The 42,049-nt window shown below is 38.4% G+C and carries 59 protein-coding genes and 1 pseudogene (1 of these 60 running past the window's edge); 12 read left to right on the forward strand and 48 right to left on the reverse strand.

Annotation, left to right across the window (positions count from 1 at the left end):
• Nucleotides 1–1,005: the 5' portion of a threonine ammonia-lyase IlvA gene (gene ilvA / locus ACQYAC_RS03805; RefSeq protein WP_003215464.1), read on the reverse strand. 264 nt of this gene lie to the left of the window's left edge; the window shows 1,005 of its 1,269 coding nt (coding positions 1–1,005); the start codon lies at nt 1,003–1,005; its stop codon lies off the left edge, out of view.
• Between the two features lie 181 nt (nt 1,006–1,186).
• Between ilvA and ACQYAC_RS03810 the strand changes: the two genes are divergently transcribed.
• Together ACQYAC_RS03810 and trhA are read left to right on the forward strand one after the other, a co-directional pair.
• The gene (locus ACQYAC_RS03810; protein ID WP_180310628.1) at nt 1,187–2,155 is read left to right on the forward strand and encodes a sigma 54-interacting transcriptional regulator; all 969 of its coding nucleotides are present in this window, start codon (nt 1,187–1,189) and stop codon (nt 2,153–2,155) included.
• Nucleotides 2,156–2,169: 14 nt separating this feature from the next.
• The gene (gene trhA / locus ACQYAC_RS03815; protein WP_058014870.1) at nt 2,170–2,808 is read left to right on the forward strand and encodes a PAQR family membrane homeostasis protein TrhA; all 639 of its coding nucleotides are present in this window, start codon (nt 2,170–2,172) and stop codon (nt 2,806–2,808) included.
• 35 nt (nt 2,809–2,843) lie between these two features.
• Here trhA and ACQYAC_RS03820 read toward each other — a convergent pair whose 3' ends face one another.
• The 12 genes from ACQYAC_RS03820 to ACQYAC_RS03875 form a co-directional block, all read right to left on the reverse strand.
• Nucleotides 2,844–3,467 carry a lysophospholipid acyltransferase family protein gene (locus tag ACQYAC_RS03820; RefSeq protein ID WP_339162851.1) on the reverse strand — a complete coding sequence of 208 codons (624 nt, stop codon included), beginning with the start codon at nt 3,465–3,467 and terminating at the stop codon, nt 2,844–2,846.
• 19 nt (nt 3,468–3,486) lie between these two features.
• Nucleotides 3,487–3,972, reverse strand: coding sequence for a type 3 dihydrofolate reductase (folA, locus tag ACQYAC_RS03825; RefSeq protein WP_058014868.1), 486 nt, complete (start codon nt 3,970–3,972; stop codon nt 3,487–3,489).
• Entirely contained in the window at nt 3,969–4,763 is a 795-nt protein-coding gene (locus ACQYAC_RS03830) for a thymidylate synthase (RefSeq protein WP_339162853.1), read from the reverse strand. Before ACQYAC_RS03830 ends, folA begins: the two co-directional genes overlap by 4 nt.
• Nucleotides 4,764–4,866: 103 nt before the next feature.
• Entirely contained in the window at nt 4,867–5,394 is a 528-nt protein-coding gene (locus tag ACQYAC_RS03835) for a phosphatidylglycerophosphatase A family protein (RefSeq protein WP_339162855.1), read from the reverse strand.
• Between the two features lie 18 nt (nt 5,395–5,412).
• Complete coding sequence (locus tag ACQYAC_RS03840) at nt 5,413–6,030, reverse strand: YpjP family protein (RefSeq protein ID WP_058014865.1); 618 nt, start codon at nt 6,028–6,030, stop codon at nt 5,413–5,415.
• Between the two features lie 234 nt (nt 6,031–6,264).
• Nucleotides 6,265–7,053, reverse strand: a complete 789-nt coding sequence (locus ACQYAC_RS03845; protein WP_429942747.1) for a class I SAM-dependent methyltransferase — start codon at nt 7,051–7,053, stop codon at nt 6,265–6,267.
• A gap of 66 nt (nt 7,054–7,119) precedes the next feature.
• Nucleotides 7,120–7,554: a BrxA/BrxB family bacilliredoxin gene (locus ACQYAC_RS03850; RefSeq protein WP_003215999.1), complete on the reverse strand. Its 435-nt coding sequence runs from the start codon at nt 7,552–7,554 to the stop codon at nt 7,120–7,122.
• Nucleotides 7,555–7,635: 81 nt separating this feature from the next.
• Complete coding sequence (gene ilvD / locus ACQYAC_RS03855) at nt 7,636–9,312, reverse strand: dihydroxy-acid dehydratase (protein WP_012010311.1); 1,677 nt, start codon at nt 9,310–9,312, stop codon at nt 7,636–7,638.
• Nucleotides 9,313–9,619: 307 nt separating this feature from the next.
• Nucleotides 9,620–10,756 carry a conserved virulence factor C family protein gene (locus ACQYAC_RS03860; protein WP_169057129.1) on the reverse strand — a complete coding sequence of 379 codons (1,137 nt, stop codon included), beginning with the start codon at nt 10,754–10,756 and terminating at the stop codon, nt 9,620–9,622.
• Nucleotides 10,757–11,398 carry an HD domain-containing protein gene (locus tag ACQYAC_RS03865; protein ID WP_429942748.1) on the reverse strand — a complete coding sequence of 214 codons (642 nt, stop codon included), beginning with the start codon at nt 11,396–11,398 and terminating at the stop codon, nt 10,757–10,759.
• A gap of 13 nt (nt 11,399–11,411) precedes the next feature.
• Nucleotides 11,412–11,894 (reverse strand): glutathione peroxidase, encoded by a 483-nt coding sequence (locus ACQYAC_RS03870; protein WP_429942749.1) that lies wholly within the window; start codon nt 11,892–11,894, stop codon nt 11,412–11,414.
• Between the two features lie 74 nt (nt 11,895–11,968).
• The gene (locus ACQYAC_RS03875) at nt 11,969–13,651 is read right to left on the reverse strand and encodes a formate--tetrahydrofolate ligase (protein ID WP_429942750.1); all 1,683 of its coding nucleotides are present in this window, start codon (nt 13,649–13,651) and stop codon (nt 11,969–11,971) included.
• A 138-nt stretch (nt 13,652–13,789) separates the two neighbouring features.
• On the opposite strand from ACQYAC_RS03875, the gene metA reads away from it, so the two are divergent.
• Both metA and ACQYAC_RS03885 read left to right on the forward strand, forming a co-directional pair.
• Complete coding sequence (gene metA, locus ACQYAC_RS03880) at nt 13,790–14,698, forward strand: homoserine O-acetyltransferase MetA (RefSeq protein WP_058014859.1); 909 nt, start codon at nt 13,790–13,792, stop codon at nt 14,696–14,698.
• 228 nt (nt 14,699–14,926) lie between these two features.
• The gene (locus ACQYAC_RS03885; protein ID WP_058014858.1) at nt 14,927–16,078 is read left to right on the forward strand and encodes a diglucosyl diacylglycerol synthase; all 1,152 of its coding nucleotides are present in this window, start codon (nt 14,927–14,929) and stop codon (nt 16,076–16,078) included.
• A 34-nt stretch (nt 16,079–16,112) separates the two neighbouring features.
• Here the strand turns inward: ACQYAC_RS03885 and ACQYAC_RS03890 are convergent, their stop codons facing one another.
• Nucleotides 16,113–16,814, reverse strand: coding sequence for an AIM24 family protein (locus tag ACQYAC_RS03890; protein WP_061408291.1), 702 nt, complete (start codon nt 16,812–16,814; stop codon nt 16,113–16,115).
• 259 nt (nt 16,815–17,073) lie between these two features.
• Between ACQYAC_RS03890 and cspD the strand changes: the two genes are divergently transcribed.
• Nucleotides 17,074–17,274: a cold-shock protein CspD gene (gene cspD, locus ACQYAC_RS03895; RefSeq protein WP_003215784.1), complete on the forward strand. Its 201-nt coding sequence runs from the start codon at nt 17,074–17,076 to the stop codon at nt 17,272–17,274.
• Nucleotides 17,275–17,319: 45 nt separating this feature from the next.
• Here the strand turns inward: cspD and ACQYAC_RS03900 are convergent, their stop codons facing one another.
• The 3 genes from ACQYAC_RS03900 to ACQYAC_RS03910 all read right to left on the reverse strand — a co-directional run bounded on the left by ACQYAC_RS03900 (nt 17,320) and on the right by ACQYAC_RS03910 (nt 18,527).
• Complete coding sequence (locus ACQYAC_RS03900) at nt 17,320–17,502, reverse strand: hypothetical protein (RefSeq protein ID WP_003215507.1); 183 nt, start codon at nt 17,500–17,502, stop codon at nt 17,320–17,322.
• A gap of 169 nt (nt 17,503–17,671) precedes the next feature.
• Entirely contained in the window at nt 17,672–17,854 is a 183-nt protein-coding gene (locus tag ACQYAC_RS03905) for a zinc-finger domain-containing protein (protein ID WP_003215998.1), read from the reverse strand.
• A gap of 1 nt (nt 17,855) precedes the next feature.
• The gene (locus tag ACQYAC_RS03910) at nt 17,856–18,527 is read right to left on the reverse strand and encodes a ribonuclease H family protein (protein WP_429942751.1); all 672 of its coding nucleotides are present in this window, start codon (nt 18,525–18,527) and stop codon (nt 17,856–17,858) included.
• A gap of 94 nt (nt 18,528–18,621) precedes the next feature.
• On the opposite strand from ACQYAC_RS03910, the gene ACQYAC_RS03915 reads away from it, so the two are divergent.
• From ACQYAC_RS03915 to ACQYAC_RS03925, 3 genes are read left to right on the forward strand one after another with little or no spacing between them, the layout of a single operon-like run.
• Nucleotides 18,622–19,311, forward strand: coding sequence for a queuosine precursor transporter (locus ACQYAC_RS03915; RefSeq protein WP_058014855.1), 690 nt, complete (start codon nt 18,622–18,624; stop codon nt 19,309–19,311).
• A gap of 1 nt (nt 19,312) precedes the next feature.
• On the forward strand, nt 19,313–19,708 hold the full coding sequence (locus ACQYAC_RS03920) for a reverse transcriptase-like protein (protein WP_339162863.1): 396 nt from the start codon (nt 19,313–19,315) through the stop codon (nt 19,706–19,708).
• A gap of 44 nt (nt 19,709–19,752) precedes the next feature.
• Nucleotides 19,753–19,878 (forward strand): hypothetical protein, encoded by a 126-nt coding sequence (locus ACQYAC_RS03925; RefSeq protein ID WP_003215584.1) that lies wholly within the window; start codon nt 19,753–19,755, stop codon nt 19,876–19,878.
• A 15-nt stretch (nt 19,879–19,893) separates the two neighbouring features.
• On the opposite strand, the gene ACQYAC_RS03930 is transcribed toward ACQYAC_RS03925, so the two are convergent.
• From ACQYAC_RS03930 to ACQYAC_RS03955, 6 genes are all read right to left on the reverse strand, one after another.
• Nucleotides 19,894–20,781: a 5'-3' exonuclease gene (locus tag ACQYAC_RS03930; protein WP_429942752.1), complete on the reverse strand. Its 888-nt coding sequence runs from the start codon at nt 20,779–20,781 to the stop codon at nt 19,894–19,896.
• 274 nt (nt 20,782–21,055) lie between these two features.
• On the reverse strand, nt 21,056–21,319 hold the full coding sequence (locus ACQYAC_RS03935) for a YpbS family protein (protein ID WP_058014851.1): 264 nt from the start codon (nt 21,317–21,319) through the stop codon (nt 21,056–21,058).
• A gap of 41 nt (nt 21,320–21,360) precedes the next feature.
• Nucleotides 21,361–24,960, reverse strand: a complete 3,600-nt coding sequence (locus ACQYAC_RS03940) for a dynamin family protein (RefSeq protein WP_429942753.1) — start codon at nt 24,958–24,960, stop codon at nt 21,361–21,363.
• Nucleotides 24,961–25,092: 132 nt separating this feature from the next.
• Nucleotides 25,093–25,200, reverse strand: coding sequence for a Fur-regulated basic protein FbpC (gene fbpC / locus ACQYAC_RS03945; protein WP_306172627.1), 108 nt, complete (start codon nt 25,198–25,200; stop codon nt 25,093–25,095).
• A gap of 64 nt (nt 25,201–25,264) precedes the next feature.
• Nucleotides 25,265–25,774 carry an isoprenylcysteine carboxyl methyltransferase family protein gene (locus ACQYAC_RS03950; protein WP_081042315.1) on the reverse strand — a complete coding sequence of 170 codons (510 nt, stop codon included), beginning with the start codon at nt 25,772–25,774 and terminating at the stop codon, nt 25,265–25,267.
• Entirely contained in the window at nt 25,771–26,871 is a 1,101-nt protein-coding gene (locus tag ACQYAC_RS03955) for a type III polyketide synthase (protein WP_429942754.1), read from the reverse strand. Before ACQYAC_RS03955 ends, ACQYAC_RS03950 begins: the two co-directional genes overlap by 4 nt.
• Before the next feature lie 570 nt (nt 26,872–27,441).
• Between ACQYAC_RS03955 and ACQYAC_RS03960 the strand changes: the two genes are divergently transcribed.
• Entirely contained in the window at nt 27,442–28,296 is an 855-nt protein-coding gene (locus ACQYAC_RS03960; protein WP_268467664.1) for a polysaccharide deacetylase family protein, read from the forward strand.
• Nucleotides 28,297–28,487: 191 nt separating this feature from the next.
• On the opposite strand, the pseudogene ACQYAC_RS03965 reads toward ACQYAC_RS03960, so the two are convergent.
• The 3 genes and pseudogenes from ACQYAC_RS03965 to ACQYAC_RS03975 form a co-directional block, all read right to left on the reverse strand.
• A pseudogene (locus ACQYAC_RS03965) lies at nt 28,488–29,429 on the reverse strand (nucleobase:cation symporter-2 family protein); the annotation flags it as partial.
• A gap of 23 nt (nt 29,430–29,452) precedes the next feature.
• Complete coding sequence (locus ACQYAC_RS03970; protein ID WP_429942755.1) at nt 29,453–30,940, reverse strand: recombinase family protein; 1,488 nt, start codon at nt 30,938–30,940, stop codon at nt 29,453–29,455.
• 57 nt (nt 30,941–30,997) lie between these two features.
• The gene (locus tag ACQYAC_RS03975) at nt 30,998–31,549 is read right to left on the reverse strand and encodes a Holliday junction resolvase RecU (protein WP_429942756.1); all 552 of its coding nucleotides are present in this window, start codon (nt 31,547–31,549) and stop codon (nt 30,998–31,000) included.
• A gap of 76 nt (nt 31,550–31,625) precedes the next feature.
• Here ACQYAC_RS03975 and ACQYAC_RS03980 point away from each other — a divergent pair, with 76 nt between their 5' ends.
• The gene (locus tag ACQYAC_RS03980) at nt 31,626–31,895 is read left to right on the forward strand and encodes a hypothetical protein (RefSeq protein WP_144533900.1); all 270 of its coding nucleotides are present in this window, start codon (nt 31,626–31,628) and stop codon (nt 31,893–31,895) included.
• 27 nt (nt 31,896–31,922) lie between these two features.
• Here ACQYAC_RS03980 and ACQYAC_RS03985 read toward each other — a convergent pair whose 3' ends face one another.
• The 6 genes from ACQYAC_RS03985 to ACQYAC_RS04010 form a co-directional block, all read right to left on the reverse strand.
• Nucleotides 31,923–32,306 (reverse strand): hypothetical protein, encoded by a 384-nt coding sequence (locus ACQYAC_RS03985; protein WP_429942757.1) that lies wholly within the window; start codon nt 32,304–32,306, stop codon nt 31,923–31,925.
• Nucleotides 32,299–32,484, reverse strand: a complete 186-nt coding sequence (locus ACQYAC_RS03990; protein WP_429942758.1) for a hypothetical protein — start codon at nt 32,482–32,484, stop codon at nt 32,299–32,301. The genes ACQYAC_RS03985 and ACQYAC_RS03990 overlap by 8 nt, the downstream gene beginning before the upstream one ends.
• Before the next feature lie 14 nt (nt 32,485–32,498).
• Entirely contained in the window at nt 32,499–33,059 is a 561-nt protein-coding gene (locus ACQYAC_RS03995; RefSeq protein WP_429942786.1) for a thymidine kinase, read from the reverse strand.
• On the reverse strand, nt 33,047–33,223 hold the full coding sequence (locus ACQYAC_RS04000) for a hypothetical protein (RefSeq protein ID WP_429942759.1): 177 nt from the start codon (nt 33,221–33,223) through the stop codon (nt 33,047–33,049). Before ACQYAC_RS04000 ends, ACQYAC_RS03995 begins: the two co-directional genes overlap by 13 nt.
• A gap of 85 nt (nt 33,224–33,308) precedes the next feature.
• Nucleotides 33,309–33,620 (reverse strand): hypothetical protein, encoded by a 312-nt coding sequence (locus ACQYAC_RS04005; RefSeq protein WP_429942760.1) that lies wholly within the window; start codon nt 33,618–33,620, stop codon nt 33,309–33,311.
• Nucleotides 33,617–33,787, reverse strand: a complete 171-nt coding sequence (locus ACQYAC_RS04010) for a hypothetical protein (protein ID WP_429942761.1) — start codon at nt 33,785–33,787, stop codon at nt 33,617–33,619. Before ACQYAC_RS04010 ends, ACQYAC_RS04005 begins: the two co-directional genes overlap by 4 nt.
• Nucleotides 33,788–33,851: 64 nt before the next feature.
• Between ACQYAC_RS04010 and ACQYAC_RS04015 the strand changes: the two genes are divergently transcribed.
• Nucleotides 33,852–34,544 (forward strand): hypothetical protein, encoded by a 693-nt coding sequence (locus ACQYAC_RS04015; protein WP_429942762.1) that lies wholly within the window; start codon nt 33,852–33,854, stop codon nt 34,542–34,544.
• A 14-nt stretch (nt 34,545–34,558) separates the two neighbouring features.
• On the opposite strand, the gene ACQYAC_RS04020 is transcribed toward ACQYAC_RS04015, so the two are convergent.
• The 14 genes from ACQYAC_RS04020 to ACQYAC_RS04085 form a co-directional block, all read right to left on the reverse strand.
• Entirely contained in the window at nt 34,559–34,771 is a 213-nt protein-coding gene (locus ACQYAC_RS04020) for a hypothetical protein (RefSeq protein WP_429942763.1), read from the reverse strand.
• Nucleotides 34,768–35,241: a hypothetical protein gene (locus ACQYAC_RS04025; RefSeq protein WP_429942764.1), complete on the reverse strand. Its 474-nt coding sequence runs from the start codon at nt 35,239–35,241 to the stop codon at nt 34,768–34,770. The genes ACQYAC_RS04020 and ACQYAC_RS04025 overlap by 4 nt, the downstream gene beginning before the upstream one ends.
• The gene (locus ACQYAC_RS04030) at nt 35,222–35,557 is read right to left on the reverse strand and encodes a hypothetical protein (protein ID WP_429942765.1); all 336 of its coding nucleotides are present in this window, start codon (nt 35,555–35,557) and stop codon (nt 35,222–35,224) included. The genes ACQYAC_RS04025 and ACQYAC_RS04030 overlap by 20 nt, the downstream gene beginning before the upstream one ends.
• Complete coding sequence (locus ACQYAC_RS04035) at nt 35,557–35,946, reverse strand: hypothetical protein (protein ID WP_429942766.1); 390 nt, start codon at nt 35,944–35,946, stop codon at nt 35,557–35,559. Before ACQYAC_RS04035 ends, ACQYAC_RS04030 begins: the two co-directional genes overlap by 1 nt.
• A 24-nt stretch (nt 35,947–35,970) precedes the next feature.
• A complete protein-coding gene (locus ACQYAC_RS04040) occupies nt 35,971–36,117 on the reverse strand; it encodes a hypothetical protein (protein WP_429942767.1) in 147 nt (48 codons plus the stop codon).
• Nucleotides 36,118–36,121: 4 nt separating this feature from the next.
• Nucleotides 36,122–36,604, reverse strand: a complete 483-nt coding sequence (locus ACQYAC_RS04045) for a hypothetical protein (RefSeq protein WP_429942768.1) — start codon at nt 36,602–36,604, stop codon at nt 36,122–36,124.
• 185 nt (nt 36,605–36,789) lie between these two features.
• Nucleotides 36,790–37,065 (reverse strand): YgiT-type zinc finger protein, encoded by a 276-nt coding sequence (locus ACQYAC_RS04050; protein WP_429942769.1) that lies wholly within the window; start codon nt 37,063–37,065, stop codon nt 36,790–36,792.
• 62 nt (nt 37,066–37,127) lie between these two features.
• Nucleotides 37,128–37,616 (reverse strand): hypothetical protein, encoded by a 489-nt coding sequence (locus ACQYAC_RS04055; RefSeq protein ID WP_429942770.1) that lies wholly within the window; start codon nt 37,614–37,616, stop codon nt 37,128–37,130.
• A 451-nt stretch (nt 37,617–38,067) separates the two neighbouring features.
• The gene (locus ACQYAC_RS04060) at nt 38,068–38,475 is read right to left on the reverse strand and encodes a hypothetical protein (protein WP_169510710.1); all 408 of its coding nucleotides are present in this window, start codon (nt 38,473–38,475) and stop codon (nt 38,068–38,070) included.
• A gap of 88 nt (nt 38,476–38,563) precedes the next feature.
• Entirely contained in the window at nt 38,564–39,079 is a 516-nt protein-coding gene (locus ACQYAC_RS04065; RefSeq protein WP_429942771.1) for a dihydrofolate reductase, read from the reverse strand.
• Nucleotides 39,076–39,885, reverse strand: a complete 810-nt coding sequence (locus tag ACQYAC_RS04070) for a thymidylate synthase (RefSeq protein WP_338335442.1) — start codon at nt 39,883–39,885, stop codon at nt 39,076–39,078. Before ACQYAC_RS04070 ends, ACQYAC_RS04065 begins: the two co-directional genes overlap by 4 nt.
• Nucleotides 39,886–39,909: 24 nt before the next feature.
• Nucleotides 39,910–40,155: a hypothetical protein gene (locus ACQYAC_RS04075; protein ID WP_429942772.1), complete on the reverse strand. Its 246-nt coding sequence runs from the start codon at nt 40,153–40,155 to the stop codon at nt 39,910–39,912.
• The gene (locus tag ACQYAC_RS04080; protein WP_429942773.1) at nt 40,142–40,354 is read right to left on the reverse strand and encodes a hypothetical protein; all 213 of its coding nucleotides are present in this window, start codon (nt 40,352–40,354) and stop codon (nt 40,142–40,144) included. Before ACQYAC_RS04080 ends, ACQYAC_RS04075 begins: the two co-directional genes overlap by 14 nt.
• Nucleotides 40,354–40,533, reverse strand: coding sequence for a hypothetical protein (locus ACQYAC_RS04085; protein ID WP_144522995.1), 180 nt, complete (start codon nt 40,531–40,533; stop codon nt 40,354–40,356). The genes ACQYAC_RS04080 and ACQYAC_RS04085 overlap by 1 nt, the downstream gene beginning before the upstream one ends.
• A gap of 137 nt (nt 40,534–40,670) precedes the next feature.
• Between ACQYAC_RS04085 and ACQYAC_RS04090 the strand changes: the two genes are divergently transcribed.
• Entirely contained in the window at nt 40,671–41,114 is a 444-nt protein-coding gene (locus ACQYAC_RS04090; RefSeq protein WP_429942774.1) for a hypothetical protein, read from the forward strand.
• Nucleotides 41,115–41,192: 78 nt separating this feature from the next.
• Here the strand turns inward: ACQYAC_RS04090 and ACQYAC_RS04095 are convergent, their stop codons facing one another.
• Both ACQYAC_RS04095 and ACQYAC_RS04100 read right to left on the reverse strand, forming a co-directional pair.
• The gene (locus ACQYAC_RS04095) at nt 41,193–41,621 is read right to left on the reverse strand and encodes a dUTP diphosphatase (RefSeq protein WP_429942775.1); all 429 of its coding nucleotides are present in this window, start codon (nt 41,619–41,621) and stop codon (nt 41,193–41,195) included.
• 16 nt (nt 41,622–41,637) lie between these two features.
• Nucleotides 41,638–42,000: a hypothetical protein gene (locus ACQYAC_RS04100; RefSeq protein ID WP_429942776.1), complete on the reverse strand. Its 363-nt coding sequence runs from the start codon at nt 41,998–42,000 to the stop codon at nt 41,638–41,640.
• Nucleotides 42,001–42,049 lie beyond the last annotated feature (49 nt).

Consider the following 42,049-nt stretch of genomic DNA (forward strand, 5'->3'; position numbering starts at 1 on the left):
TTCATAGATCATCGACCGTTCTTTGATTTCCTGCATTCTGCCAATGTCATTATTTCCTCCACTGACAATACAGACAACATTTTTCCCTTTAATCTCCTCGCGATGGGCATCCAGCGCTGCGATCGGAAGTGCACCTGCCGGCTCTGCTACAATCGCACATTGATTATAAAGCTCTAAAATGGTTGTACATACTTTCCCTTCAGGTACAAGACTAATTTTATCGACAACAGATTGTAGCGATGTAAACGTCTTTTCGCCAATCCGCTGAACCGCTGCCCCGTCTACAAACTTATCAATGGAATCAAGTGTCACAACCTTACCCTTTTCATGGGAAGCATGGAGTGAAGCTGCGCCAAGCGGTTCGACGGCAATGATTTCGGTTTCTGGGGCGATATTTTTGATATATGTACCAACACCAGATAACAGACCTCCACCTCCAACACTTGCAAATAAAAAGTGAGGCTCCACTTCGATATCATTTAATATTTCTACAGCAGTCGTTCCTTGTCCTGCCATCACATCCAAATCATCAAACGGATGGATAAACTCGCGCTTTTCTTCATCTCCGCATTTCACTGCTTCATGATATGAATCATCAAACGTATCTCCGGTTAAGATAATTTCAACATATTCTTTTCCGAAAAGCTCTACTTGAGATACTTTTTGCCTTGGTGTCGTAGCAGGCATAAAGATTTTTCCGTGGATACCTAGATATTTACAAGAATAGGCAACACCTTGTGCATGATTTCCTGCACTTGCACAAACAATGCCGTTTTTTAGTTTATCTTTTGGAAGCTGGCTCATTTTATTAAAAGCGCCTCTTAATTTAAAGGAACGAACTACTTGAAGATCCTCTCTTTTTAAGTAGACATTACATTCATATCGTTCAGAAAGTCGCTCATTTTTTTGAAGTGGTGTATGAATGACTACATCCTTCAAATTTTGATGGGCCTTTAAAATGTCTTTCACTTGAATTAGCGTGTTTTCTTTGAGCAACGGTTTCATGTACAAGATCCTTTCTCTTTAACCTTATTTAATTTGTCATTATAACATGAATATTCAAAAAATAAACCAATAGATCATAGATCAAGCATAAATTTCATAAACTTTTTCGTTTCTCTGTACATTTGGTTTTATTGGGTGTTACAATTGAACCAATTAGAACCAAAAAGAAAGGAATCACCCGATGACCACACATTCATTTACGTCTATATATGGAGAGCACCAAGAAATGAAGCGTGCCATTCACCTGGCAAAGCAATTCACAAAACACGAGCAGCCGGTCTTGATCACAGGAGAAATTGGCACAGGTAAAACACGATTTGCCCATGAAATTGCTCATGCATCGGCTCCAAACGCTTCACTGACACATCTATATTGTCCCATCCTAGATGAAGATACCTTGCAGAAAGCCTTCACTGAAAAAAAACGTCAAATTCTTTATTTAGACGAAATTGCCGCATTAAGTATTCCTATGCAGCATCAGGTCATTCGTTTTCTAGAAAGCTCTCCTGCAACAAAAATCATTGCCACTTCGTCTTTATCAATAGAGGCATTGAGGGTTTCATCTACCTTTTTACCTGAGCTGTTTTATCGCTTAAACGTTTTCCATTTACCTTTACCGTCATTAGCAGATCGAAAAACAGATATTCCTGTGTTAACAACTGCTTTCTTTCAGGAGCTGAGCATGGCCCCTGATATTGATCCAAGTGTTTGGGAAAGCTTGCAGGAGTATCCGTTTGAAGGAAACGTACAGGAACTCAAAAATATCGTTCATTATGCTGCAGTCATTCTCGAAGGGCAAACGGTATTTTTACATCACCTGCCGCCTTTTGTATTAACCCCTCTTTCGCCGGAGGTAAAAGGAAAAAAAGAAGAACATCAGCTCACTTTAATGGAAAAACAAGAGTTTGTTTTCCTACTGGAAGCCATTAAATCTCTCAATGAGAAAGGTGAAGCAGCCAGCAGACGCATCTTGTCTGAATTAAGCAAGCAAGGCGACATCCCGCTGACCCCTCAGCAGGTAAGAAGCCGATTAGATGACCTTGAGAAAAAAGCATACGTGACGAAAGGAAAGGGCAGGGCCGGCACGAAGATTACTCTTGAAGGTCTTTCATTCCTGAAGTCACTTGATGGTTATATACCGGTTCAATAAAAGGAGGACATCCATTGTTTACTGTAAAAGAAGAAATTGCAAACGCCATTACACATGGCATAGGCGTTATTTTATCCATACCAGCCATTGTTTTTCTTGTGTTATTCGCTGTACAATACGGCACTGTCACAGAGATCGTAAGCTTTTCAATATTTGGCGCATCTATGCTGCTGCTCTATTTAAGCTCGACCTTGCTTCATAGCATTCGGCACAAAAAAACAAAAGATGTATTTGAAATCCTCGACCATTCGGCTATTTATGTATTGATTGCTGGTACCTATACGCCTTTTTTACTCGGACCATTAAAAGGTGCACTCGGCTATACGCTTCTTGCGATTGTATGGGCTCTTGCTGCTGGCGGAATTGTCTTTAAAATCTTTTTCGTCAAACGGTTTATCATTGTGTCCACCCTTGTTTATTTATTAATGGGCTGGATGATTATCATTGCCATCAAACCACTTTACATTGGGTTAACAGGCCCAGGGTTTGGCCTCTTACTGTTAGGCGGTCTATTGTATTCAGCCGGAACCATCTTTTATATTTGGCGGAAGATCCCCTATCATCATGCGATTTGGCACAGCTTTGTTCTAGGCGGCAGTGCATCCATGTTCTTCTGTATTCTTTTCTACTGTGTGAACATTCCTGCTGCATGAAAAAAACCAGCATCCGAAAGTGGATGCTGGTTTTTCTATGCGCGCTTTTGGGCGTAATCGCTCATCATGACAGGTGCTTTAATATGAATATCAACATTCACAGGGTGCAGTCTTTTCACGACTTTCCCAGTTAATAGACGATCCGTTCCACTTGTTTCAATCGGTACAAGCGGACAATCACAATCTTCACCAAGTGCCTCTGCTATGTGACGCTGTGCTTCTGAAAGCAATACACTCTGCCCAGATAAGATTTTTTCCTTTGCTTCTTCTAATAAGGCATCATCAGATTGATTCTGATGAATAACCGCCATCTTCTTCAGCCATTGTTTTAAAATAGGATATCGAAAAAGATTCGGCTTTGCCATGAAAGCAAATGGTTTCTCAAGGTGACCAATCAATAATGCCGTTGTGGCTGGATTCAGTGCCTGTGTGAAATAAATAACGGGTCCATCCGGCAGCTTCTTTTGCTGGTGAATGGTCATGACTGATCCTGACTGATCAATACAGCCCCTGGCAAACCTTTTTGCATGCTCATGAATGAGATGCATTCGTTTCGTATAGGAAATGCGCGGATCAGTTAATTCATGGGCATGCAAATGCCTCATACTTTTAAAAAGGGATACAACAACATAAATCGTTAAAAACCAATAACGAAACAACCGTACTCCTCCTACTCATTTATCCTTTTTTGTCATAAACGACAAATTCATAATTGTAGGGGTTCTTTTCGTCACGATGGCCTTTTTCGCGTGATACAACCGTCCATTCGTTTTCATCGTAATCAGGAAAGTAGCGGTCTCCTTCAAACGCATGATGAATATGCGTAATATATAGACGATCCGCATATGGCATCATTTCTTCATACAGCTTAGACCCGCCGATGATAAATAACTCTGTCTCGCTTTTTCCAATTGCCAAAATATCAGCAATGGAATGGACAACCTCACATCCTTCTGCTTCAAAAGAAGAACTTGTTGTGAGCACGATATTACGGCGGTTAGGTAGCGCTCGTCCAATGGATTCAAACGTTTTTCTGCCCATGACAATCGTATGGCCGCCTGTGACCTTCTTAAAATACGCTAAATCAGCTGGTAAATGCCAGGGCATTTGATTATCTTGACCAATGACTCTGTCTTTTCCTGTCGCCACAATCATCGAAATCATACACTGACTTCTCCTTTGATATGCGGATGCGGATCATAGTTCTCAAGTACAAAATCATCGAACGTGAAGTCGAAAATGCTCTTCACATCTCTTGCGATGCGAAGCTGCGGAAGCGTGCGTTCCTCGCGCTCTAGCTGCATGTTCACCTGCGGAAGATGATTCTGATAAATATGTGCATCTCCTAGCGTATGAACAAACTCTCCTGGCTCAAGATTTGTGACTTTGGCAATCATCATCGTAAGAAGAGCATATGAAGCAATATTAAATGGGACGCCTAAAAAGATATCTGCCGATCTTTGATAGAGCTGGCAGGAAAGCTTCCCATTTGATACGTAAAATTGAAACAGACAATGGCATGGCGGCAGCGCCATTTGATCAATTTCACCCGGGTTCCAAGCGCTGACGATCAGTCTTCTTGAATTCGGATTATGCTCGATATCATGGATCAGCTTTGTGATCTGATCTACAGTCTCACCATCCCCACTAGCCCAAGATCGCCACTGCGCCCCGTACACACGGCCCAGTTCGCCATTTTCATCTGCCCATTCGTTCCAAATACGGACACCATTTTCCTGAAGATATTTGACATTTGTATCACCTTTTAAAAACCACAGTAACTCATGAATAATTGATTTCAGGTGCAATTTCTTTGTTGTTAAAAGTGGAAATCCTTCCTGCAAATCAAATCTCATCTGGTAACCGAACGTGCTGATTGTGCCTGTTCCCGTTCTGTCACCTTTTTCATCCCCGTGCTGTAATACATGACGGCATAACTCTTTGTATTGTTTCATTTTTTTCATCCTTTATTTATGTTCTTGTTGTAGTTTACCTTATTTCTGCTTTTGTTTAAACCAAAAAAACATGCCTGCATGAGGAGCAGACATGTTTTTCTTTTTATACTTGATTCACTCGATCCTGCTCTTCGTCCTTAATATCTTGGTGTGAGTGAGCAATACGACTAGCTGCTGCTGCAGCTAGCGCGGCGACAAGGTCATCAAGGAAAGTATGCACTTCACCTGGGCGACCTTCATCTAATTCCCTGATAATGCCAAATTTCTCTTTATCTAAATAACCGAAGTTCGTCAAACCGATTGATCCATATACATTGACAATGGAAAGCGGAATAATCTCATCAATTCCATATAGCGGCTCATCTGTTTCAACTAAGTGCTGCAAAGGTTCTGGCAATAGCTTTTGTTCAGCCAGCTGGTCAAGGGCAAGTCCTGTTAAAACTGCATGGACAATTTCCCTTTTATTCAACACTTTCTCAACATTTTCAACACAGACACTAAGTGGAAGGTTTGGATGGTATTTTTCTTGAAGCTTTAGCACAATATGTGCAATATCTTCAATTTTCACTCCACGTTCGTTTAACATTTGTTTTGTAATCTGCACCATTTCGTTCATTGTATATTTTTTCAATTGGCATGACATCTCCTTCTAGTGGCTCATCCAGCTCGGCGGGGTGTTTTTGTCCCAGTAAATATTACCGAGTTCATGATGCGTCTGGAATCCATCTTCTGCTGTATGGTAGTGAAAGTTAAACCAATATCCGCTGTGTGGCGGCTGATCTCTTCTCACATGAAAACGGAGCAAATCTTCTCCAGTCTTCCGATTGTAGATGTGAAAGATTTTTTCGCCATTTCCGCTTGAAGGCTGATCAGTTAACACAACATCTTGAAATTTTTCGTCATCTTTGAAATTTGTTAAAACATCGGTTAACACTTGTTCAATTTTCGGTTGAATCTCTTCTCTGTACTCGTCTTCAATGACAGGCGTGATTTTACGGCCGAATTTGAGAAAGGATTGATTTTCTGCACTTGATAGAACCTCTTCCTTATATTGCTCAAAGGGGTCTACCTGCTCTTCGCTTGCCTCTTGCGATCGTTCCCAGCTGCGTAATTCATCTGATGTATCATAAACCGCTGTATAAGGCGTTTTATCAGGTGAAGAAAGTTCAGATGGCTTGTCTGTCATCAAAGCCGACGGAGGAGAAACCAAACCAAAAGTTGCAATTGTAAAGAGCGCAACAAGCGTTTTTCTCATCCACATCTTCATGATATCTAATTCCTTCCATAAGTTATCATACTGCTATTCTAGCATATAATGAATTTTCAGTCATTCAATTTGGTCACTGATTTGAGACTTTCTTTTTCATAATAAAACGTTTACAATAACAGTACAGGCAACTAAAATTTGGGAGGAATGGGTATGCTTGAAGGCTTTTTCATCACAGCTTCCTTGCTGACACTGTTTTATTTTGTCTATATGGAAATTACGGATTAAAAGCCCTTAGTGAGGGCTTTTTTCTTTCTCGATATACCCATAATGAAATTGGGCTGTTTTTCGTTTGATGACATGAAATTTGTAAGAGTCCGCTTTAAATCGTGTGCTTTTCCAATGATCTTTTAACACCACTCTTTTTCTTGCCACCCTTAATGCTTCTTGCACGGCTGATTCGTGATCAAAGTCGTGCTCTGCCGCATGACGCAGCGGCGCTATACTTGTAGATTCTTGAATCGTTTCCTCAAACATGGGGTCAAAATAGACGATATCAAATGAACAGTCAGGATACTTCTTTAGCTGCTCGATACTGTCTCCACTGATAACAGAAATCCGTTTCATCGCTTCATCAGCTTCCTCTATTCCCGTCTCCCATGTATTCAGTCCTTCTCGCACTAGTAATGCCGTAATGGGATTCTTTTCAATACCGACGACCCTTCCCTTCCTGCCTATCGCACAGCTTGCAGTTATCGCATCAGACCCTAAGCCAAGTGTGCAATCTAAAAATGAATCGCCCGGCTTTAGCTGTGCTGCTTCAATTAAAGGATCCTTTTCTCCGCGCAAGAGCCGCTTCACCCTGAACATCGCTGAGCTTGGATGAAAGAAGAACTTTTCACCATTTGGCTGATACCATTCAAATCTTTCTTTCCCGACAACAAAGACATCTCCTCGTTTCACCGCAAGTTGCTTGACGGATTGTTTGCGTCTTTCTACATACTCACCATGTAAATCCTCTGCAAGACCCTTCGCTATTTCAATCGTTTGTTCATTTGCTCTAAAGCTTGTTGTAATGAGCATATCGTTCCTCCATCATGATCAAGAAAAAATGCCCTGATCTAGTTACAGGGCATTTCAACACGTGTATTAGCAATGTTTTTCGAATGCAGTTAAGACATTTTTCATGATATCTTCCATTTCATGACCTTCAATTTCGTCACGCGGGATAAAATGAACGAGTTCATTTCCTTTTAAAAGGGCCATAGAAGGAGATGATGGCTCTTCACCTGTGAAATATTCTCTCATTTTTGCCGTGGCTTCCCGGTCCTGCCCAGCAAATACTGTGACGATTTTGTCTGGCGCTTTTTCTGCCTTCATTACAGCTTGAGTCGCTGCTGGGCGTGCTAATCCTGCAGCACAGCCGCATACAGAATTTACAACGACAAATGTTGTTCCTTCAGCCTCTTGCATGGTTTGTTCTACTTCTTCTTCCGTCGTCAATTCTTGAAATCCTGCACTTGTCAGCTCTTGGCGCATTGGCACAACGAGCTGGCGCATATATTCTTCATATGCCATTGACATAAAAAAGCCCCCTCTAAAATCCTTATGTTGTGAATAAAGGATACTATAGAGAGAGCCAATTTTCAAATGTTCCATATCAGATTAAATTTTCATGATTCCGCCTGTATTGGCTGATGTCACAAGTTTTGAATATCTAGCAAGATAGCCAGTTTTCACTTTTGGTTCAAAGCCTTTCCAGTTCGCTTTTCGTTTTTCCCATTCTTCTTCTGGAACATCGACGCTTAAAATGCGCTGTTCAATATCGACGACGACATGGTCACCATTTTCAACAAAGGCAAGCGGGCCGCCCTCAGCTGCTTCAGGAGAGACGTGTCCGATAGACAAGCCGCGTGAAGCGCCGGAAAAACGTCCGTCCGTAATTAAAGCAACCTTTGGTCCAAGTCCCATCCCGACAATTTGCGAAGTAGGAGCAAGCATTTCTGGCATACCAGGTCCGCCTTTAGGCCCCTCATAGCGAATGATAACAACATGTCCTGCTTCTACTTTTCTATTAATGATGCCTTCAAGAGCTTCTTCTTGGGATTCAAATACGATCGCAGGCCCTTCGTGACGTGTGATCCCATCTTGTACCCCGCCCGTTTTAATAATGGCTCCATCTGGCGCAAGGTTTCCAAATAAAACGGCTAAGCCGCCCTTTTCAGTAAATGGTTTGTCGATTGGATAAATGACGTTATAGTCCTTAACCTCATGACCTGCAATGTTCTCACCAAGCGTTTTCGCGGTGACGGTCATTGTATCTAAATGAAGTGCGCCTTCTTTTTTGGACAATTCATTTAGCGCAGCTGTGACGCCGCCGGCTTCATGTAAATCCTCAATATAAACATCCGAAGCTGGCGCAAGTTTTGATAAATGAGGCACACGCTCTGCTACTTCATTGATACGTTCAAGTGAATATTCAACACCTGCTTCATTTGCAATCGCCAGTGTGTGAAGAACTGTATTCGTTGACCCACCAAGTGCCATATCTAATGCAAATGCGTTATCAATTGCTTTTTCAGTTACAATATCACGTGGTTTAATATCCTTTTTAATGAGCTCCATTAGTTGTTTTGCTGACTTTTTCGCAAATTCTCTTCGCTCTGGTGATGTCGCCAAAATTGTGCCATTCCCAGGAAGAGCAATTCCAAGCGCCTCTGCTAAACAGTTCATTGAGTTTGCTGTAAACATTCCTGAACAAGATCCGCAGGTCGGACAGCCAAACTGTTCTAATTCATTTAATTCCTCTTCGTTAATTTTACCTGACTGGTATGCACCAACGCCTTCAAATACAGAAGAAAGAGAAATTTTTCTGCCATCACTTGTTCTACCCGCTTCCATCGGTCCACCGCTGACAAAGACCGTTGGAATATTGACACGCATCGCTGCCATCATCATCCCTGGTGTAATTTTATCGCAGTTAGGAATACAAACCATGCCATCAAACCAGTGAGCAGATACAACGGTTTCGACAGAGTCAGCGATGATTTCACGGCTTGGTAATGAATATCTCATCCCGATATGCCCCATCGCAATTCCATCGTCGACCCCAATAGTATTGAATTCAAATGGGACTCCGCCAGCTTCACGAATGGCTTCTTTCACAATCTTTCCGAATTCCTGAAGATGGACATGTCCTGGGACAATATCAATATAGGAATTACATACAGCAATAAATGGCTTGCCGAAGTCCTCATCCTTTACCCCCGCCGCTCTTAGTAAGCTTCGGTGAGGTGCTCTGTCAATTCCTTGTTTAATCATATTACTACGTAGTTCTGCCATCTGTTTAAAAAGCCTCCTATACTACAAGTCTTGTTGACTGTATGATTTTGAGTTGATTTTATTTTACAAATTTTCTGTTTATTTAGCCACCGATGAATGACTGATGACCAACATGGCTGCTGAAGCTAGCGCTCAGCAAGGTTCGTGTCATAAAATCTGACCTCCAATATTCTATATTGGTACTACTATATAGAGTTTTTTCGTATATTTCAACAATATTCAAAATAATTTTTCTAAAAAAATTTTTCTGTCTATGACTTTAAGAAAAACAAGCTGCCTATCATTGGCAGCTTGTTCAAATGTCTCATCATTCTGATGCATTTTTTCTGCTTTCTGTCATTTGCTTCCATACTGAACCTTTCGCTTCTTCTCCGTGCTCAATGCGCTCAATCGCCATTTTCACTTGAAGGCTGACTTCAAATTCAGGGTCTTGTTCAGCTTCTTTTAATGCGTCAAGTGCTGTTTCGTCACCTTCTTCATAAAGAAACATCGCTGCACGCCAGCGGACAAGCTTACTCGGATCCTTTAATGCTTCAATCATTGCTTCTATAGCGTTCGGGTCACCAAGGTCTGAAATGCAGTCTCCAGCGGTTCTGCGGACCGTCACTGTTTTATCTTTAAGCCCTTTATATAAAATAGGCAGAATAGCAGGATCTTCAATCATTCCAGCATTCACAACGGCTTGTCTGCGAATGGATGTTTTTGGGTCTTCCATTGCTTTCATTAAAACAGGTATATCCTTTTGTTCTGGCTGCATTTGCTCTAGATGGGCAAAACGCTTTTTCCAATCTTCCTCGTGCAGCATATCTTCTGTTACATCATATGCCTTTCGGTTCACTTGTCGATCTACAGCTTCTTGACCTTCTTTGACTGCCTCTGTTAAGCGTGCTAAACGCTCATCATCATAGGCTGCTTGCAGCTCTTCTGTGACTTCCTGACCGATATCTGCAAAGTCACCAAAACGAACGCCATGTTCTTTCCACACACGTTCAAATACGACATTGTCTGAACTGCTTCTGAGCTTTAAAATAGCTGCTTGGAAGCGTTCAGGCATGCCGAACCGCTCTTCTCTTTCACCGTCTGTTAATTTGACTTGCATCGGAATCCCATTAAACATTTGGACAAACACTTTGACTTCGCCAAATGTGTCACCGCCAGACTGCGATCCTTCCTGAAGGCCTTCTGATTCTTGACCAAAGGCTTCTCTGACCTGCTGCAAAATGCCCTGCCAGTCATACTTTGCATTACGCTCAACAGCTAAGAAATCTGCGACATGATAAACACCTTTTACACCTTCAATGTTCAAAATGCGCTTGATCATCTCTGGCGCTTCGTCTTTTTGATCCTTTTTGTAATTGTTGCTTTTACCGCCGGCAAGTGCTTCTGTCAAAATGACCTTCATCGTATTTGGACTTGGCGTCGGTTCTATCGCTGTTATTTTCATCTATACATCCTCCTTACACACATAAAGACCCAACTCATCTGTAAGGCCGCATTCTTCTTTCCATGTCTTGATAAATAGGCTCATCAAATCGTGCCGCTCCTCAGCAAGCAGCTTTCCTGTACGAGTGTTCATTAAGTCTTTTAATTTGAGCAGTTTTTCTTCCATATGTTTTAGCACGGAGCCCTGCTGCATGTCCTTTGAATAGTGGGGTTCCCCTTTTGCGCCTGCATACGTAAACACCCTCGCAATACCGGTTGCTCCTATCGCATCGAGACGATCTGCATCTTGAACAATAGCCCCTTCTAACGTTATTGGTCTATTCTGCTTATGTCGATGTCGAAAAGACATCGTTGTAATGATGTCCATGATATAACGAATATCCCGCGTATGAACTTCCCAAGAAAGGAGCTGAAGCTCAAGCCGCTTTGGTGAAAGCTGCCATTCACCCGGCAGCTTTTCATCAATGACATCATGAACAATCGCTGCCATTTCAATCACAAACAGAGAGCCGCCTTCCTGATTAGCAATTTGGCGGGCAAGCTGCCGCACACGATCAATATGAGCCGCATCGTGTCCAGTAGGTTCATATTTCAGCCGATCTGAAACAAAGGAGGCAGCTGCCTCCAATTGTTTTTTCTGCATGACGGTAAGCACCTTATTTGTCCAAAAGAGCGATGATGGAGCTTTCTAATTCTTTTGGTGATGTTTTCGGAGAGAACCGCTCAGTGACTTCTCCGTTTTGATTCACGATAAATTTTGTGAAATTCCATTTCACTGTTTTCGTCCCAAGTACACCTTTTGCATGACTTGTTAAATGTTTGAAAAGCGGGTGCGCATTGTCACCATTGACATCTACTTTTGCAAACATAGGGAAGGTCACCCCATAATTCAAAGAACAGAATTCTTGAATGGCTTCTTCCCCTTCTGGTTCTTGGTTCATAAATTGGTTACATGGAAATCCTAAAATTTCAAGGCCCTTTTCATGATATTGATCATATAGCTCTTGCAGTTGTTTAAATTGAGGAGTTAGTCCACATTTGCTTGCTGTGTTGACAATAATGAGTACTTTTCCTTTATAATCTGCCATTGATTTTTCTTGACCGTTAATGGTCTTGACCTGAATATCATAAATTGACATCTCATAGCCTCCTAGGATTCACTTTTTCCTATCGTAACATGCTTCTTTTATAAAATCGCTTTTTATGCTTCCGGTTAAAAGAGTCCTGTCACACTGCCGTCTTCTAATAAATCCATCTCGAGCGCAGCAGGTTTTTTAGGTAATCCAGGCATTGTCAAAATGCTTCCAGTTAAAGCAACAATAAATCCTGCTCCTACAGATGGTTTTAACTCACGAATCGTAATGGTGAAGCCCTTAGGTCTCCCAATTAAAGCTGGATCATCCGAAAGTGAATATTGCGTTTTTGCCATACAAACCGGTAAATGCCCCCAGCCGTTTGCCTCGATGGCTGCCAGCTGTTTTCTTGCTTTTGAAGTGAGTGTGACCCCGTCTGCTCCGTAAACCACTTTGGCAACTTTAGATAATTTTTCTTCGATGGCATCATGCTTCTCATACAAATAGGAAAAGCTGTTCTTCTTCTTTTCAATAAGTGTTGCGAGCTCTTCGGCGAGTGCTGTGCCGCCTTCGCCTCCTTCTTCCCATACATTCACTGCCTTGACTGGGTGGCCATGTGCGTGGCACCAATCTTCTATCGCTTGAATCTCTTCTTTAGTATCAGTGATAAACCTGTTAACTGCGACAATGTACGGAAGACCGAAGGATTGGACGGTTTCAATATGCTTTTCTAAATTATGTATACCTTTTAATACAGCTTGTGCATTCTCTTCTTTGAGTTCTGTTTTCTTCATTCCGCCATGCATCTTTAATGCTCTGACTGTCGCCACAATGACCACTGCACCAGGCTTGAAATCACCAGCTCTTGTTTTAATGTGCAGGAACTTTTCTGCTCCAAGATCTGCTCCAAATCCAGCTTCTGTTACGACATAATCAGCTAATTTCGCCGCCATTTTAGTCGCAATTAAACTATTACACCCATGCGCAATATTGGCAAAAGGACCGCCATGAACGAGGGCCGGAGTTCCTTCAATCGTTTGTACAAGATTCGGTTTGAGCGCGTCTTTTAAAAGTAACGTTAGAACACCTTCATATCCAAGTGCGCCAACAGTGACTGGCTCCCCGTCTTGATTATAGGCAACAACAATAGAAGAAAGACGTTTTTTCAAGTCGGTTAAGTCTTCTGCTAAACAAAGGATGGCCATCATTTCAGAGGCAACTGTGATGTCAAACCCGTCTTCTCTAGGATACCCATTTACCTGTCCACCAAGTCCGACAACGACCTGTCTTAATGCACGATCGTTTAAATCAAGCACTCGCTTCCATACAATGCGGCGCGCGTCGATGCCAAGTTCATTTCCGTGATGGATATGGTTATCAATAAACGCAGATAAGGCATTATGTGCAGAAGTAATGGCATGAAAATCTCCTGTAAAATGAAGATTGATTTCTTCCATTGGTAGCACCTGTGAATATCCTCCACCTGCTGCACCACCTTTTATGCCCATTGTAGGACCTAATGAAGGCTCTCGCATTGCAATGATTGCTTTTTTCCCTATTTTTTCGAAGGCTTGGCCGAGTCCGACTGTGACGGTGGACTTTCCTTCACCTGCTGGCGTTGGGTTGATGGATGTGACAAGAATCACATGTCCTTCTTTTTGTTCTTTTAAACGGTCAAAAATAGTCAAAGATATTTTCGCTTTTGTGAAACCATAGCATTCTAATTCTTCGTCATGTATTTGCAGCTTAGCTGCGATGTCTTGAATAGGTCTCAGCTTTGCCTTTTGGGCGATGTCAATATCTGATAAATGCTTTGTGATCATAAATAAACGGCCTCCTTTTTTTCGAGAAACAGCTTTGTTTTTGCTCTGTTTTTCATTGTAACATAATTGAAACATTGAAATATCGCCAGAAAGTTCCTATAATGAAGTGAAATTAGCTTTGATTCAGGGGGTGGCGAGTTGCCTATTAACATACCAGTTCATCTGCCGGCAAAACAAATACTAGAGAGCGAAAATATTTTCGTCATGGATGAGACAAGGGCATTCAATCAAGATATCCGTCCTTTGAATATCGTGATCTTAAATTTAATGCCAAAAAAAATACAAACTGAAACGCAGCTGCTAAGAATGCTCGGAAATTCTCCTTTACAAGTGTACTTTACGTTTTTGATTCCAAGTACGCATACACCGAAGAATACGTCGAGAGAGCATCTAGATGAATTTTATACGACCTTTGAATCGATTCGCCATAAGAAATTTGATGGAATGATCATCACCGGCGCACCAATTGAGCATTTAGCTTTTGAAGAAGTATCCTATTGGAAAGAACTGCAGGAGATTTTAGACTGGAGTAAAACGAATGTGACGTCTACTCTTCACATTTGCTGGGGTGCACAGGCAGGCCTATATCACCATTATGGTATTGAGAAAATCAAGCTTGCTGAGAAAAAATTTGGTGTATTTGAGCATCTTGTGAAAGAGAAAAAAGAAAGATTAGTCAGAGGTTTCGATGAAGTATACTATGTCCCACATTCGAGGCATACAGATATTAATACAGAACAATTAAAAAATACGCCGAATTTGAAAGTATTGAGTGTCTCTGAAGAAGCGGGTGTTTGTTTAATTGTTTCAGATGATGATAAACAAGTATTTTTAACTGGACATCCTGAATATGATACGGACACATTGAAGCAGGAATATGAAAGAGATTTGTTGAAGGATGATACAGTCCAAAAACCTGTCCACTATTTTATAGAAGATGGTGACACATTAGTCCCAGTGAATCGATGGAAAGCCCATGCCACTTTACTGTTTATGAATTGGCTCAATTATTATGTTTATCAAGAAACACCATACGTTTGGGAATAAAATAGACTGTAGTCTGATGATAAATGGCCAAAATGTGTTAAAATACAAATGGCTCTGTCTTCCATTATCAATTTAGTCTTGTTGTTTTTTAAAATTAGTTTAATTCTTTCGTAACGAATGATATGCTCTGGTTGTTTATATGTTATCTTTATGTATATGTAGACCTATGAGATTAATAGTTTTCGTACGAAGTTTTGTTGTTGTTGATTACATTTGAGGTGAATATTCTTGAATACCAATAAAAAAATATTAATCTTGACCGCAAATTATGGAAATGGACATATGCAGGTGGCTAAAACACTGTATGATGAGTGTAAATCCCAAGGATTTGAGCATGTTGTAGTTTCTAATTTGTATCAAGAATCAAATCCCATTGTGTCGGAAGTGACTCAATATTTATACTTGAAGAGCTTTTCCATTGGGAAACAATTTTATCGCTTGTTTTATTACGGTGTAGATAAAATTTACAATAAACGCAAATTTAACATTTATTTAAAAATGGGAAATAAGCGTCTTGATGAACTTATTCAATTACACAATCCGGATATCATTATTATTACATTCCCGATGATTGTTGTTCCTGAATACCGGAACAAAACAGGAAAAGTCATCCCGACATTTAATGTCATGACAGATTTCTGTCTTCATAAGATTTGGGTACATGAAAACATCGACCGGTACTATGTTGCAACCGATTATGTGAAACAAAAATTAGTGGAAATCGGCACACATCCAAGCGATGTCAAAGTGACAGGCATACCTATTAGACCACAATTTGAAGCAGACGTGCCAAAATCGAAGATTTATAAAAAATATGGATTATCATCAAACAAAAAAGTTCTTCTGATTATGGCCGGTGCTCATGGTGTACTGAAAAATGTCAAGGAATTATGTGAAGCATTGCTTCTAGACAGTGAAGTACAAATTGTTGTTGTATGCGGAAAGAACGCAGCGCTGAAACAATCACTAAGCGATCTTGAACAAGCACATCCAGATCAATTGAAGGCGCTTGGATATGTGGAACAAATTGATGAATTGTTCAGAGTAACAGATTGTATGATCACAAAGCCAGGCGGCATTACTTTAACAGAAGCAACAGCAATCGGGGTCCCAGTCATTCTTTACAAGCCTGTCCCTGGACAAGAAAAGGAAAATGCTCATTTCTTTGAAGATTATGGTGCAGCCATTGTCATCAACAGACATGAAGACATTTTAGAATCTGTGACCAACTTACTGCAAGATGAAGAAAAACTAGAAACCATGAAACAAAATATAAAAAAACTTCACTTAAAACATTCTTCTCAAACCATTTTGGAAGATATCGTTGAGCAATCGGATCTCATCACGAATAATAAAACGTATGCTCGCGCATTATCATAAAAAGGTGTCCGTCAATGACGGACACCTTTTTTCTTTATCCTTGATTTCCATTTGTTGTGTACACTTCTTCAAACGGCTGCACGACAACAAATCCGCTTCCGCTAAACTTCATTTGAATAGACTCACCGCTTCCTCTGCCAATAAAGGTTTTGAATGAAACATCTGTCACAAATTCAGTTTTTAAATCCCCTGACCATGCAACTGTCGCATTCGGATCTGTGTAGACAGAGTCACCCGGCTGAACAATCAATGTGAGCGGCTCATAATGACTCGTAATCGCAACAAGGCCTGGTCCTTCTAATTTGACATTAAATAATCCACCCGCAAGCATCCCCGATACTTTTTTCATCAATTTGATATCCCAGCGGACTGAAGGTTCAAATGCGAGCAGATCATTCCCATTCACAAAAATGGATTCCCCTTGAGCCAGGCGAAGAATTGAGATTTTTTTGCCTTGATCTGCTACATATAATTTCCCATCACCTGTTGCCTTCATGAGTGAAGTGCCTTCTCCTGACAGCATTTTTTTGAACATCTTTGAGACGCCATGCTCAAACACGCCCTCTCGTTCAAACTTGATTTTGCCTCGGTACGAAACCATGGCACCTGTTTTTGCCCAAATGGTATCAGTCAAATTAATTTCTAAAAGTCTTGGTGTTTCAAGTTCGAAGACCCCTTCTCCCTTATCTTCCTGCTGCGTATTCTGAACAAATTCTTCGAGTGTATAACGATTCATGATAGCACCTCTTTCTGTATTTTTTTTATATACGGACAAACTGTGCATAAAGTTTCAGAAAATGGGGACGGTTCAGCTATAATTGTTATTTGTCAAAAAAAATCAAACATTCTGCTCAAAATTTGGCTCTCCCGCTTGACGCTTTACTTTTGATGGTGTATAGTGGAACCATCATTTAACAACTGCAAAGTCGTTAGGTGATGAAAATTTTTTTTAGTATGCCTAAAGGTATGCTACAGTACTAGGAGGAAAAAGCAATATGCAAAACGGTAAAGTAAAATGGTTCAATAATGAAAAAGGTTTCGGCTTCATTGAAGTTGAAGGCGGAGACGATGTATTCGTTCACTTCACAGCTATCGAAGGTGACGGTTACAAGTCTTTAGAAGAAGGACAAGAAGTTTCTTTTGAAATCGTTGAAGGTAATCGTGGACCTCAAGCTGCAAACGTAACAAAAATCTAATCAACTAAATCAATGATGCAAAATAAAGAGAGGCTTATGCCTCTCTTATTTGATTTTCAGCTGAATTTCAATTGCTAAAATATTTTGCTTCAGTCGTTGTTCAATTTCAGAGATATCTTTTTCGAGAAAAGGTCTTCCCTTCTTTGCCACATCTACAAGTTGCTCTAGATCGCTGTACACCTCTTGAAATGTTCGATGTAATACCGTTTCGAACTCCTTATTATTCATACCGGCCTTCCCCTTTTCCTCTAATATCCGTCACTTAGTCAAAAAGTAACTCAACCAAAACTTTCTATAGTTATATCGGCTCATTTTTCGAAATATGTTCTTTTTTTACACATTCTATCCGTTTTTTTTCAAGAACGGATGTTTGAGCAGGGAAAACCGGTGCGTCCTCTTATTTTTTGAGCAGCGTTTGCCCATATTCTTTTATTTTCTCTCCAACGGTGCATTGCTGTATACAAAAGGAATGGGCATATTTTTTGCCAAATTCTTTTCGAAAATGCTTCTTAATCAAACAATCTGAACAATACGTGTCTTGAAGATCGGTCAATTCTTGTACTGCTGTTTTTTTATCCACATTATTCAGCTCCGTCTGCTTCTAATTTCAATGTACTTTCGATTGGGACGTCTGCAAGAATCTGTCTTGCAAGCTGATCCGCTTCTGCATTTTGTTTCCGATCGATGGCTTCATAGGTTGGCGTCAGCTTCAGCTCTTTTAAAGCCGCTTCAATTCGGTCAAGCCATTTGTTATGTACATCATCATAACAAGGCCATTCTCCTTTTAACTGATTCATGACAACAAGTGAATCTCCTCTAATCGTGACAGAATTTCTGCTTGCTCCTAGATCTTTTAAAACTTTTACTGCTTCAAATAAAGCCGCATACTCTGCTTCATTATTGGTACTTCCTTGGAAAGGCTGATTCTTTCTCAATCGATAAGCGTCTTTTCCTAGCTTATAGTAGACGACAACGCCAAGACCAGAGTCACCTGTTTCTTTATGAAAACTTGCATCAAAATAGACTTGAAGCTGATCAGGCTCAAGCTTTAATTCTTCATTTAGCTTTTCAAGCTCTTTTATAGACCACATAGCCCCTTTTTCATCTTCAAATAACAGAAGTGACTGTGGTTCTTTTTTGTCAATATGTTTAGCTAATCTCAAGGCCTCTTTTAGCTCCAACCAATCTTCTTGGTAAAAACCAATGGACCCAATTGATTTCACTTTCATTGTGTAGTGTGCTCTTAATTTCATTGATCACATCGCCTTCCCGTGCTTTTAAGGTAAACATACGTTATGCTATAATCAAAAAGTTACATTTTACAATGAGAAAGGAAGTTCATGTCACTTGTTTAATGAAGGTATTTGGATCTTATTTGCGATCATTAATTTTATCATTGTTCTTCTATTTTATAAAGGATTTGGCAAGATGGGCCTTTTCGTCTGGATTGGCTTTGCGACGGCTGCCGCTAACTTACAAGTGGTGAAAACCGTTGAATTGTTTGGCTTAACAGCCACACTTGGAAATATTTTGTACGGCAGTGTCTTTTTTGCAACGGACGTGTTGAATGAAAAATATGGACAACATGAAGCGAAAAAAGCGGTTTGGATTGGTTTTACGACCCTTTTAACACTAACTGTTGTCATGCAGGAGGCTTTGCTTTTCGATCCTGCTCCATCTGATATCTCACAATCATCGCTGGAAACCATATTTGGTTTTATGCCAAGGGTGGCACTCGGCAGTCTCGCTGCTTATATCATCAGTCAAATGCTAGATGTTTATGTATATTCGTTTATTCGCCGGATATTTCCCTCTGATGGTGCGCTCTGGATGCGCAATGCTGGAAGTACGATGATTAGCCAGCTTCTTGATACACTGATTTTTACGACCATTGCCTTTCTTGGCACGTATCCAACTCAAGTATGGATTGAAATTTTTATCACGACATATGTCATTAAATTTATCGTCGCTGCGATTTCCACACCATATGCGTATGCAGCGAAAAAAATGGTTCCGCTTGATGAAAGGATGAAGTAATTTGCCAGCTGAAATATACATTGATGGTGCGAGTGCAGGTAATCCAGGTCCTTCTGGCATCGGCATTTTCATCAAATATGATGGAAAGGCTGAATCCTTCTCCATTCCTCTTGAATCCATGAGCAATCACGAAGCAGAATTTTCTGCTCTGATCGAGGGGATGAAAATTTGTGCAGAAAAAGGATTGCGTACCGTTTCATTTCGCACAGATTCACAAGTAGTTGACCGCGCAGCCAATGCAGGATTTGCTAAAAATCCAGCATTTCAGCATTTTATTAAAGAGATAATCGAGCTCCAAAGCCAGTTTGATTTATTTTTTATTAAATGGATTCCGAGTAAGGAAAATCAAGTAGCAGATCAGCTCGCTAGAAAAGCGATTCACCTTTCTAAAGGATGAATCGCTTTTTTTCGGTTATGCTAATGTGTGTGAGGTGATACTGATTGGATAAAGAAAATAAAGGTCGTGTCACAAATGGGACAACCCCACAAGGTGATGCGCAAACAAAAGATAAACAGCCACTATCTCAGCTGGAAAATAGAGCGAAGAAAAGCAATACAAAAAGATAACCTAAGAGATCGGCTTTAGCTGATCTCTATTGTATTTAAACGATTCATCATCGGTTCGATTCCTTTGATTTGATGGTGCCTTAGCATAGCAGCAGCTCGTTCTTGATTGATGTTCATTTTCGCCTCATCCATTGAACAGCTGAGCGGGACATCACATTTGATCTCTGCCAATAGACGAGAAAGTTTCAAATCTTCTAATCCTGCTTGCATTTTCTTTTGCTGTGCAGCCGTTAGTTCATGGACATTTTCTAACAAACCATCAATCGTTTCATATGTTTGAATAAATTTCAAAGCCGTTTTTTCTCCGATTCCTTTGACACCTGGATAATTATCACTTGCATCACCCATGAGTGCTTTCATATCAATGAGTGCCTTTGGTGAGATTCCCATTTCTTCTTCAAATAAGGCTTTTGTATAATGCTTATAATTGCCAATTCCTTTTTGCATCAAAGCAACAGTCACTTGTTCATTTAAAATTTGCAGTAAATCTTTGTCGCCAGTGAGGACAGTCACGCGTGCTTCTTTTTGGTAAAGCGCAGCAAGTGTTCCAATACAATCATCTGCTTCAAAGCCTTTTAAACCAATATTCACAATTCCTAGTTCTTCTGTCGCTTCTTTCGCTAAATCGAATTGTGGAATGAGCTCGACAGGTGCCTCTCCACGATTTGCTTTATAATCTTGAAACAATTCGTTTCGATAGGTTTGACTTCCCATATCCCAGCAGCACACAATATGAGTTGGCTCAAATGTCTGTACAGCTGTTAATAAGTGCTTCAAATAGCCATTCACTCCATTTGTTGGCACACCGTGGTCATTTATCATAAAATTGCGATGGACAGCCGTCGCATAAAACGCTCTGAACAAAAGCGCCATTCCATCTACAAGCAGTACGTGTTTACTCATTCTTATAAACTCCCTTTTCAAAACAATACTCCTATTCTATCACAGAACGCAAAACTAGACATAAAAAAGGCGCCTTCTTCTTTTGGAAAAGAAGAGGCAGCCTGTTTACTTTTGACCATATTGCATTTTTTTCGATTCTGCTTCTGCATAGGACGGCATGTCTTTTTGTTTAGGGTCACGCTCATCCTGCTGCTTTGTCTGTTGCTTTTTTTTCATGATCATTCCCCTTTCTCGGTACATCCATTAAGATGACCAAAAAAGAGAATGTTACTCTTTACTTCTGTTTGCGCTCGACATACTCCCTGACCATATCATTCGTCACAAGCTTTCGCAATGGAACAATACCGCCTCGTGCAAGCTCATTCATCTTCGACGTAATGGCGTTGATCTCGTCTGTTGTAAATGACTCGTTTTGCTCACATTTGACAACAGCCCTCTCTATTGCTTGTTCTCTTTTATGTTCAAGCTCAAGAAAGGACTGGATATGAGCATGCTGCTTTTGTGAGTGTGCGGAAATCTCTTCGTGTACGCTCGTCATTTTGTATCAACTGCTTTCTTTTTTATTTAGTCTACCATGAATCAAATGGTTTTCAACTGGTTCTTCCACTCATTTGTTTGTTCATAAACTTGTTCAATAACGGCCTGCTCTTTGGGATCTGTTGTTAGGCTCGTGATAAATGTTTGTTTTTGTTCACTTAGCTGCTCAAGCGCTTCTGTTTCATATCTTCCTGTAAAGGTCTTCACCATCATATCGTACCTGCTCAGTAATTCTTCTTTTTCTTTATCTGCCCATTTCATGGTTAACTGATGAAGAATGTCTCGAATCGCTTCAATAAACGCAGCCTTACCATTCTGTTCAAAGAAAACTTTCGCTGATTTTTGTTTCTTTAAGAGCGGTTCGAATGGTGTTAGTTCAGCTTCGACTTCAATTTGTTTTAGTTCAGCATTTTTCTCTTCTGGCGGCGACAGCGAGAGAGAAAAGTAAGGGTCTTCTGCACATGCCTTCTGCAATCCTTTCTCCCACTCCTCTTGGAAGTATTGATGAATAAACGATTCCATCCGAATATCAAGCGCCTTTAACTCCTGTATAAATTCAAATTCATAATCCTTTAGCGCCTTCTCAAGCGCTTTTTTCAATTGCTGTCCGAAATTCCCTTGAGATATTCCAGGATAAAAGGCTGTCTTTAACAGATCATTCGCAAATAGTGATAGGCGCTGCACAATATGATAGAGCTGTTCATGTAAGTCCTTTTTCACGCTTTCTGTCACTAGCTTAGATTGTTTTATATGGCTCATTTGATCAAGAATCGCTCCATAGGATGCATCTATCTTTTTCTTTTCCACTTGCTTTTCATCTTCTGACTGATGCAGCGTCGCATGCAGTTTGTCGACTGTTCTACATAATGTACCGGCTTCAAAATATAACAGCTCGATCGCATCTTTCGTTAATTCTTCGTCAATAAAATAGTCGAGCTGCTTTCTAAGCTTTGCGTATTGATTATAAGCTGTCTCTCCCTTTCCTTCGATCTCTTCCTTACTGGAGACATGATGAAGGTTTGGGTTTCTTATGCCTTCTTTTGTGAGCTCACTTTTTACATAGTCAAAGACGGTGTCAAGCTCTTCTTGATCCTTTGCGAGATCAGCTGCATTGATAATAAAGAACATTTTATCCATGCTAAATGAATCTTTTACAAGCCCAAGCTTACGTAAAAATGACCGATCTGCCTTCGAAAAAGAGTGCTGGTAGTAAGTTAAATAAAGAAGCGCATCTGCGTCCTTCATATATTGAAAAGCAATCTCTGTATGACGCTTATTCATACTACTGGCGCCTGGCGTATCAACAATAGTCAGCCCTTTATCTGTTAGAGGTGTACTCAAATAAACCGTCACTTCTTTCACCACACAAGAAACAGCTTCTTCCGCCACGTATGGCCTCAGTTCTTGAAGGGTGACATGAAGCGGCGTTTGCTTCGTAATGTGATGAAGGAAACGAGTATGTGCCTGTAAAAAATGTTCAACAATAACGCGATGATCTTGTTCAAGCTGTCTTTTTTTCAGGGCTCGTTCGAGCTTGGATGTAAACGTCTCTCCCTTTTCTTCTGAGATCGGAAATCCTAGGATCTGATTGAGCTCCTCTAATATATCCTGTTCTGTTTTGAACACCACTTTGACACTTTCATGCGGATGACCTTCTGCCGGCCGCGTCAGCTTATTAATCGTTGCCGTTGTTGGTGTGGGAGAGGATGGCAGCACCTTTCTCCCGACGAGAGCATTTGCAAAAGAAGATTTCCCCGAACTAAAAGCCCCAAATAAAGCGAGTGTGAATTCTTTCGCTTGCAGCCGTTTTGTTCGTTTTTCAAAGGACTTCCTTTGAGATTGGAGCGCATCTAATGGCAATAAAATCTGAGAAAGCTGCTCAAATTGGGCAATCGACTGTGCCGTCGTGACATGCTGTGACTGACGCATTTGAGGTTGCTCTATCTGCTTGTTCGGTTTATCTTGGTCGCTCTCTTCAGGATGAATGGTCACTTGATCCTGCTTTAGCTGGTCATGCTGCATTTGTCTCTTTTTCGCATAAAACCAATCTTCTTCGATCTTTTCATCCGTTCCATTTTGCCATATATCCCATACATGCTGAATATCTCGCTTCATTTGTTCATTTTTTCTGGTGCACTGCTCGAGTGTTTGGAGCTCTTTTGCAGACTGAGCCCATTTTTCTTGCTGTTCTGCTTTATCTTCCATCAGCTTGGCTTTCAGCGACTCCACCATTTGTTCAATCAGTGACATCACTTGCTGCTTAGCCTTTCTTCTCAAGGCTTCGCCAGCATCTTTTGCATATTGCAGTACGTATTCATTAGAGAACGTTGCTCCATGATGAATCACACTTTCAAGAAGTGATTCTTGTACAGGCGTTTCAAACGCCATCACTTGATTTAATAACTCTTCACCAAGTTGATGTTTCTTGACTTCTTTTTTTAGTAGCTCAGCAATATGCCAGTCCACTTCTGCCTTCATTCTCGCTTTGACATCTGTTAAGAAGTCAGCTGCTCGTTTTTCTTTTTCCTGCTCAGTTTTATTTTTAGCAAAAAGCAGTCCCACTTTAAAGCCAGGTGCTTTTGATTCAATATAGCCGCTTGCGAGTTCTCTCATTTTAAATGGAGTGAGGTTGGCATTTTTCAAAATGCTCTCGACTTCAGTAGATACTTCTTCTTCTAACTGTTTGGCCCCATTTTCAATGAAGTGATTTTTCTCTTCCAATTCATTTACTTCTTTTCTTTTTTCTTCGAGCTGTGACTCAAGCTCCTCACCTTGCAGGTCTTCTTTTAACGAGTCAATGTGTTCTTTTAGGACATGCTCAATTTTCTGCTCCGTATAAGCCCGAAGTGAGGCCTTCGGCAATGTCTGTAATTCTTGCAGTTTTTTGACTAAACGAATCATTTCATTTCTTGGATGGGTCTCATCGGTCACAGATGTAAAGTATAGATGTTCTTCTTCAATGCCTTCTTTTTGAAGCATATCAACTACTTGATTTTTGTAGTCTTCAAACGCTGTCTCATGCTCATCATGCCGGTCCACTTGGTTTACGATGAAATAAAGATTTGGCACTTTCTCTTTAATGGAGCGAATGAAACGAATGTTTTCCTCCGAATGAACATGGTTGTAGTGAACGACATAAAAGAGAGCATCCGCTTGATGAAGAATAGACGCAGCAGATAAAAAGTGGGCATGATCCGTCGAATCAATTCCGGGCGTATCAATCAGTGCCACTTTTTCTTCAAGTCCTCTATAGTCACCGCTAATTTCCACCATTTCAATCTGTTCTCCGTCCTTACAGAAACGCTGTACTGCTTCTTTATCATAAGAGCCGCTCATTTTTGCAAATCGGCCATCAGAGGTATGAAGCTGAACTTCACTTTCGCCTTTCCTCACGACGACCAAGTTTGCACTTGTTGGGATTGGGCTCGTTGGCAAAATGTGATCATGAAGTAGATAATTTACAAGTGATGACTTTCCAGCAGAATAATGGCCGGTAAATGCGATATATACTTCTTCTTCTGCTTCCTTTTTGATAATCGATGCAAGTTTGGCTGCGCGCTCATAATCATCCCTTTTGAGAAAGCTTTGATATAAAGCTCCTGTAGTTTGAACGAGCGAATCTCGAATAGACAAGTCTTTCATGACGATAAACCCCTTTGTTTTTAGAAAAGTCAGTTATGTATGTGATACCATTTTACACAAAATAAAGAGATTTTTCTTCTGATCTAAGGAAATAAAAAAATCTGCTGCCCGATCAGTCGCAGTTGACTGGAATCAGGAAGCAGATTTTTTGGAGACACCTTTTAATACGAAGCCAATTAATAGGCTGTATACACACACCGTACCGAGTAAGAAAATCATTGTCATGTGATCACCGTCCATCCTTCATGATTGAGAATGCTTATCATTAATGAAAGTGTAGCACAATTGATAATGATTTTCAATATTAATTTAGCAAATACTGATTTAATGCTTTCTCCTCTGTTTGAATTCGTACAGCCATCATCCATGCATTTAAACATGTAAACAAAATGCCAGTGACATATGCATCAAACAATAGCGGGATCAGTATAAGCTCAATCGCCACGACGACATAGTTAGGGTGTTTCAACCAGCGATACGGCCCTTTTTTTATAATCGTTGCGTTTGGAACGACTAAAATCTTTGTATTCCAGTACGTCCCTAGGGAGCATAAAGCCCAGTACCGAATGATCTGTGTAGCCATCAGCAAAAGGAGCAGTACAAGAAAATACTGGGATGGCCCTTTATGTAAAAGCGTTATCTCAACTATCAGTGAGAGAAAAAAAGCCGTATGCATAGCGACCATATAAGGATAATGACTAGCACCAAATTCAATGGCACCTAGTGCTTTTACTTTCTTTTCATTTCTTTTGGCAACAAGCATTTCAATGAGCCTCTGACAAACGAAAAAACCGATGACAAGCCAAATGATCACGACAAGACCTCCTCCCATTTCATAAGCAGCAACTCTGAGGAAAAGCCCGGACCAAGCGCCCCGCAAAGTCCCATCTCCCCCGCTTCAGCAGATTGATGTTCAAGGAAATGCTTGATGACATACAAAACTGTGGCAGAGGACATATTTCCGTGTTGTTTGAGTACTTCTTTTGAAGAAAACAGCTGATTTTCTCGTAAAGATAGACTTTCAACATAGGCATCAATCACTTTTTTTCCTCCAGGATGGGCTAAAAAAACGGACAAGTCTTTAGTTGAATATCCATGTTCCTCTAAAAATTGATCCACCTGCTCTTTTAACCAGCCGGAAATCATCGACGGAATGTCACGGGAGAAAATAACCCGAAAGCCGTCACTTGTAAAATCCCAGCCCATGACATCCTCAGAATCCTTCATTGTGACGGATTGCGTGCTTAGTACTTTAGGGATTGTTTTTAAATGGGCATATTCAAGCGCAGCTTTTTCTCCAGTTAAAAGAACCGCTGCCGTCCCGTCTCCAAATAAGGAGGTGCCGATTAAATTGCTTTTTGATTGATCTTGCGGCTGAAAAGTTAAACTGCACAGCTCACAGGCAACGACAAGTACCTTTGCTTCTGGAAATGCCCTTATGTATTCATAAGCCCGAGACAGCCCTGCCGCACCGCCCCCACACCCTAGGCCCCAGATCGGTACTCGTTTTGTATACGGAGAAAAAGGAAGGACGTTCATAAGCTTTGCATCAAGACTTGGGGTCGATAAGCCGGTACTTGAAATAAAAAACAATGCATCGATCTCTTCAACCGGAACTGGCTTTTTCAGAAACGTCTTCTCTTGAAGACAATGTATGATCGCTTCTTTTGCATGAGTCAAGGCTTTTTCCAAATAGATATTGTTTTTCTCTTCAAAAGAGTGGTGCGTCTGATACCATTCAATGGGCTGCACAAACTGCCTGCCCTTAATTTCTCCATTTTGAAAAGCTCTCAGTAGCCGGTCAATATCTTTAAACGATCGTTTAAATTGAGACCTTGCAAATTCGGCAGCTATTTTCTGATCCACATGATGCTTCGGATGACTCGTTCCAACTGAAAGAATGTACGCCATCGGCTTCACCTCTTTTTTCGGTTAATATCCCCTATCGAAAAAAGGATATACATGCCAAATCGTCACAATTCAGTCAAAACATTTTCCTCCGTCTAACTTTTTGTCTTGACGACAATTGATAAATATTGGATAATATAAATGAAAACATGATGTAGTTTTCCTCCTTCACAGGTTCGTTCCAAGCCAAGCGAACCTGCTTTTTTTATGCAAAAAAACACCTCTAAAAGAGAAGTGTTCAGACCGTAGACCCCCCTTTACTTATACAACACTTTCATACGGAATCTCTCCTTCGCTTCGCATTTATGGTTAAATCTGATGCTATCTTAGCGTATCAATATTAACGTTTCGATCATTATTCAGAATGATTTCATTTAAACATGAATGGATCACCTTTTTTTGCTGATCAACACAAAATAATAACCATAAATTCCTAATTTATTTGAATTTTCTATATTAAAAGGATTTTTTCCACTATATACTTAATCAATATGATCACCAAGAAAAACAGTGAAAAAAGACAGAATCTACTACATGATTCGGCTCAAAATTTAATTGACTGGAGTGATTGTAATGAAAAAGGTTTCCAAAAAAAAGACACCCTACAACACGGTACTTCTCTCAAAGGTAATTGGTTTAGTGCTTCTTACACTGTTTCTTTTTTTTATCTGGGATATGTCTAAAGCCCATTTGCAGGCGACAAACGGGCAAGCAAAAAATGTTGCCAGCAGTGACTTCCGTGACACAAGCATCAATCTGAAAGCAAAAGATCAGTCTACAAGAACATTGGATACACATTTTAAGACCAATCCAAACCAACAGGCAACGAATAAAACGGTCTTTTTAACATTTGATGATGGTCCTTCTGCTACATCAAATCAGCTGTTAGATGTATTAAAAGCACATCATGTGAAGGCGACGTTCTTCATGCTTGGACCGCAAATCCAAGCACACCAAGCAGCTGTGAAAAGACTTTATCAAGAAGGACATCAATTGGGGCTTCATGGCATGACGCATGATATAAACCTCTTTTATCAGAACAGTGAGTCTCCCGCAAATGAAATGAGAGAAGCTCAGCGCATTCTTGCTTCTGTTACAGGCGTCTACGCCCGTCTTGTGAGAACACCCTATGGCAGTGTTCCAAATTTAACATATCATCAAAAAGTACGTTTAAACCAACATGGCTTTATTTACTGGGATTGGACGATTGATAGCCTTGACTGGAGATATAAAAACTCACAATATGTTCCAGAGGTATTGAATCAATTGCAAATGTTTGAGAAAAATAAACCATGGGAACCAAAAGTTATTTTAATGCATGATCAACCCTCTACCACAAACTATTTAGATAGCCTGATTACACAGCTAAAAGCACGGGGCTATACATTTGCAGTCATTAACGAAACAATGCAGCCGGTACAACATTAATAGTGCTAATCACAACAAGCCCGTATCCAAAAGATGCGGGCTTTCAGCGTGTAGACAAACCCTCACACGCTCCTTCCTAGGATCCTAGGACTTCAAAGTTTTTTTATCAAGCTAAAAAGAAGACAAAGAGCTAAAATAAAGATCATTTTAGCTCTTTGTCCATCATCTAAACCCCTCTCTTGGAGAGGGGTTTACATAACAGATTGCTTAGGCTCTTCCATCAGGTCCTGCCCGGTTTCTTTTTTAAAAGGAATCATGTGATAAATAATATGAAGTAAAATAGCGGTAAAGCTGCCGGCCACGATGCCATTACTTGTTAATAATTTGATTGATTCTGGCAAATGCTCAAACATTTGCGGCACAACGGTGACACCTAAGCCGATCCCAACTGAGCAAGCGACAATCAGCAGGTTTTCCTGTTTGGCAAAATCCACACGCGAGAGCATTTTAATCCCGTAGGCAATGACCATCCCAAACATGGCAACCATTGCGCCGCCAAGAACTGACTTTGGAATAATCGTCGTAAATGCAGCAATTTTAGGAAAAAGTCCAAATAACATGAGCAATGCGCCTGTCACAACGATGACTTGATTTTTCTTGACCCCTGTCAACTGGATCAACCCAACGTTTTGCGAGTAGGCTGTGTAAGGAAAAGCATTAAAGATCCCCCCTAATAACACAGCAATCCCTTCTGCGCGATAGCCTTTCGCTAAGTCCTTCTCTTTTAATGACCGGTTTGTCAAATCACCTAGTGCGAAATAAACGCCTGTTGATTCGACTAATGACACAATCGCAACTAACGTCATCGTCATAATCGGTGCAATTTCAAAGGTAGGCATGCCAAAATAAAATGGTTCAATCATGCGAAAAACTTGAGCGTTCGCCACCTCAGCTGTTTCCACTTTCCCCATAAATGCAGCGACGCCTGTCCCAAGGAGAATACCGATTAAAATGGCGATCGCCTTCATAAAGCCTGTTGTGAATCGATAGAGCAGCACAATGATAAACAGCACAAGGAAAGCGAGGCCTAAATTTTCAAAAGAACCATAATCAGCACTTCCTTCTCCTCCTGCCATATTGTTCATCGCTACTGGAATAAGGGTAATGCCAATAATGGTGACGACAGATATCGTTTGGGTACAACAATGGACACACCCTAATTATAATAGACTTTTACACTCAACTCAGGCTGCTTCCCATCTTCATCTTTAACTTTATATGAGATATGGCTAATAAGCTTTTTGAGTATTATATTGATTTCTGAATCTGACATCCCTTCATCTGATTCTAATAATGCCTGAACGTCTTGCTCTTGCCATAGGGAGGTTCTTTTTTCTAATGCTTTCGCTTTTTGATATTCAATTGATGAGTATAATTCTCCGAGTTCTTTTTCGGATTTCATTAAATTACCTTGAGCTTTTTCTAGCTTTTCTTTGTATTCATTTTTGTCTAAATCACCGTCTAAATAGAGTTCTTTTAATCGTTCGATTCTTCCCCTCAATTTTTTTATTGCTTTTTCTTTGAGCTCGATTAGATGAACTGAAATAGTAGTTGTTTCGGCAGATTCTCTATTTTCGTTCCTTTTAAATATTTCAGAACTGTACTGTTTCATTTCTTGTAGGATAGCACTGTATAGAATGTCTTCATTAATTCCTTTTGTGGTTTCACACATTGGTTCACGTGCAGATGATTTTCTAAGACATTTCCTAACGTGTTTTTGTCTCCCTTTTGGTTGATGTACGTTTTGAACTTTCAAACAATAAGGGCACCTAACTATTCCTGAAAGTTTGTGTGAATTCATGTTCAAACTTCTTCCAACATCTGGGTAAGTCCTTAGCTTAGTTATTCGTTCTACTATTTGAGTGTGTTCTTCCTCTGTTTTAGTTGGTTGATGAACGCCTTTATTCTTTTCATCATTCCCATACCATACATATCCTCTGTGAAAATCATTTAACAAAAGATAGGTTACAACTTCGCCATACCACATCTTACCTCTGCTTGAAGGAGGCGGAATCTGCAATTGATTTAGCCTGTCTGCAATTGCAGCTGAAGACATTTCCTCCTTTAGGAACCAATCAATCATCATACGATAAATCTTTATTTTTTCCTCATTAATCTTTGCAGTCTTGTCATTCTTGTCCCATTTAAACCCGTATGGAACAGATCCAGAATGTGGTCTCCCCTCTTTGACAGCTCCTTTTCGACCATTTAACAGCCTTCTCTTAATAGCTCTATATTCATTCCTAGCAATAACCAATTCGAACTCTGAGAGCATTTCATCACTCTCATTGGACATATTGTATATTTTTTGTGGAGTTACTAGTAGAGTGTTGCTTTCTTTAAAGGCCTCCATGATACGTCCTGAGTCGATCTGTGATCCCCTAGAAAGTCTGTCATTCGCTATTACACATACAACGTCGAATTCACCTGATCTGATTCTAGGCAACAATCTAGAAAAAATAGGTCTATTATCAATAGAATCGGAAGAAACAACTTCTTCGAACCACTCTACATCTGTAAAACTGTACCTAGTTAAGAGTGCTTTTAGCTGTTCTCTATGTTTCAGTAAAGTGTCCTCTGTGTCTGGGTCTTCTCTTGATTTTCTTGAATAGACTGCTACTTTTGAATTTTTATCAATATTCATTTTAATCACCACACATTTTTATTCATTATAAATATTATAGCAAATAAAGACAGAGACTTATCCCTGCCTACGTTTTGCATCACCTCCCTGAATTAATTTTTCGCACATCTTATTTATGTAATATGTATAATTCACTTTCTTCTTCATCCACCTTACCTCTGTTCCGATTTCTTCACAGATGCCAATAGGTATGCTGGACTTATTCACCTTGCTTAAGTATGTATGTGCTAATTGATTTTCAGCAATATTCTTATATGTAAGAAAGTCTTTTATATGGACAAAAAACACTCTATTCTCAGGTTCTCTAAAATTAAACAAGAAGCCAGGTAACACTCCTTCATATTTTGCAGCTGCTTCAAGGTGCTTAATTTGTTGAGATTTAATCATGCTTTCTGAGAACGATATAGACTTGCTTTTTGTTGATTTTAATTCTAATGGGAATAAAACTCCTTTAGCGTACAGGAAACAATCGTAATTGTTTTTTGATACACCAAAGTTACGTTTTATGGCCATTGGGTTTACATCTTTAATTCGGTAAAAGAATAAACCTTGATCCTTCGCGGATTGTTGTATATTCGCTTCAAAAACTTTCCCTAAGTTTGTGCTCAATGAACCAATCCTTTCTTTGTGTTTAATAGTTAAATGGGGTATTCTATGATTATCAATATCTAGGAGAGTGTTCCAATTGACCGAGCTTATCAACCAACACAACGAGTTAACTGACTATTTAAAGTCAAAAGGGTTTACAGTTAGATTTCATGTAGACATGTCAGAGAATCATTTATTTGAAAAACACTATGTTGTTTACAATGAATCAGAAACTGAAAATGCTGAACTCGTATTCAAAGCAAATGCTAAAACTAATGAAGTTGAATACTCATTCGTTGATAACAACCAATACCCAGATTTAGTCGAAGAAGTGAATACTTTAATAAAAAACTTCAAATCTTCTTGATGATTACCCCTGTCATTAGACAGGGGTTTAAAATTCTAATTGGATTGCTTCTCCATCTATAATCTTCACATACTTCTTATCAAACTTATAATCTTCTAAAACAGTGTTCTCCAACTCAATTAAGTCTAAGTGATACAACTCTTTACCATTGACTCCTTCAATAAGAATATAGTCACTTGAATCAAATTCAGTTTTATACCAAATGACAGTTAAATTCGTTTCAATGTTAAGTTTATTTGTTAAGTACATGTAAGCATCCTGTGATGTCCCGTCTGTAACATCTCTAATTTCTTCATCATCAATGTTATTAATTACAATTAGATTGTTTGACTTCTCATTATAAAAATAAGCAAAATCACCTCCTTGATTTTTTAATTGATAAGCGCCTTTTAAGTTATGTAAGTTAAGCATATGTATTTACGTATCTCCCTTTTTCATTGTTAAACAAGTCTCTTGCTTCTTGCATTAATTCTTCGTTATTGTTACTTAGGTTGATGCCAAGACGGTTTACTTTTGAAAAATCATTGTTATGTATCGCTTCTTCAATTGATTTCATTTGTTTTTTCATTTTGTTGTGCAGCTCAACCAAACTATTTTCTTCTATTATTTAACTCCCCTTTCATAAGCGCATTGTCTACATGCTGGCTTATAATCGTTCCCAACTTTAACTTGAGTATTTGAATCATTAGAAACTTCAAGTGAAACCCATGCGTCATCGCCACAAAAAGCACAAACTGCATGATGTTTAGTCACATGATCTGCTTTGGCCATTAAGTACGGTACAATTCCAAATGGCTTACCATACCTGTCCATGTCTAATCCTGCAACAAACACTTTCTTCCCTTGTTCGATTAGTTTCTCAATGTGAGTGATCATTTGATCTGGGAAAAATTGAACTTCATCAATGCAAACAACATCAGCTTCAAACAAATCTAGGGGTATACCAACCTTGTTTTTATTTGTTATTTGTATGTTTATTGCCTCAACTTTCTTGCCATCGTGTGTCACAATAAAGTCTTCTGAGTATCTGTTATCTATGGATGGTTTGAGAAACACTACTTTCTTTCCAGCTAACATATATCGTTTTCCATGACGTTGCAGCGCTGTTGATTTCTCAGCAAACATACCTCCTACGTCAATTGTTAAAGATCCTATTGATATGATTCCTCACCTCCTCCAAGAATAAGTTGCGTATACCTCTTATAATCTTCTTCACTATTAAATGAAAATACAGGAGTCTTCCCCTTTTGAAACGAAATTGTACCGCCCACTTGAGATAGATATGCTTGTTTTAACGCATCCTGTTCAAACGGAATTCTAATAGTCATATGTAATTTCTCCTTTCCTTGTAAAAAGTGCTTGATTTATGTAGTAAATATGAATACTTATTTCTGGTTAAAAGACCGATTTTATTTAGAAATAATTAATGTGATTAGAGCGATTATAGCTTTCATCCCATCTTTGATCATAAGGTCGAACCAGATTCATAATAATTTGTTCCATAGCGTTTTTATCACTGCATAAAGAACTATCAATAAACACATTGTTGTATTTGAATCCTCTGGCATATTCCCCAAACCGTTTTGCATGAATTGCTTGTTTGGGTGTTCCTATGTAATCGTCTCTCTGAAGAAGAATTTCTTCATTAATATTCAGAGCTATCTCGCTCAATTTTTCATTTGCTTTTTCTTGTGTATTTGAAAATATCATTGTGCTTAGTTTCATTGAAACAATCCTCCCCAAATTACTCCTGCTGCAATGGCAACAATAAAAACTGAAACCACTTTTAGTACACCAATATACACTGCAAATTTAATATCTCTTTGAATATCCATTCTAGCTAACACGACTAATCCAAATGCAATTAACAAAATCCATGCTGTAACAATCATATGCCCATCTCCCCTTTATTTTGAATTTGTGATATAATTTAGAAAAACTTGAAAGGAATTAACAATGCCTGCATATTTTAATAACAGAAAAACAACTTACTACAAATTTGATTTCCAAGCCTATCTTGAAAGTCCACCAATAAAGTCTAAAATAGGAAGACTGTCTTTCTATAAATCTTGGGTTAAATACTGGTGTGATATATTTATCGAACATGATAAAAATATTGAAGATTATGCAAGACAGAAATCAAATACTACTCCTATTTATGAGATGTCCCAATTAAGGAATAAAGATGTTGAATTTTATACTTTTGATTTCAAGACGAGCGTTGGCACCTACAAATATTACTATGATGTTGATATTCTCAATGAAATAGTAAAACAAAATACCCTAGTTCCTGAAGATGTAGATTTGAAAGATGTATATGTAGACAGTAGCACTGCATTTTTATCTAATAAAATAAAAGACAATCGCCCACCAATTTTAGTGTACAATCCAGGAGTACCCGTCCCTTTACTTTGCGTTGACGGTAATAAAAGAATTATGGCTCAGAAGAAATTAAATAATATTAAATCCGTAAAAGCAGTTACTATACCTTTAGAGTTAAGCAAGTATTTCTTCTTTACTTCTCTTGATAGTGCTTTCTATTTCGCTAACCTTGAGATGCAAATGATAGCCAGTTTGTTAGAAATGGGACAGGACGAAAAAGCAATCTATATGACAACTGCATTGTCCAGAAATTCTCATAGCGGATAGGTGATTAAACTCACTTATCCTTTTTTAATTTCTTTCATTCGCTTCTTGTTTACTTGATCTGTAATGATAACCCCAGCATCATTTAAAAAGTTGCCTTCATCATCTTGGATGCAAGTACTTCCTCCAAACTCAATACCGTTTGCTTCAATTAATTTAATGAACTCTTTATATGTAAACTGTGTGCCGTCTTCTTTAAAGAATGTACCTTCTACATGTAATCCTTTCATTTAATCACCTTATTTTTATAATGGTTAATAAAATCATCAAACTGAATTAAGTAAACGCCATAAGCTGTGTTATTTAATTTTTTGATTGTCTCTTTATCTGGTATTTCAAACCAGCTGTCAGTTCCTTGCCCACAGACTTCATAAATTTGCAGTATCTCTTTTTTATGCTCAAAAAATGCCAACTTATTTTCAAATTCACTTTCTTCATCAACTGGATTACCCACATGATTTGTCGCATACTCCATCATTGAAGTTAACATGTATCCTAATTCAACCTCTGAGAAACTCAGTTGAGGCTTAGGAATTCCATAGTAAACATCTGCCTCATTTAATGAGCCTCTGGCCTTAACTTCTTTAAGAATTTCTTCAAAAGCAGCACAACCTTGATGAATGATGAAATCTTTTTGCAGCTCCTCTCTTCTTTTTCTCTCTTCGAAAAAACTTTTTATTTTAAGTTCGTCTGTTTTCATCTTGTGACTCCTTCGTTTTAAATTGAAGTAAAAATTCTTTCACTTTCTTAGTTGGAAAGTCGCTAAGTGCATAATCACCAATCAGTTTCGTGAAAATATCCTCCTGATGGGTATCAATCATTTTTGTAAGATCGTGCTCAGGACTACAAGGACAACCCTCATTGTTGCAATAACGAAAATCATTTAAATATCTTGTTGTATGTACGATTAACTCTAGAAAAATAACTCTTAATTTCTCTTTGTCATCTCCTTGATAGCCGCACATAAAGTCATTTTGATATATTTGGATTAATGCTTCTAGAATTTTTCTGTCCATTAATATAGCATCCTCATTGTTTCTGGCATGTCTTTAATTGCTGAAATCAAAGCACCTCTCATATCCTTGTGTTCTTCTTCCCATTCATGTTCATTTTCGATCAGAAATTTATCAAACTCAATCAAGTTAATAAATCTATCTTCTTCTGATACTTTTTCAATATTTAATTGATGTAGAGATGGTAAGCCAATTTCGTTAAACCACTCTACAAAGTAACTGTCATTGCTGCTTTTATCTAAAAGTTCATGCAATGTCTTTGATCGGTTCATTTCAAAATATTTATGAAGTTCTTCTTTAATTAAATTAAGCCACTCCTCGAAAGCATTCTGAATGTTATTTGACTTACTTCTCTTGAAGTCTACGCCATACCATGAATAGAGACTACTCATTTATCTCACCCTTTGATATATTTGTTATTTATTAATTACCATGGCAACTAAAATAAGAAATGCTGGCAACAATATTAAATTTGAGTAGAATGCTCCTGAATAGAATCCTTTGACATATTCAGCAGACAACTCTTCGTCTTTTTTAAATTTAGACTTCAGTGTTTTAATCATAGACTTAATCCCTCCAATCATCACTAGCCTCGATCACCGTAAATCCATTCGCATCTCTTTTTGTGTTTTTCTCAGCAATTAGATACATGTTATTAAGCATACTTAATCTTTTAATTTCTTCATTTATCATATTGAAAAAGGTGATTATTGTATCTCTACTACTTTCAGGATATACACAGTCGATTTCTGGTTCATAAATATATAAAGCATATTCTAATCTTAAGATGAATTCGCTGTCACAGATGCCAATATTATTGATTTCTTTCCTAAGAGATATCAGTTCACTCTGTAGAAAAGGGACAATTCTTTTTTCATACTCTGGAATAGCACTTTCCAAATCTTCTATGGCAGAATCAAAAGTAGAGCGTTTAACTTTATAAAGGTTCTCAAATGTTTGTTGAATCGTTCTAAATAGTTTTATTAACAAAACTCTAGAAGATTCATCTTTCATATTTAACTCAATTCCCCACCATTCCAATTCATCCACTGTATCACCCCTCATAAATACATGTAATTTATATCTTATTAATATCTTACCTGTGAAATCATCTTAATTCGGTAGCAGTCATTGCCCAACGGTGTAACTTCAACTGTCCGCCCTTTGTCTAGACTTTCCTTAGTAAATGTAATCACTTGATTGAAACCATTCACCTCTGTATATGTATACATAACTTAAAACTCCTTGCCTTTATATTTTTCCCCAGCTTGCTTTTCCCAGAGTTTAACCGCTTCATTCATCGTATTCTTATCAAACTCTTCGCAGTATAATTCTTCATTACATTCACTACAATAAGCTACCATGCTGTTTTTTACGATCACCGTTTGTCCTTTAAATGTAAGTTGCTCATCTTTTATTCTAGCAAACATCAAAACGTCTTTATCGCAGTTATTGCAATACTTAGTTACATCTTTCTTTATCTTACTGAAGTATTCATGAACGCTTTCCATTAAACAATCTCCTTTTCAATAAAATCAACGTTTTAAACTAAAGGGGCAATAGCCCCACAGTTTTAATTTGAGTCGTAAACAATTTTATATTTCAAGTCCGTTGCCCAACTTGTGTCAATGTCTTCTAGGTCTGTGATATAAATGATTTTTTCAACAGCTCCTATTTCATTTAACTCTTGGAATATAGCCTTTCTCATTACTTCGTTTTCTACGTGACCCTTTATTGGATAAATTAAAGCAATATCAATCCCTTCGGCATAAACATCTCTACATTTCATTCTAATAGTGTCTAAAACAAACACATTTTCACCACAACAAAACCTCTGTCCTATCACAAAGTTCCTGTTTTCCAAACAACTAATGTTTGACCTTTTCAGAATATTTTTATCCATTGTTCTAAGCAGAACTTTGACATCTTTGAAGTTCTTTTGAATTAGATCAAAAACCATAGGAAATTTTTGGTGATAATGATTCCCTGTAAGAATTGCTTCACTTTCCTCAGATTCTAAAAACTCAAGAATTTTGGCTTCTGCTTGACCTCTTCCATTCATTAGTATCAACCTCCATAATTTGTTACATATTCAGTATAGAGTTCATTGGTAATAAATTAACAGCTAAATGTTGTTCTGTTCAAATTTTATTCTGATAAACTCTTCATGGAGTCTATTAAACTCTTCTTTGTTTATGTATGCTTTGGCATCACCTTTAAAATGAAATAACTTCATGAACTCTTTATTGATCCTTACAGCTTTCATCGCCATTGATGAGCTTACCCAATCTGATTCCTCTGTCAGCTGCAATACTTCGCTTAGTTCAAATAGTCGTTCCAGCGCTAATGGATTTTGATTAGTTTTAATATGTAACAGGTCTCTTTTTTTCTCTAAGATGTCTGATTTAAGCTTGTATTTGCTTTTTTCTAATTCACTTAATTTTTGATGAGATACAGTATTTATATCTCACACCTCCTAACAAGAGTTTGTTAAAATTCAGATTTTATGTAACTTAAATTGCTTTTAAATGGTTCTTCTTAGATTCTGATTTCCATTGGATCAGTTTGTTATTTGTTTTATTGATACGTCGTTTGGCATTTTCAATTGTTTTAAGTGCTTCATTATCAATACTCAATAAAGACTTTCCAAGCATATCTCTGATCATACAAAGCTTCTCATATTCGGATTTTACCTTTCTTCTTTCAATAAGAATTGCTTGCCCTCTCTTAGAAAGGCTCCATCCCTCGCATGCATTGAATACAGCTACTTCTAAGTCATGATAAAACTTACTAAGTTCTTTATCCATCCTACTAACTTCTTTTCTATAGAATTCAATGTCATTATCGATTTTTTCCTTGATTTCATTTAGTTCAATCGCTTTCGCTTCAATTTCTTTTATGTATTTAGTTGCTTTACACATTCAATCATCCCCCTTTTTAAATTAAAAAAGATAAACCGATTTGGCTTATCTTTATAATATATGTAATTTGTATTTTAGTCAATATAAATTATATGTTATTTGTATTTTTATAATGAATGAAACTGTATCCTATAGGTGCCCCTTTCTTTTTGTAGTGAACATCACTACTATTTCTTAGCCAGTTGTCATCTAGACTAGGGAAATATGAGTCTGCTTCTGACACATCATGAAACATTGTTAAATAAATATTGCTTGCATGATCAAGAAATTGTTTATATATCTCGCTGCCACCTATAACCATGACTTCATCTCCATGATTAGATTGGCCATTAATTAATTTCAATACTTCATCAATTGAATGATAAACAAATGTTCCTGGTAAGGCCTTATATGTCTTATCCTTTGTTAAAACAACATTTGTTCTGTTAGACAGAGGCTTGCCGTTAAGCTTAATAATCGATTCATACGTTTTTCGACCTTGTATGCATAGCTTACCTTGAGTTAATTCTTTAAACCTTTTCATATCCTCTTTAATAGAATACAAAAGATTGTTGTTTAATCCAATTCCCATGTTCATGTCGCAGGCTGCTATTAAACTGATCAAACTGCCACTTCCCCTTTGATTAATGGATGGTGTTCATAATCAATCACTTCAAAGTCTTCTATGCTATACTCAAAGATTGATTCAGGTTTCCGTTTAACATTAAGTTTTGGTACTTGATATGGAGATCTGGTTAGTTGTTTTTTGACTTGTTCTAAATGATTATGATAAATATGAGCTACGCCAATTGAGTGTTTCATGATACCTGGCTTTAAATCACATTGTTGAGCAATTATAGTCAGTAGTGTTGCATATGAGGCGATGTTAACTGGAACACCTAGAAACATGTCTCCTGAACGTTGAAAGTGATACATATGTAAGTATTCACCTTCCACGTAAAACTGAACAACAGTACTGTGACAACATGGTAATGCAGTATCTTCCCATTGCATCTCTGGGGCGTTCCATCCTGTAAATAAAATACGTCTACTTGTTGGATTGTTTTTAATTTGGTCAATCACATACTTAATCTGATTAAAAATGTTCCCTCGTCCATCTTCCCATCTAGTCCATTGTTTGCCGTAGATGTTTGGCAGCTGTCCTGCTTCATTAGCCCATTCCTTCCAAAACTTAATGTTGTACTTTTCTTCTAACTCTTTGTTTGATGTTGAGCCGCTTAGAAACCATAGTAGCTCCCCAAAAACACCTCTAGTAAACATTTTCTTAGTTGTAACCAACGGAAACCCTTCAGACAAATTAAACTCCATTGTTTCTCCGAAAAGACTTCTCATGCCTGTTTCTGTCCTGTCTCCAGTATCCTGTCCATATGTATATACTTTTTGCAGCAATTTTAAATATTCTTTTTCCAACGTATCTCTCCTAAAGTTTAGAATTCATTCTTTTATTTTATTGCTCACGTCTTCTAGCTTCTTACTGATATCTTCACTCCCTATTTTCTTCAATAATTCAGTAGCTTCTTTAATCCCCTCTAATGCCGCATCCCCAATAAGATCAAACTCTTTAATCATGTTTTCCAATGCTCTCATTTTCATTTCAGGGTCGTCATCCATAAGCGCATAGGCTTTATTCTGTTTCTCGACTTTCACTAATGAATGGTATATCGCATCAACATTTATCAATATCTTTCACCCTTCTCCTCAAATATTTCTTTAGGATTAAATCTGTTGCAAATCCTACTAGAACTATTGCTGAAGGAATCGTAGCAGCATAATGAAGAACTGCTAAACAAGAAAGTAGCACAAACAATGTCGCTATTGTTATGCAGATATAGATCAATCTGTTCTCTAATTTCACAAGCTCCTCTAATTTATTTGTCATTAAAACTCCTCCTTTTTATATTCATTTATCACAGACTCTGCCATTCGTTTTTCGATAGTACGTCTTCGCTTTTTTATATCTCTTTTAAAGTTCTTCTTGCTTTGTTTTTCACCACGTGTGGCCAGAGTCCATGTTCCTACAGCCTCTAACGATTCAATTTTTGAGATTCTGTTAATCATATAAAACATGCCCCTTTCCTTTAAAAGTCTTCTTTTATTGTAAACCCTATGCTGTCGATGGTTATCATTACCTTAAATTTAGCTCATTTGGTATAATCTAATTATTGTTAAAATTCTATAAAAAGGTGGCAGCAGAATTGAAAGTTACTAGAACTCATACTGAAAATGCTATTGAAGGCTATATCTACGAAGCAGGTTTCCATGAAAAAAGTCGTTTTAATTACCTTTATGAAACTGAAAAGAAAATCCTTCATGTTTATGATGACCTTTCGTCTAAAAGCACTGGCGCTTTAAACTCATTCAGTGAAATTGTTACTGAAATAGATAAAATAACAAAAGGCAATGTTAAAGGCTTAAAAGGACTCACTCAAAAATTTGTTTCTCTTTTTTCTGATAACGATCCTGTTAAAGTTATTTTTTACACAGAAGCAGGAGCAATTGGTCTTTCTGGTTCAAATAATTTCGGGGAGCCTCTAGACATTCAAGGATACGACATACGAAATAGAGAGTTCTCAGGATACACAAAGGATGAACTTCATCCTAACTTTGTGGATATTAATTCCGTTGTAGTGCCAAATTAATTAAATCACTTGGCTGTGATACTCCATAGTATAAAATCTTTAGAAATCCCACCATGCACGCAGCCAAGTGTTACTTTCTTATTTAGTACCCGTTGATCCATGTCCTCCACGATCATCGTTACCTAGATGATCTACTTCAAATAATTCAACCTCTGGCATTTTTTCAATGATTCTAAACTGACAGATACGCTCACCTTTCTTAATTTCTGTGTCTCGTAGAGCGTAGGCTGGGAAGAACCAGAAATCATTGTCTCCCTTGTATGACTCATCAATAACTCCTTTGGAGTTTGTTTGAATGATCCCAAAATGTTTAAATGTGCTTGAACGAGGGACAATATGTGCTTCATACCCTTCTGGCAACTCCATCGCAACACCTAATGGAATAAGTTTAAATTCTTCTTTTTCAATTACAACATCCTCTGCTGCACGAAGATCAATCCAATCTCCTTTTTCGATTTTGCTGATTCTTGTTTGTGTTTCGTCTATATATTTGATTTTAATTTGCATTATGTAGCATTCTCCCTTAATAATATATGTTATTTATCTTTTTATTTCGACTCTTTTTCCATTCATCCATTGTTTCCTTATACTCTTTACTGACTTTAAACTTTACATAGAGTTCATCCAATGGCGGTTGTTCTCCATTGCCAAAATCATTTAAATCGAATTTACCTCCGCTAAACGCAATTGATTTAACTTGAGCCCCATCCTGTACCCATACTAAGTAAGCACTGAGCATATTTTGAGAAACTAAATAGAAAAGCCTATCAAACACTGTTCTTACGTCTATGTTTAAGATATTCATTATCGTATCAGCATTAAACATGTTTTCTGCTAAGTGGTCTAAGTTCTCATTGATTAAATAATCGATTCGCCATTTACTCATTAACTATAATTAACTGCTTGGATAATCAATGTGTCATTAAAAACTCTTA

The sequence above is a fragment of the Bacillus sp. MM09(2025) genome (assembly GCF_050496725.1).
Lineage (GTDB): Bacteria > Bacillota > Bacilli > Bacillales > Bacillaceae > Bacillus > Bacillus pumilus.

Coding starts and splice junctions, on each gene's coding strand:
- ACQYAC_RS03810 (WP_180310628.1), top strand. CDS start 1,187: ATGACCACACATTCATTTACGTCTATATATGGAGAGCACCAAGAAATG.
- folA (WP_058014868.1), bottom strand. CDS start 3,972: ATGATTTCGATGATTGTGGCGACAGGAAAAGACAGAGTCATTGGTCAA.
- ACQYAC_RS03830 (WP_339162853.1), bottom strand. CDS start 4,763: ATGAAACAATACAAAGAGTTATGCCGTCATGTATTACAGCACGGGGAT.
- ACQYAC_RS03840 (WP_058014865.1), bottom strand. CDS start 6,030: ATGAAGATGTGGATGAGAAAAACGCTTGTTGCGCTCTTTACAATTGCA.
- ACQYAC_RS03845 (WP_429942747.1), bottom strand. CDS start 7,053: ATGCTCATTACAACAAGCTTTAGAGCAAATGAACAAACGATTGAAATA.
- ACQYAC_RS03850 (WP_003215999.1), bottom strand. CDS start 7,554: ATGTCAATGGCATATGAAGAATATATGCGCCAGCTCGTTGTGCCAATG.
- ilvD (WP_012010311.1), bottom strand. CDS start 9,312: ATGGCAGAACTACGTAGTAATATGATTAAACAAGGAATTGACAGAGCA.
- ACQYAC_RS03860 (WP_169057129.1), bottom strand. CDS start 10,756: ATGAAAATAACAGCGATAGAACCGACGCCAAGTCCAAATACGATGAAG.
- ACQYAC_RS03865 (WP_429942748.1), bottom strand. CDS start 11,398: ATGCAGAAAAAACAATTGGAGGCAGCTGCCTCCTTTGTTTCAGATCGG.
- ACQYAC_RS03870 (WP_429942749.1), bottom strand. CDS start 11,894: ATGTCAATTTATGATATTCAGGTCAAGACCATTAACGGTCAAGAAAAA.
- ACQYAC_RS03875 (WP_429942750.1), bottom strand. CDS start 13,651: ATGATCACAAAGCATTTATCAGATATTGACATCGCCCAAAAGGCAAAG.
- ACQYAC_RS03890 (WP_061408291.1), bottom strand. CDS start 16,814: ATGAATCGTTATACACTCGAAGAATTTGTTCAGAATACGCAGCAGGAA.
- cspD (WP_003215784.1), top strand. CDS start 17,074: ATGCAAAACGGTAAAGTAAAATGGTTCAATAATGAAAAAGGTTTCGGC.
- ACQYAC_RS03900 (WP_003215507.1), bottom strand. CDS start 17,502: ATGAATAATAAGGAGTTCGAAACGGTATTACATCGAACATTTCAAGAG.
- ACQYAC_RS03910 (WP_429942751.1), bottom strand. CDS start 18,527: ATGAAATTAAGAGCACACTACACAATGAAAGTGAAATCAATTGGGTCC.
- ACQYAC_RS03930 (WP_429942752.1), bottom strand. CDS start 20,781: ATGAGTAAACACGTACTGCTTGTAGATGGAATGGCGCTTTTGTTCAGA.
- ACQYAC_RS03935 (WP_058014851.1), bottom strand. CDS start 21,319: ATGACGAGCGTACACGAAGAGATTTCCGCACACTCACAAAAGCAGCAT.
- ACQYAC_RS03940 (WP_429942753.1), bottom strand. CDS start 24,960: ATGAAAGACTTGTCTATTCGAGATTCGCTCGTTCAAACTACAGGAGCT.
- fbpC (WP_306172627.1), bottom strand. CDS start 25,200: ATGGACGGTGATCACATGACAATGATTTTCTTACTCGGTACGGTGTGT.
- ACQYAC_RS03955 (WP_429942754.1), bottom strand. CDS start 26,871: ATGGCGTACATTCTTTCAGTTGGAACGAGTCATCCGAAGCATCATGTG.
- ACQYAC_RS03960 (WP_268467664.1), top strand. CDS start 27,442: ATGAAAAAGGTTTCCAAAAAAAAGACACCCTACAACACGGTACTTCTC.
- ACQYAC_RS03970 (WP_429942755.1), bottom strand. CDS start 30,940: ATGAATATTGATAAAAATTCAAAAGTAGCAGTCTATTCAAGAAAATCA.
- ACQYAC_RS03985 (WP_429942757.1), bottom strand. CDS start 32,306: ATGCTTAACTTACATAACTTAAAAGGCGCTTATCAATTAAAAAATCAA.
- ACQYAC_RS04000 (WP_429942759.1), bottom strand. CDS start 33,223: ATGACTATTAGAATTCCGTTTGAACAGGATGCGTTAAAACAAGCATAT.
- ACQYAC_RS04005 (WP_429942760.1), bottom strand. CDS start 33,620: ATGAAACTAAGCACAATGATATTTTCAAATACACAAGAAAAAGCAAAT.
- ACQYAC_RS04010 (WP_429942761.1), bottom strand. CDS start 33,787: ATGATTGTTACAGCATGGATTTTGTTAATTGCATTTGGATTAGTCGTG.
- ACQYAC_RS04015 (WP_429942762.1), top strand. CDS start 33,852: ATGCCTGCATATTTTAATAACAGAAAAACAACTTACTACAAATTTGAT.
- ACQYAC_RS04020 (WP_429942763.1), bottom strand. CDS start 34,771: ATGAAAGGATTACATGTAGAAGGTACATTCTTTAAAGAAGACGGCACA.
- ACQYAC_RS04025 (WP_429942764.1), bottom strand. CDS start 35,241: ATGAAAACAGACGAACTTAAAATAAAAAGTTTTTTCGAAGAGAGAAAA.
- ACQYAC_RS04030 (WP_429942765.1), bottom strand. CDS start 35,557: ATGGACAGAAAAATTCTAGAAGCATTAATCCAAATATATCAAAATGAC.
- ACQYAC_RS04035 (WP_429942766.1), bottom strand. CDS start 35,946: ATGAGTAGTCTCTATTCATGGTATGGCGTAGACTTCAAGAGAAGTAAG.
- ACQYAC_RS04040 (WP_429942767.1), bottom strand. CDS start 36,117: ATGATTAAAACACTGAAGTCTAAATTTAAAAAAGACGAAGAGTTGTCT.
- ACQYAC_RS04050 (WP_429942769.1), bottom strand. CDS start 37,065: ATGGAAAGCGTTCATGAATACTTCAGTAAGATAAAGAAAGATGTAACT.
- ACQYAC_RS04055 (WP_429942770.1), bottom strand. CDS start 37,616: ATGAATGGAAGAGGTCAAGCAGAAGCCAAAATTCTTGAGTTTTTAGAA.
- ACQYAC_RS04060 (WP_169510710.1), bottom strand. CDS start 38,475: ATGTGTAAAGCAACTAAATACATAAAAGAAATTGAAGCGAAAGCGATT.
- ACQYAC_RS04080 (WP_429942773.1), bottom strand. CDS start 40,354: ATGACAAATAAATTAGAGGAGCTTGTGAAATTAGAGAACAGATTGATC.
- ACQYAC_RS04085 (WP_144522995.1), bottom strand. CDS start 40,533: ATGATTAACAGAATCTCAAAAATTGAATCGTTAGAGGCTGTAGGAACA.
- ACQYAC_RS04095 (WP_429942775.1), bottom strand. CDS start 41,621: ATGCAAATTAAAATCAAATATATAGACGAAACACAAACAAGAATCAGC.
- ACQYAC_RS04100 (WP_429942776.1), bottom strand. CDS start 42,000: ATGAGTAAATGGCGAATCGATTATTTAATCAATGAGAACTTAGACCAC.